Annotated in this window: 47 protein-coding genes (2 of these 47 cut by a window edge); 13 read left to right on the forward strand and 34 right to left on the reverse strand. The window is 74.5% G+C overall.

What is annotated here, in order from left to right; translation table 11 throughout:
- On the reverse strand, positions 1-808 hold the beginning of the coding sequence (locus ACFWP2_RS10060; protein ID WP_380449849.1) for an LCP family protein. Its footprint begins 902 nt before the window's first position; 808 of the gene's 1,710 nt are visible here — the first part of the coding sequence; it begins with the start codon at positions 806-808; its stop codon lies beyond the left edge, outside the window.
- A gap of 228 nt (positions 809-1,036) precedes the next feature.
- Here ACFWP2_RS10060 and ACFWP2_RS10065 point away from each other — a divergent pair, with 228 nt between their 5' ends.
- Entirely contained in the window at positions 1,037-1,441 is a 405-nt protein-coding gene (locus ACFWP2_RS10065) for a hypothetical protein (RefSeq protein WP_380449851.1), read from the forward strand.
- 107 nt (positions 1,442-1,548) lie between these two features.
- Positions 1,549-2,757: a trans-sulfuration enzyme family protein gene (locus ACFWP2_RS10070; RefSeq protein WP_380449852.1), complete on the forward strand. Its 1,209-nt coding sequence runs from the start codon at positions 1,549-1,551 to the stop codon at positions 2,755-2,757.
- A 147-nt stretch (positions 2,758-2,904) separates the two neighbouring features.
- On the opposite strand, the gene ACFWP2_RS10075 is transcribed toward ACFWP2_RS10070, so the two are convergent.
- Entirely contained in the window at positions 2,905-4,671 is a 1,767-nt protein-coding gene (locus ACFWP2_RS10075; RefSeq protein WP_380449854.1) for a SpoIIE family protein phosphatase, read from the reverse strand.
- A gap of 302 nt (positions 4,672-4,973) precedes the next feature.
- Between ACFWP2_RS10075 and ACFWP2_RS10080 the strand changes: the two genes are divergently transcribed.
- Together ACFWP2_RS10080 and ACFWP2_RS10085 are read left to right on the forward strand one after the other, a co-directional pair.
- Positions 4,974-6,197, forward strand: coding sequence for an ROK family protein (locus tag ACFWP2_RS10080; protein WP_380449855.1), 1,224 nt, complete (start codon positions 4,974-4,976; stop codon positions 6,195-6,197).
- A gap of 186 nt (positions 6,198-6,383) precedes the next feature.
- Positions 6,384-6,923: a hypothetical protein gene (locus ACFWP2_RS10085; RefSeq protein ID WP_380449856.1), complete on the forward strand. Its 540-nt coding sequence runs from the start codon at positions 6,384-6,386 to the stop codon at positions 6,921-6,923.
- Between the two features lie 29 nt (positions 6,924-6,952).
- Here ACFWP2_RS10085 and ACFWP2_RS10090 read toward each other — a convergent pair whose 3' ends face one another.
- From ACFWP2_RS10090 to ACFWP2_RS10215, 26 genes are all read right to left on the reverse strand, one after another.
- Entirely contained in the window at positions 6,953-7,612 is a 660-nt protein-coding gene (locus tag ACFWP2_RS10090) for a transcriptional regulator (RefSeq protein ID WP_380449857.1), read from the reverse strand.
- 172 nt (positions 7,613-7,784) lie between these two features.
- A complete protein-coding gene (locus tag ACFWP2_RS10095) occupies positions 7,785-9,200 on the reverse strand; it encodes a DUF6519 domain-containing protein (protein WP_380449858.1) in 1,416 nt (471 codons plus the stop codon).
- Between the two features lie 29 nt (positions 9,201-9,229).
- Positions 9,230-11,449, reverse strand: coding sequence for a hypothetical protein (locus ACFWP2_RS10100; protein ID WP_380449859.1), 2,220 nt, complete (start codon positions 11,447-11,449; stop codon positions 9,230-9,232).
- A 64-nt stretch (positions 11,450-11,513) separates the two neighbouring features.
- Complete coding sequence (locus ACFWP2_RS10105) at positions 11,514-15,290, reverse strand: putative baseplate assembly protein (protein WP_380449861.1); 3,777 nt, start codon at positions 15,288-15,290, stop codon at positions 11,514-11,516.
- Positions 15,287-18,496, reverse strand: coding sequence for a putative baseplate assembly protein (locus ACFWP2_RS10110; protein WP_380449862.1), 3,210 nt, complete (start codon positions 18,494-18,496; stop codon positions 15,287-15,289). Before ACFWP2_RS10110 ends, ACFWP2_RS10105 begins: the two co-directional genes overlap by 4 nt.
- Positions 18,493-18,873, reverse strand: a complete 381-nt coding sequence (locus ACFWP2_RS10115; protein WP_380449939.1) for a GPW/gp25 family protein — start codon at positions 18,871-18,873, stop codon at positions 18,493-18,495. Before ACFWP2_RS10115 ends, ACFWP2_RS10110 begins: the two co-directional genes overlap by 4 nt.
- Positions 18,874-18,932: 59 nt before the next feature.
- Entirely contained in the window at positions 18,933-19,265 is a 333-nt protein-coding gene (locus tag ACFWP2_RS10120) for a hypothetical protein (RefSeq protein ID WP_380449864.1), read from the reverse strand.
- A gap of 14 nt (positions 19,266-19,279) precedes the next feature.
- The gene (locus ACFWP2_RS10125) at positions 19,280-19,789 is read right to left on the reverse strand and encodes a phage baseplate assembly protein V (RefSeq protein WP_380449865.1); all 510 of its coding nucleotides are present in this window, start codon (positions 19,787-19,789) and stop codon (positions 19,280-19,282) included.
- 22 nt (positions 19,790-19,811) lie between these two features.
- A complete protein-coding gene (locus tag ACFWP2_RS10130; protein WP_380449867.1) occupies positions 19,812-20,969 on the reverse strand; it encodes a hypothetical protein in 1,158 nt (385 codons plus the stop codon).
- Positions 20,962-21,321: a hypothetical protein gene (locus ACFWP2_RS10135; RefSeq protein ID WP_380449869.1), complete on the reverse strand. Its 360-nt coding sequence runs from the start codon at positions 21,319-21,321 to the stop codon at positions 20,962-20,964. The genes ACFWP2_RS10130 and ACFWP2_RS10135 overlap by 8 nt, the downstream gene beginning before the upstream one ends.
- Positions 21,321-21,962: a hypothetical protein gene (locus tag ACFWP2_RS10140; protein WP_380449870.1), complete on the reverse strand. Its 642-nt coding sequence runs from the start codon at positions 21,960-21,962 to the stop codon at positions 21,321-21,323. The genes ACFWP2_RS10135 and ACFWP2_RS10140 overlap by 1 nt, the downstream gene beginning before the upstream one ends.
- 7 nt (positions 21,963-21,969) lie before the next feature.
- Complete coding sequence (locus tag ACFWP2_RS10145; protein WP_380449871.1) at positions 21,970-22,572, reverse strand: HEAT repeat domain-containing protein; 603 nt, start codon at positions 22,570-22,572, stop codon at positions 21,970-21,972.
- A gap of 29 nt (positions 22,573-22,601) precedes the next feature.
- Positions 22,602-28,901 carry a DUF4157 domain-containing protein gene (locus tag ACFWP2_RS10150; protein ID WP_380449873.1) on the reverse strand — a complete coding sequence of 2,100 codons (6,300 nt, stop codon included), beginning with the start codon at positions 28,899-28,901 and terminating at the stop codon, positions 22,602-22,604.
- On the reverse strand, positions 28,898-29,233 hold the full coding sequence (locus ACFWP2_RS10155; RefSeq protein WP_380449874.1) for a hypothetical protein: 336 nt from the start codon (positions 29,231-29,233) through the stop codon (positions 28,898-28,900). The genes ACFWP2_RS10150 and ACFWP2_RS10155 overlap by 4 nt, the downstream gene beginning before the upstream one ends.
- Entirely contained in the window at positions 29,224-31,203 is a 1,980-nt protein-coding gene (locus tag ACFWP2_RS10160) for an ATP-binding protein (protein WP_380449875.1), read from the reverse strand. The genes ACFWP2_RS10155 and ACFWP2_RS10160 overlap by 10 nt, the downstream gene beginning before the upstream one ends.
- 20 nt (positions 31,204-31,223) lie before the next feature.
- Entirely contained in the window at positions 31,224-32,492 is a 1,269-nt protein-coding gene (locus tag ACFWP2_RS10165) for a DUF4255 domain-containing protein (protein WP_380449876.1), read from the reverse strand.
- A 121-nt stretch (positions 32,493-32,613) separates the two neighbouring features.
- The gene (locus tag ACFWP2_RS10170; protein WP_380449877.1) at positions 32,614-33,315 is read right to left on the reverse strand and encodes a hypothetical protein; all 702 of its coding nucleotides are present in this window, start codon (positions 33,313-33,315) and stop codon (positions 32,614-32,616) included.
- Positions 33,308-34,039: a hypothetical protein gene (locus ACFWP2_RS10175; protein ID WP_380449878.1), complete on the reverse strand. Its 732-nt coding sequence runs from the start codon at positions 34,037-34,039 to the stop codon at positions 33,308-33,310. Before ACFWP2_RS10175 ends, ACFWP2_RS10170 begins: the two co-directional genes overlap by 8 nt.
- 11 nt (positions 34,040-34,050) lie before the next feature.
- Positions 34,051-34,575 carry a phage tail protein gene (locus ACFWP2_RS10180; RefSeq protein WP_049649365.1) on the reverse strand — a complete coding sequence of 175 codons (525 nt, stop codon included), beginning with the start codon at positions 34,573-34,575 and terminating at the stop codon, positions 34,051-34,053.
- 7 nt (positions 34,576-34,582) lie between these two features.
- Complete coding sequence (locus tag ACFWP2_RS10185; RefSeq protein WP_380449879.1) at positions 34,583-36,430, reverse strand: phage tail sheath family protein; 1,848 nt, start codon at positions 36,428-36,430, stop codon at positions 34,583-34,585.
- Between the two features lie 186 nt (positions 36,431-36,616).
- Complete coding sequence (locus tag ACFWP2_RS10190) at positions 36,617-37,054, reverse strand: hypothetical protein (RefSeq protein WP_380449880.1); 438 nt, start codon at positions 37,052-37,054, stop codon at positions 36,617-36,619.
- A 19-nt stretch (positions 37,055-37,073) separates the two neighbouring features.
- On the reverse strand, positions 37,074-38,819 hold the full coding sequence (locus ACFWP2_RS10195; RefSeq protein WP_380449881.1) for a peptidoglycan-binding protein: 1,746 nt from the start codon (positions 38,817-38,819) through the stop codon (positions 37,074-37,076).
- Between the two features lie 545 nt (positions 38,820-39,364).
- A complete protein-coding gene (locus ACFWP2_RS10200) occupies positions 39,365-39,760 on the reverse strand; it encodes a hypothetical protein (RefSeq protein ID WP_380449882.1) in 396 nt (131 codons plus the stop codon).
- 178 nt (positions 39,761-39,938) lie between these two features.
- On the reverse strand, positions 39,939-40,844 hold the full coding sequence (locus tag ACFWP2_RS10205; protein WP_380449883.1) for a ketopantoate reductase family protein: 906 nt from the start codon (positions 40,842-40,844) through the stop codon (positions 39,939-39,941).
- 58 nt (positions 40,845-40,902) lie between these two features.
- Entirely contained in the window at positions 40,903-41,631 is a 729-nt protein-coding gene (locus ACFWP2_RS10210) for a hypothetical protein (protein WP_380449884.1), read from the reverse strand.
- Positions 41,628-41,834, reverse strand: coding sequence for a hypothetical protein (locus ACFWP2_RS10215; RefSeq protein ID WP_380449885.1), 207 nt, complete (start codon positions 41,832-41,834; stop codon positions 41,628-41,630). Before ACFWP2_RS10215 ends, ACFWP2_RS10210 begins: the two co-directional genes overlap by 4 nt.
- Positions 41,835-42,094: 260 nt before the next feature.
- On the opposite strand from ACFWP2_RS10215, the gene ACFWP2_RS10220 reads away from it, so the two are divergent.
- The 3 genes from ACFWP2_RS10220 (at position 42,095) to ACFWP2_RS10230 (ending at position 45,728) form a co-directional block, all read left to right on the forward strand.
- Positions 42,095-42,859, forward strand: coding sequence for an ABC transporter ATP-binding protein (locus ACFWP2_RS10220; RefSeq protein WP_380449940.1), 765 nt, complete (start codon positions 42,095-42,097; stop codon positions 42,857-42,859).
- Positions 42,860-42,864: 5 nt separating this feature from the next.
- Positions 42,865-44,286 carry an FtsX-like permease family protein gene (locus tag ACFWP2_RS10225; RefSeq protein ID WP_380449886.1) on the forward strand — a complete coding sequence of 474 codons (1,422 nt, stop codon included), beginning with the start codon at positions 42,865-42,867 and terminating at the stop codon, positions 44,284-44,286.
- Between the two features lie 173 nt (positions 44,287-44,459).
- The gene (locus ACFWP2_RS10230; RefSeq protein WP_380449888.1) at positions 44,460-45,728 is read left to right on the forward strand and encodes a sensor histidine kinase; all 1,269 of its coding nucleotides are present in this window, start codon (positions 44,460-44,462) and stop codon (positions 45,726-45,728) included.
- Positions 45,729-45,794: 66 nt separating this feature from the next.
- On the opposite strand, the gene ACFWP2_RS10235 is transcribed toward ACFWP2_RS10230, so the two are convergent.
- Positions 45,795-46,463 carry a response regulator gene (locus ACFWP2_RS10235; RefSeq protein ID WP_380449889.1) on the reverse strand — a complete coding sequence of 223 codons (669 nt, stop codon included), beginning with the start codon at positions 46,461-46,463 and terminating at the stop codon, positions 45,795-45,797.
- Positions 46,464-46,686: 223 nt separating this feature from the next.
- Here ACFWP2_RS10235 and ACFWP2_RS10240 point away from each other — a divergent pair, with 223 nt between their 5' ends.
- Positions 46,687-47,121: a MarR family winged helix-turn-helix transcriptional regulator gene (locus ACFWP2_RS10240; protein WP_380449891.1), complete on the forward strand. Its 435-nt coding sequence runs from the start codon at positions 46,687-46,689 to the stop codon at positions 47,119-47,121.
- Positions 47,122-47,138: 17 nt separating this feature from the next.
- Entirely contained in the window at positions 47,139-48,620 is a 1,482-nt protein-coding gene (locus tag ACFWP2_RS10245) for an MFS transporter (protein ID WP_380449941.1), read from the forward strand.
- Here ACFWP2_RS10245 and ACFWP2_RS10250 read toward each other — a convergent pair.
- Complete coding sequence (locus tag ACFWP2_RS10250) at positions 48,562-49,113, reverse strand: DUF5959 family protein (RefSeq protein WP_380449892.1); 552 nt, start codon at positions 49,111-49,113, stop codon at positions 48,562-48,564. The genes ACFWP2_RS10245 and ACFWP2_RS10250 overlap by 59 nt on opposite strands.
- An 87-nt stretch (positions 49,114-49,200) precedes the next feature.
- Positions 49,201-50,244: a ScbA/BarX family gamma-butyrolactone biosynthesis protein gene (locus tag ACFWP2_RS10255; protein WP_380449894.1), complete on the reverse strand. Its 1,044-nt coding sequence runs from the start codon at positions 50,242-50,244 to the stop codon at positions 49,201-49,203.
- Between the two features lie 463 nt (positions 50,245-50,707).
- Between ACFWP2_RS10255 and ACFWP2_RS10260 the strand changes: the two genes are divergently transcribed.
- The gene (locus ACFWP2_RS10260; protein ID WP_380449895.1) at positions 50,708-51,418 is read left to right on the forward strand and encodes a ScbR family autoregulator-binding transcription factor; all 711 of its coding nucleotides are present in this window, start codon (positions 50,708-50,710) and stop codon (positions 51,416-51,418) included.
- A gap of 256 nt (positions 51,419-51,674) precedes the next feature.
- Here the strand turns inward: ACFWP2_RS10260 and ACFWP2_RS10265 are convergent, their stop codons facing one another.
- Together ACFWP2_RS10265 and ACFWP2_RS10270 are read right to left on the reverse strand one after the other, a co-directional pair.
- A complete protein-coding gene (locus ACFWP2_RS10265) occupies positions 51,675-52,094 on the reverse strand; it encodes an SgcJ/EcaC family oxidoreductase (RefSeq protein WP_380449896.1) in 420 nt (139 codons plus the stop codon).
- Between the two features lie 18 nt (positions 52,095-52,112).
- A complete protein-coding gene (locus ACFWP2_RS10270) occupies positions 52,113-52,847 on the reverse strand; it encodes a TioE family transcriptional regulator (protein ID WP_380449897.1) in 735 nt (244 codons plus the stop codon).
- A 177-nt stretch (positions 52,848-53,024) separates the two neighbouring features.
- On the opposite strand from ACFWP2_RS10270, the gene ACFWP2_RS10275 reads away from it, so the two are divergent.
- On the forward strand, positions 53,025-54,197 hold the full coding sequence (locus tag ACFWP2_RS10275) for an erythromycin esterase family protein (RefSeq protein WP_380449898.1): 1,173 nt from the start codon (positions 53,025-53,027) through the stop codon (positions 54,195-54,197).
- Here ACFWP2_RS10275 and ACFWP2_RS10280 read toward each other — a convergent pair.
- A complete protein-coding gene (locus ACFWP2_RS10280; RefSeq protein ID WP_380449899.1) occupies positions 54,092-55,291 on the reverse strand; it encodes a LysR family transcriptional regulator in 1,200 nt (399 codons plus the stop codon). The genes ACFWP2_RS10275 and ACFWP2_RS10280 overlap by 106 nt on opposite strands.
- A gap of 71 nt (positions 55,292-55,362) precedes the next feature.
- Here ACFWP2_RS10280 and ACFWP2_RS10285 point away from each other — a divergent pair, with 71 nt between their 5' ends.
- Together ACFWP2_RS10285 and ACFWP2_RS10290 are read left to right on the forward strand one after the other, a co-directional pair.
- Complete coding sequence (locus ACFWP2_RS10285; RefSeq protein ID WP_380449901.1) at positions 55,363-56,025, forward strand: maleylpyruvate isomerase family mycothiol-dependent enzyme; 663 nt, start codon at positions 55,363-55,365, stop codon at positions 56,023-56,025.
- Between the two features lie 212 nt (positions 56,026-56,237).
- Positions 56,238-56,423, forward strand: the 5' end (the start) of a protein-coding gene (locus ACFWP2_RS10290; protein WP_380449902.1) for a PP2C family protein-serine/threonine phosphatase. 933 nt of this gene lie beyond the right edge of the window; only the first 186 of its 1,119 coding nucleotides appear in the window; the start codon lies at positions 56,238-56,240; its stop codon lies off the right edge, out of view.

Genomic DNA, 56,423 nt, shown 5'->3' on the forward strand with positions numbered 1-56,423 from the left:
TGGGGAAGAGCAGCTTGCCCTTGTGGCCGAGGTTGGGGTTGAGGTCCCCCTCGTGGATGTCGTTGGGCAGGCAGACCTCGACGCCGCCGACCGCCTTGGTCATCGAGGCGAAGCCGTTGAAGTCCACCACGATGGTGTGGTCGACGCGCAGGTTGGTCAGCTTCTCGACGGCGTTCTGGGTGCAGGCCGGGTTGCCCTGCTCGCTGTCGCCCACCGAGAAGGCGCTGTTGAACATCGCATTGGTCTGCTCCTTGGTCCACCTGCCGTTGGGGAGCTTGCACGGCGGGAGGGTGACCAGGGAGTCGCGGGGGATGGAGATGCCGACGGCGTGCTTGTGGTCGGCGTAGACGTGCAGCAGGATCGCGGTGTCCGAGCGGGCGCCGCCGTCCCCGCCGCCGCCCAGGTCGCTGTTGCCGTTGCCGCGGCTGTCCGAGCCGATCAGCAGCACGTTGACCGGGGTGCGGCCCTGGGCGTCCGGGGCCGCGGCCTCCGGGCGGTCCTTGCTGAGGGCGTCGCCGTCGAAGGTGTTGATGTTGCTGTTCAGCCGGTAGTAGAGGCCGGCGCCGCCGAGGACGGCGAGGGCGGTGCAGCCGGCGGTCGCCCAGAGGACCTTCTCCTTGGTGCTGCGCTTGGGCTTCTTGCGGGCCCGGGCCGTTGAACGACCGTCTGATATGTCCGTGCCGTCTGTACCATCTGTGATGTCAGGGCGCCGGTCGTTCCCCTGGCCGGTTCTCCGGCCGGTCGCCCGGCGTCCACCCGCCCGGTGCGGCGAATTCTCGGCTTCGGGGGAACCCTTGCGGCCAGACACGTCGTCATCCTCCACAGTTGCCACGCGAGCCCCCCGTCGAAGCGGCGGGTTCGGGTGGCTCGGGGCCGGAGCCGATCCGGGCGGGGCCCGTCGCTAAACTTTTACATCGCTGTAGAACTTCAGTGGAGCATACTAGGCGCGGATCGGAAAACCAGCTGGTCAGACCATGAGAAATTGGTCAGAGCGGCTGCTCCGCGCTGCTCCGGACCGACCCGTACGAGGAGCACGATGACTGATCGCATCGCACGTTCGATAGCCGGCGCCCTGGTGGCCCTGCTGGCCGCCGTCGGCCTCACCGCCGCCGCATCGGGCGCGGCGGCCGTGGCCGCACCCCGGACCGTCGCGGCCGCCGCCGTCGATCCGGGCACCGCCCCGGGCGTCGCCGCCGCTGCCGCGGGCACCGGCGCGGAGGTCCGGACCGAGGCGCGCGGCGCCTCCGCCGTCTCCGCCGCCTCTGCCTCCGCCGAGGTCGCGCACCTCGCGAGCAAGGACGAGAAGAAGAAGAAAAAGGGCTTCTTCGCCAAGCTGGGCAAGTTCCTGCTGGTCGTGGTCATTCTGCTCATCCTGCTCGTCGTCCTGCTGATCGTCGGGATCGTCTACGCCGCGAAGCGGATCTTCAGCCGTCGCAAGTAGCCGCCGGCCGCCCGCCGGGCGGTGGAGCCGGAACGAACGCCCGGGGCAGGCCACTTGACGCCGATTGGCCCTGGCCCGGGTGTCGGGGCCACCCGAGGATGAGCGCCATGAGCGACTTCCACTCCCACGAGGCCCCCGGAGAACTGCGTCCCGAGAGCCGGGTCGTCCACCCGCCGCTCGTCGAGCCCACCGGCAGCCGTCCCCTCGGTGTCCCGCTGCACCAGGGCCACCTGTTCGCCTTCGACACCGGCGACGCACTCGCCGGGGCCCACGCCGGACCGGACGGTGCCTTCTTCTATAACCGCTTCGGCAACCCGACCGTCCGCTCACTGGAGCAGGCCGTCGCCGGACTCGAGGGCGGCACCGGCGCCCTCGCCACCGCCTCCGGCATGGGCGCGATCAACACCGCGCTGCTCGCCCTGCTGCGCGCCGGCGACCACGTGATCGCGCAGCGCAACCTGTACGGCGGCACCATCGGCGCGCTGACCGACCTCACCGAGCGCTGGGGCGTCGAGGTCAGCTACGTGAGCGGCGACGACCCCGCCGAGGTGGCGGCCGCGCTGCGACCCGGGACCCGGGTGCTGCTCCTGGAGACCGTCTCCAACCCCACCACCCGGGTCACCGACCTGCCCGGGCTGATCGCCGTCGCCAAGCGGGCCGGGGTGGTGAGCGTGGTGGACAACACCTTCGCGACCCCGCTGCTCTGCCGCCCGATCGAGCACGGCGCGGACATCGTGATCCACTCCGTGACCAAGTACCTGGGCGGGCACTCGGACGTGCTCGGCGGCATCGCCGTCTTCGCCGACCCGGAACTGCACCGGCGGGTCTGGCGGCGCTCGCTCGAACTCGGCGCCTCCGCCGACCCGTTCGCCGCCTGGCTGACCCTGCGCGGCATACAGACCCTCGCCCTGCGGGTCCGCCGCCACTGCGAGAGCGCGCTCGACCTGGCCGGCCGGCTCGCCGCCCACCCCGCGGTCACCGCCGTCCACTACCCGGGCCTGCCCACCCACCCCGACCACGACCTCGCCCGCCGGCTGCTGCCCGACGGCCACGGCGGCGTCCTGGCCTTCGACCTGGCCGGCGGCCGGGAAGCGGCCGGCACCTTCACCGAGTCCGTCCGGCTCGCCTCGCTGGCCCCGTCCCTGGGCGACGTGCACACCCTGGTGCTCCACCCGGCCAGCACCTCCCACCGGCAGCTGTCGGACGAGGAGTTGGCGGCGGCGGGCATCGGGCCGGGGACGGTGCGGGTGTCGGTGGGCATCGAGCACCCGGAGGACATCTGGGCGGACGTCGCGCGGGCGCTGGCGAAGGTGTGAGTCGAAGCGGGGGCCGCCGGCGGCGCGAACACCGGCGGGGTGGCGAACGGCCGCGAAGCCGCTGCCCGTTCGCGCCGGCCGGCCGCCGGGGCGATGGCCGCCCCCGGTGGCGGAGCGGGTGGAAGCGGGGGCGCGCTTGGCGGCCCGTCAGCGCTGCCGGGGCCGGGCCACCAGGAGGGCGATGTCGTCCTCGGCGGCGGGGCCCGGCGGCGGGGCGAGGGAGCGGAGGACGGCGTCGAGCAGGCCGTCGAGGTCTCCGGCGGCGGGCAGTCGCAGGGCGGCGAGCCGCTCCAGCGAGACGTCGATGTCCTCGCCCCGACGCTCCACCAGGCCGTCGGTGTAGAGCAGCAGGGTCTGCCCCGGCAGGAGCGGGTGGGTGGTCTGCTCGTAGCCGCCGAGGCCGGTGCCGAGCGGCGGGCCGGTGGGGATGCGCAGCAGCTCGGTCGGGCGGCCGGGGGCGATCAGGGCGGGCGGCAGGTGGCCCGCGCTGGAGAGCGTCCAGCGGCCGCGGCCCGGGTCGGCGAGGGCCAGCAGGCAGGTGGCCGGGCGGGCGGAGTCGTCGGCGGAGATGACGCTGTCGAGCTGACGCAGGATCCGGTGCGGGGGCAGGTCCATCCCGGCGAGGTCGCGCAGCGCCGAGCGGTAGTGGCTCATGTCGACGGCGGCCTCGACGCCGTGCCCCATGACGTCGCCCATGGCGAGCAGGGTGCGCCCGAACGGCAGCCGGACCGTCTCGAACCAGTCGCCGCCGACCACCGAGCTGCTCCCGGAGGGCAGGTAGCGGGAGGCGAGGGCGAGGTTCTGGTGCGGGTTGCCGGGTTCGCTCAGCAGCGCCCGCTGGAGTTCCAGGGCGATGCCCTGGGAACGGGCGAAGCGGCGGGCGTTGTCGAGGGCGGTGGCGGCGCGGGCGGCGAGATCGCCGAGCAGGGCGGCCTCGTCGGGGGTGAAGGCCGGGCCGGCGGCGGTGCGGCCGAGGGTGAGCAGTCCGATCAGGCGGCCCCGGGCGGCCAGCGGCAGGACCAGGAGCGAGGCCGTCCCGGCCGGGCAGCCGTCCTCGGGGCCGGGCTCGGTGAGCACGGCGACACCGCCGGCCAGGCTGCGGGCGGCGGCCGAGCCCTCCCGGTGGCGGATCGATTCTCCGGGCCGGGGCAGCTCGGCGAGGGCGGCGTCCAGTGCGGGCACGGACCGGACGCCGGCGCGGCGCAGCCGCTGGGGCGCGCCGTGGCCGGCCCGGGCGGGTTCGGCCTCGGGAGGCAGCAGGTCCACGACGGCGAGTTCGGCGAGCCGGGGCACGGCGAAGGAGGCGAGTTCGGCGCCGGTGGTGCCGATGTCGAGGGTGGTGCCGATCCGCTCGGTGGCGGCGTCCAGCAGGGCGAGCCGGGCCCTCACCTGTTCCAGCTCGCGCAGCTGGTCGCGGGCGGGGTCGGGGTCGTCCAGGACGACGACGATCACCCCGGTGGTCCGCCCGGAGTGCCGCAGCGCCCGGTAGCGCACCCGCAGGCCGGGCGGTACGGGGGCGCCCGCGCCGTCGGGGCCTCCGGTGGCGTGTTCGCGGGCGAGTCCGTCGGCGAGCACCCGGCGCAGGATGCCGAGGGCCCCGGCGAAGGCGGTGGTCGCGGCGGCCCGGCCGAGCAGGTCCGCGCGGCGCAGCCCGGTGGCGGTGGTGAAGGCCGCGTTCAGGTAATGCCAGCGCAGGTGCTCGTCGAGCAGCGCGACGCCGACCGGGGCGGCGGCGAGGACCTCGCGGAGCCGTTCCGGATCGTCGCCGCCCCGGTCGCCGCCGCTGTCACCGCTGTCACTGTCGGTGATCGCGCCGAGGCGTGCGGCGAGGGCTGCCGCGGTCGCCGCCAGGGACCGGGTGTCCGGTGTCGCGGGCCGCGGACCCTCTGCTCGGTTGCCGTGCCGGAAGTGCATACGCCCATGATCACGCGCCCGGGCGCGGCACGCCCACAAGTGGGTGAAACGTTGACTGGCCGGAGACGGTGCTGTAACGGAGTGCGAGGCCGGTCGGCCGGCCACCGGGTCGCGCGCGGGAAGGTCGGCGGGGCCGCATGGATACGGCAGGCGAACGCCGGATGATCACCGGTCATACTTGGGCGGCGGCGCCCGACCCCCGGGCGCCCCGGGCCGGGTCCGCCCGTCCGCCCGGCCGTACCGACCCGGTCCGACCCGTACCGACCCGACCCGTGCCCGAAGATCCAGACCGGAGGAACCCGATGAGCCCCCACCAGCCGACCAGTCGCCCGGCGGCCGGGGCCCCCGGGGTGCCGTGGAACCGGCAGCGGCTGCGCAGCAACAACGAGTGGCTGCTGCTGGAGCTGCTGCGCACGGGCGGCGGCTCCTCGCGCGCCCAGCTGGCCCGGGACACCGGTCTGTCCAAGCCGACGGTCTCCGCCGCGCTGGCCGAGCTGGAGCGGGCGGGCCTGGTCCGGGAGGCCGGGCGGCTGGCCCCCGAGCGGGGCCGCACGGCCGTGCTGTACGAGGTCGACCCGACGGCCGGGCACGTGCTCGGCGTGGACATCGGCCGGGCCCGGCTGCGGGTGGCGGTGGCGGACCTGGCCGGGACGGTGGTCGCCCGCCGGGACGTGGCCAACCGGGGCCGCTCGGCGAACGCCGTCGCGGACGCCGTGGTCGCCGCCGCGCACGAGGCGATCGCCGAGGCGGGCCTGGCCGCCGGGGACATCGTGCACGCGGTGATCGGCACCCCGGGGGTGTGGGACGAGCAGCGGCGCGGGGTGCGCTACGCGAGCAGTCTGCCCGGCTGGGGCAGACCGGGGCTGTTCGACCGGATAGCGGCGGGCCTGGGGACGGCCGTCTCGGTGGCCAACGACGCCAACCTGGCGGCGCTCGGCGAGTACACCCTGGGTGCCGGGCGGGGCAGCCGGATGTTCGCCTACCTGCTGGTCGGCACGGGGCTCGGGCTGGGCGTGGTGAAGGACGGCGAGCTGCTGCTCGGCGCGCACGGCGCGCTGGGCGAGATCGGACTGGTCCCGCTGCCCGGGCGGTCCGGCGAGCCGACCGCGACCATCGAGCAGGAGGCGGCCGCGGACGCCGTGGTGCGTGCCGCCCGGGACTTCGGGCTGGACGGGGAGTCCGCGACGCGGCAGCTGACGGCGAAGCAGGTGTTCGAGCGGGCCCGGGCCGGGGAGCCGGCGGCGGTCCGGGCGGTGGAGCGGGAGGCCGAGCGGCTCGCCTACGCGGTGGCCGTGCTGTCGGCCGTCCTGGACCCGGACCTGGTGGTGCTGGGCGGCGGGATCGGCAGCAGTGCGGACCTGCTCCTGGAGCCGTTGGAGCAGGCCCTGCACCGGCTCGCCCCGATGCGTCCGACGCTCGCGCCGAGCCTGCTGGGGGAGGAGGCGGTGCTCCTGGGCGCGGTCTCCACGGCGCTGGAGACCGCCCGCCCCGAGGTGTTCGAGCGCCGGACGGCGGGGCTGCGCTGACGGTCGGTCGGGGGGACCGGTCGGCCACCGGGGCCGGACGACGGTGTGAGGCGGTGGGCGCGGCGGCGACGCTCGGTGGCCGGAAGGTCTCGATCTGCCAACGAGTGGGGGTTCGGTGGACGGTGCGTGTGCGGTTCCTGCTTGAATCGCCCGACCCATCCACACGGAACGGAGCGTTCTCCTCCCATGCCTTCACGGATACCCGGTCGCCGCCGGGCCGGCCTGGCCGGATTCGCCGGACTCGTCCTCACCGTCGGCCTGGCGCTGACCGGGTGCGACCCGTCAGCGGCCGACGGCGGCGCCACGGCCTCGGCCTCGGCGAGGCCGACCGTCGCCGCCACCTCGACCACGGCCGCGGCGACCAGCCCGCCGGCGACCCCCGCCGCCCCGGCCCCGGCCCCGGTCACCACCCCGCCGGCCCCGCCGGCGCCCGCGGCGCCGGTGGCCACGCCCCCGCCCGTCGCACCGCCGGCCCAGCCGAGCGCCCCCGCGCAGCCGCCCGTCACCAAGGCACCGCAGCCGAAGGTGACCACGGCCCAGCCGCCGACCGACCCGGAGCCCCCGGCGGCGGCCGGTGCGGGATGCGAGATCCGCTCGAACGCGGGCAACTGCTACGAGGCCGGACAGTTCTGCCGCAACGCGGACCTGGGCAAGAGCACCCACGATGCCGGCGGCCGGGTGATCTACTGCCGGATGGTCAGCGGGAAGCCGCACTGGCAGGCCTGAGGCCTCTCGCCCCGGACCGCGGTACGCGCTCAGGCGTCGATGACGCCCAGGGTGTCCCAGAACAGGTGCTCGTAGGCCTGGAGCAGCAGTCCGTACTCGCGCGCGGCGGCCAGGGCCGGCTCGTCCAGCCGGTCCGGGCCCAGGGCGTCGGCGGCCTGCTGCTCCAGCTCGAGCGCGGGCTGGGCGAAGAAGTCGAAGAACGCGCAGGCCTCGTCGGGGAAGCCGTAGTGGCGGCGCAGCGCCTGCGCGATCGTGGCACAGTAACCGCCCCAGGCCGCGAAGTTGGCGACCAGGGCGGCGGCCGCGGCCGCGGGCTCGCTGTTGAGGGCGAGCCAGGCGAGGAAGTGCGGGTAGGCCTGGCAGCCCGGAAGCGGCGGGCGGGACTCCAGGGCGTCGCGGTCGAGGCCCGCGGCGGCGCCGAGCGCGGGCAGGGTGCGCAGCGCGGCGCTCTCGCCCTCGGCCAGGGCGGCGAACCAGGCGCTGACCGGCCGGTCCGCGCAGCGGCCGGCGAGCAGCAGCAGGCTGCGGCGGTCGGAGCGGATGATCCGGTGCTGCTGGGCGGCGAGTTCGGCCAGTGCCGAGGGTGGTGCGGTGCCGTCGGCGAGTGCGGTGACCAGTGTGGGGGCGGTGTCGCCGGGCGTCAGTCGGGCGCGCAGGTCCTGGATCTGGTCGAGGATCGGGTGGTTCACCGGTGCCTCCGGGGTGCGGTTCGGTCCGCTGCCATTCCTACCGTCCGGCGGTGCCGGTGCGGCGGCGACAGGCCGGGGCGGTGCGGTGACGCGCTCCCGGCCGGGCCGTGGGCCGGGCCGGGAGCCATGGAGCGGGCGACCGTCCCGCACCCGCACCCCCGGGCCGCACGCCCTACTGCGGGGTGGGGGCGGTCAGCGGGGCGAAGGTCTGTCGGAGGTCGACGACCGTGGTCGGGCCCTTCACCCAGGCGAGCGGGGCGTGGTGCACCCGGATCCCGGCCGGTTCCCGGAGCAGCGCCTCGCCGGCCGCGTTCTGCGGCCACTCCACCGAGCCGGTGGCGGTCCGCGCGGGGATGAGCCAGTAGTCGCCCCGGGTGTACTCGCCGCCCGGTCGGAAGTACACCTGGACGCCGTCCTCCAGGTCGAGCCAGGCGCCCTCCCGGAGCTGCAGGGCGCCGCCGGCCAGCGGCAGGGCGTCCCGGCCGCGGGGCGCCCGGTGGTCCCAGCGGCGCAGGAACGGGTGACGTTCGGCCAGCCGCCCGACCTCCGGCACCGGTTCGGCGGACAGCCTCACCCGGCGCCCCGGCAGGTCGGTCTCCTCCACCTGGAGCAGGTCCGCCGCCTCGCCCCGGCTGACGTACGCGCTGTCCGCGACCTCGACCCAGTCGCCGACCGAGAGGCTGAGCTTGTCGTCGTCGCCCAGCGTGGTGAGGTCGACCCAGGCGCCCTCGATCGAGGCGATCGGCAGGACGACCGAGCCGTTCTCCCGGGACCACTTGAACGTGGCGCAGCCCTCCGCCGACCCGCCGTGGTGGACCTCCACCCGGTACAGCTGGTTCTCCGGACCCCGGTAGCCGGCCTCGGGGTGGGTCAGGCACGGGTCCTCGTTCGCCCGCTCCGGCCGCCGGGCGCGCGCGGCCAGCAGTCCGCCCGGCCGCTCGTGCGCTTCGGCCCACGCGTCGAAGGCCTCCAGGACCCGGGACGCCCCGCCGTCCGGAACGCTCAACTCCGCGGCGGGCAGGGCGAGTACCTGCCAGACGAGCTTGGCCCGGGCCGCCGTGTCGGGCATCGCCGCACCGAGCGCGACCTCGCGGATCTCCGGGTCCTCGACGGCGGTGACGCTGCGCTCCCAGACCTTCAGGTAGACCAGGAACGGGAATTCGCCGGGCAGCCGGTCGCCGTCGCGCTCCTGGTCCCGGTAGGCGTTCGGCTGGTCCCAGTACGTCCAGCCGGCGGGCGCCTCCCGGGTGTCGCCGCCGTCGTCCTGGCCGCCGTCGTCGGGCACGGCGATGCCGGGCTCGGGCCGGTCGGCCTCGCACAGGATGCCGTCCACGTAGTAGCGGCCGCCGCCGATGGTGAGGTCGTCCACGTCGTGGTTGCCCGGCACGTAGCCGATCGCGAATCCGGCCGACCCGGCCGGTCCGCCGCGGCGGCCGATCAGGTCGGCGGCGAGCGTGCGCAGCTGGTACCGCTCGATCGCGGCCTGCTCGTTGGCGTCGGCGTCGAGCTGGACCCGGCCCTGCTGGGTCAGCACCGCGGAGTAGTGCTTGCCGGGCCGGAAGGTCAGGCGCGAGAAGTCTGCGTGCACGGTTTCCCTTTCGGAGTCATCGGGGCGGGTCAGGAGACGAAGAAGATCCCGGCGTCGGTGCCGGCCGGGGTGTACTCGGCCAGCCGGGCCCGCAGGTTGTCCTCGCGCTGGGGCTGGAACAGGTCGTGGAAGGCGCCGAGTTCGGAGCGGTCCTCGGCGCCGCGGGTGATCTCCGGGGCGCACCCGGCGGCCAACTGCCCGTAGCCGGGCGTGCCGTAGCGGAGGCTGGTGAACAGCGGGCGGACCCGCTCGGCCTCCAGGTCGCGCAGCCGGGCGGCCTGTGCCGGGTCCAGCTCGCCGCGCTCGACCAGCTCGGTCACCGCCGAGCGCACCAGGTCGGGTTGGCACTCGTACCGGCGCGGGGTGCGCGAGCCCGGCGGGACGTAGCAGAACCGCAGGCAGCCGAGCGAGCGGCGGGCCACCCGCAGCCGCCCGGTGAACACGCAGTCCTCGGCGATCGGCACCGCGTGGGTGTGCACCTCGCCGACCACCGTGGAGCGGCGGGCGTGCAGCAGCGCGTGGGCGTGCTCGCAGTCGGGCCCGGAGAGCGCCGGGCGCTCGGGCCCGGTGGCGTCCAGGATGCTGTCGGCGAGGTGGATCTCCAGCGGGTCGGTGTCCACCTCGTCGCCGACGACCTGGATCGTGCCCAGGACGCTGCGCTCGATCGTCACGCAGGCGGTGGTGTGGTCCAGCACGAGGCTGGGCTCCTGCGGCGAGTGCGGTTCGCAGTGCGGCTCCAGCGACCAGCCCGGCACCAGGGTGCAGTGCCGCAGGGTGACGGAGGCCAGCGGTCCGGTGACGTTGACCCCGCGACCGGTGATCAGCAGCCCGTCCAGGACCAGCCGCCCGCCCGGGCAGACGCCCCGGACGTTGAGCGCGTCCGGCCGGTTGCTGTACCAGTCGAGCAGCCGGATCACCGGCCGGGTGCCCTCGGCGGCGCGCAGTTCGAGGCGGTCGTCCTCCGCCAGGTCGAAGTCCAGCTGTTCCTGGTAGGCGCCGCTGTGGGTGATCTCGATGACGGCGGCGCCGCCCGCGCTGCCGGACTCCTGGTCGGCGCGCCACTGCTCGTAGGCGTCGTTGATCCGCTCGTACGGCCCGCCGGGGCCGACCCGGTAGAGCGCCCGGTGCCCGGTATCCGGGCGGTCGCGCGGGTACTCCCCGCCGCCGGTGTCGTCGCCGAACGCGTAGTGGTAGTCGACCCAGACGCCGCGGCGCGGGGCGGAGCGGGCGCCGAAGGCGATCCGGCCGAGCAGCGGGTCGACGGCGACCTGGCCGCGCTTGGGCCGGTACGTCCAGTCGCTCAGGTCGGCCACCGTGATCTCGGCGGGCGGGACCGGCTCCTGGGCGCCGTCGCGCCAGATGGCGAAGCTCTTGCCGGGCCCGTAGTAGTCGGCCAGGCGCTCGGCGAGCTGGCGGCGCCGGATCGGGGCCGGCACGTTGTCGATCGTGGCGAGATGGGTGGTCGACGGCTCCGGCTCGGGCTTGGTGACCAGCTGGGCGTCGTTGCCGAGGACCGAGAAGGTGAAGAGGTTCCTGGCCCGGTCGATGCAGTACGCGGGCGCCCGGGTGACCGGGTAGGGCTTCAGCCGCCAGACGTACAGGGCGACCCCGGCCGGGGTGTAGCCGCCCTGGCGGCGGGTGGAGGCGGCCCGGCGGACGTCGGCGGTGTGCGCCTGCCCGTCGAAGGGCCCGCCGAGCAGGTCCAGCTCGGCGCCGCGCCGCACGTCGACCAGTCGGCCCCGGCTCAGCCGATGGCGGTCGGCCGGCTCCTCGTCGGGGCGCAGCAGCCGCACCGGCTGGGTGCCGCTGAGCAGCCGGGAGAGCTCCACGGCCCGGGCCGGCCAGTCGGCGACCGAGGCGGACAGCTCCTCCAGCAGGGCGAGGGTGCCCTTGCGCCGGCGGCTGGCGACGGTGTTCGCGACGTCGTGCCGAGGCGCCAGCCGGGCGGCGAGCCGGTCGCGGGCCGCGGCCCGCTCCGGGGAGGCCCCGCCGTGCAGGCCGGTGGCGAGCACCTCCTCGTAGCCGGGCAGGATCCGGTAGCCGACCAGGTCGCCGAGGTAGGCGACGGCCCAGTCGGCGGCGGTCTCCACGAACCAGTCCTGGTAGCCCTGTTCGATGCCGCTGCGGACGACGTCGACCTGCTCGGCGATGACGGCCAGCAGGGCGCGCAGCGGCTCGCCCGCGTCGGCGTCGCGCAGCCGGTGCCACTGCGGCAGCAGCTCCAGCAGGCCGTCCGGGTCGCGGCTCATCGGACGCACCTCTCGACGATTCGCTCTCCTCCGGCCTCCGGCCGGGGGGACCCCCATCGCTCACTCATGCGCGGATCTCCTTGAGGATCAACGTGTCGGGCAGGTCCGGTGACAGCAGGGCGAGTTGGGCCGGGCGGATGCCGCGGAACACCGTCAGCACGCGGCCGGCCGGCAGCGGGCGGGTGTCGGTGACGGCCGGGTTGAGGCGCAGCAGCTCCGCGACGGAGATGCCGTTGCGGGCGGCGATGTCGGTGAGGCTCTCCCCGTCGGGGTCCCGCACCCGGTAGCGCTGCTCGTCGAAGCGGGCGAGCCGGGCCGGGACGGTCGGCTGGGGCTGCGCGAGCTGCTCGGACAGGTGCTCCAGGCCCTCCGGGGTGAGGCTGCCGGGCACACCGGTGAAGGCGTCGACGTCGACGTGGTCCACGCCGGGGACGGCCTGGGCGGCGGCGAGCACCTCGGACAGGTGGGCGCTCTGGCCGAGTTGGCGCCCGGCGTAGCCGAGCCGGTCGAGCAGGGCGCGGCGCAGCGCCGGTTCGACCAGGTCCCAGGAGTGGTCCGGGTCGACCTTGACGCTCAGGGCGAGGACCAGCAGGACGAGTTCGCGCAGTGCGACCTCGACCGGCAGCTTCGGGTCGCCGTACGCGGTGAGCGAGGACCGCAGGGTGCGGATCAGGTCGGAGTCGGGGGTGAGCGGGATGTCGTCGACCCCGGCCACCGTGACGTGGACGAGCTCCCGCCGGCCGTCCGAGAGCCGGGTGGCGCTCGCGCGCCCGATGCCGGCCCGGGAGCGGGTGAAGTCCTCGTAGTCGGGTACCGAGACCAGCCGGTCGAGCGCCGTGACGGCGAGCGGGATGTTGCGCCTGGCCAGGCCGGGGCCGTCCGGTCCGGCGCCGCCGGTGGCGGGCAGCGGGTTGACGACGGCGGAGACGCCGAGCGGGCGGGTGGTGAGCTGGGTGATCCGTCCGGCGCCGACGTTGCCGCTCTCGCCGATGCCGATCCGGTAGCGGGCGCGGACGTTCTCCCGGCCGGTGGGCAGGCGTGAACCGTGCACGCCGTCGCCGAAGGTGACGGTGGTGCGGCCGTCGGCCGCGGTCGAGGTGACGTAGACCCGTTCGTCGGCGCCGCGCCCGGCGAGGCTGTCGACCTCGTACCAGCGCACCCCGTCGACCCGGATCTCCAGGGTGCTGCGCGCGCCCCTGGGGGTGTCGGCGGCCAGCCAGGTGAGCGGCGACTGCCAGAGCGTGAAGCGCTGGCCGGGGACCCCGGCGTCGCCGCTGCCGACGGCCTCGTCGCGGGTGGCGCCCTGGGTGGCGCGGACCACGTTGCCGAGGACCTGGACGGTGTCGCGCCGGTAGCGGTAGGCGAGCGGGGCGCTGAGCGTGATCGCGGTGCGGACGGTGTCCCCGGGCAGGCGCGGGTCGACGCCCTGCCCGACGCCGGCGATCATGGCGAGTTCGGTGCCCCGGACCCCGGTGGTGTTCGGGATGTCGGTCCGCTCGCCGCTGACCGCGATCCACCGGCCGGGGGTCAACCCGTCGTAGAGCCGGGCGAGTTCGATCCGGTCGCCGTGGACCTCCTCGGTGACGGGCTCGTCGGCGAGCCGCAGCGACTCGCCGCGGGCGTAGACGGTGGTGTCCCGGATGTCCGAGAGCTGGGTGTCCTTGTCGTCCAACCACGGCTGCTGGAGGGACAGTTCGGTGACCTTGCCGGTGATGCCGAAGTCGGCGCGGGAGATCACCCGCACGTCGGTCACCCGGGTGATGACCTCGGCGAGGTCGCGGCTGCCCGGGATGCCGCCGTCGATCCCCTTGCGCGGGCGCTGGATGACCACCCAACTGCCGGGCGCGATCTGGTCGTAGACGGCGTCGAGGGTGAGGACGGTGCCGGAGACCGGCTGCAGCTTGGTGGTGAACACCACCTCGACCGCGGCCGGCGACTCGTCGGTGGCGGTGTAGCGGTGGACCCGGACGTTCAGCTCGCCGGACTCGCCGGTCTTCTCCTGGCCCGGTTCGAGCTGGTAGTCGAGCGCGGCGCCGGGCCCGCCGTCCACCTTCACGTGGATGCGCCCGTCGGCCTGCGGGCGGGACACGAAGACGGTGCGTTCGGGCAGTTTGGCCAGGAACGCGGCGCTGACCCCGGCCTCCTGGTCGGGCGCGGGCACGGCGGCGCGCACGGCGACGGCGTGCGGGTTCGGCGCCGGTGCGGGCGGCTCGGTGGTGACCACCTTGACCTGTCCGGGGCCGAGGGTGAAGGTGTGGTCCCACGGCAGCGAGAAGCCGTCGTGCGTCAGGCTGCCGGCCTCGACGTACGTGAAGTCGGCGGTCCTCGGGACGGTGCCGGCGGTGTCGAAGCCGATCCGGACGCCGATCAGGGTGCTGCCGGCGAGCGGCCAGTCCACGTAGCGGTCGATCCGGCCGTCGTTGCCGTAGACGGGCTTGAGCGGCGCGGTGGCGCCGAACGGGGTGGCGACCACCCGCATCGCCTGGATCTCGTGCACGGCGAGCGGCGCCGTCAGGTCGACCCGGCGCCAGGCGGGGTAGAGGCCGTCGCGCAGCCGGGGGTCGAGTGCGGACAGCAGCCGCACGCCGAGGTCCGAGCCGGGCGCGAACAGGCGCTGCGGGTCGCGGGCGAGGTCCCGGGCGCTCAGCGGGGGCCGGGCGGGGGCGGTGCGCAGCGCCGCCAGCACCGAGCCGAGTCCGCGGACGGCCGGGTCGGCGCCGGTGCCGGGAGGGTTCGGCCCGGGCTTGTCGGGGGCCTGCGGCGGCTCCAGCTGGTGGGCGCGGTCACGCAGGCCGGACAGCTCCTCGCCGAGGCGTGCGAACCAGTCGGACACCGGCTGCCGGGAGTGCGCCAGTTCGGCGGCCTCGGCCGCCCGGGCGATCACCGGGGCGAGCCGCTCGGCGAAGTCGGCCGGGGTGCTCAGCGGGCCGGACGGCCGGTCGAGTTCGGCGCGCAGCGGGGCCAGCACCTGGTCGTCGAAGTCCCGGATGATCCGGCTGTGCCCGGGCCTGGGGTTGGGGGCGCCCTCGGAGACGGTGATCCAGTCCGCCAGTTCGGCGCGCAGGTCCTTGAGGGTGCGCAGGTCCCGGGGCAGCCCGATCACCGTGACGTCGTTCTCGCGGTCGAGCCGCACCTCGGGCACCAGCCGCATCACCCGGTGGACCGGGTCGGCGGCCTTGTCGGCGCTGAAGACGAACAGCAGCCGGTCGCCGGGCTTGATGTTGTTGGCGGTCCCGGCGGCGAACAGCTCGGCCCGGCCGCCGGGGTTCAGCTGTCCGGGTGTCAGCTGGTACGGGCGGCGGCGCAGCACGGCCAGCTCGTTCCAGGCCGAGCGGGCGGCGAGGTCCTCGGCGGTCTCGAAGGACTGCGGGTCCTCGCCGGGGCCGGGGACGCTCTGGCTGCGGGCGCCGCGCGGGACGACCACGGTCGGGTCCTCGGCGGCCCGCGGGTCGTGGTCGAGGGTGTAGGCGAGGTAGGTGTCGGCGGCCACGCCGGGCCGGGGCCGGTGCCCGACGAGGCGGCCGAGCAGGGTGAGCGACTCCTCCTCGACGGCGGTGCGCAGGTAGCCCTCGTTGGCGATCCGCTCCGAGTAGAAGGTGAGCACGTCGGCGAGCACGGCCCAGGAGTCCAGCAGCGCGATCGCCGGGTCGTCCGGGGTGCGGACGGTCAGGTCGCGCAGCGCCGGGTAGGCGGGGCCGGACAGCCGGGCGAGCAGGCTGTCGAGGAACTCCCCGTAGCGGCCCACCCGGTAGCCGATGGCGTCCAGCCCGGGCGGGTTGAACAACGGGGCCGGGGTCGCGGTGGCGGTGCCCGAGCAGCCGCAGGTGCACTGGCCGTTCATCGGCCGCCTCCGATCACGATCGAGAGCCGGCCGTTCTCCGGCCGGTCGGGGTCGTTGTCGCAGCCGGCGATCTCCAGCGCGCCGAGCCGCAGCAGCCCGTCGGCCAGCTCGCCGTCGTCCCGCCCGAACTGCCGCCGCAGCCGGGTGACCTGGGCGCTGACCACACCCGGCACGGCCGCGGCGACGGCCACCAGCCGGGAGACCCGGACCGGCTCGCCGAAGCCCAGCGCGTCCGGGTGGAAGAAGCCGAGCCGGCCGTCCGGCAGGGCGCGGCTGCCCAGCACCCGGCGCAACTCGGCCAGCACGTGGCCGCGTTGGTAGCCGGGGGCGGCGCAGACCCGCAGTTCGAGGTCGAGCGGCACCACCAGGGCGGGGCGGACGACCAGGTCGTGGCCGATCCGGCGGTACGCCTCCAGGCCGTCGCCGACCGCCGCCAGCAGGTCGGTGCCCGCGGTGGCCTGCCCGTACGGCTCGACGGCGACGTGGACCTCCTGGACGCTGCCGGTCCAGCGGAGTTCGGCGGCGGCCCGCCGGACGCCGGGCAGGGCTGCCGCCAGCTCCGCGTAGTCGGCGGCGGTGACGGCGCGCAGCCGGGTGCGGCTCAGCGCGAGCGGGGCCGACTGCCGTACCTGGTCGAGCGGTTCGGGATCGGTGCCGCCGCTCGCGGGCATCGGGTTGCGGACCCGGAGCCGCGCGTCCTGCGGCGGTACGGCGGTGCCGCGCCCGCTCGGGTGGGGCGGCTGGTCCTGGCAGACCACCAGGTGGTTGATGGCCTCCGCGCCGACGTTGCCGGCGGTGCCGTTGCCGATCCGGTAGGCGACCCGCAACTCCGCGCCGGGCCGGGGCGGTTGACCGTGCCGTCCGTCGCCGAAGCGCAGCGCGAGGCGGCCGTCGTCCTCCGGCTCGCCGATGAAGTGCCGGTCGCGCGGGCCGTCGGAGAGCAGGTCCCGGCGGGGCGTCCACTCCTGGCCCCCGGCGGTGGCCCGGACGGCCGGCAGGGCGGCACGAGGGTCCTGGACGGCGATCCCGGACGCCGGGCCGGCCAGCGCGGGGGAGTCGGGGTCAAGCCTGGAGGTGTACCGCCCGCCCCAGCTCTGCGCCACTTCCCAGACGCCGGGCCGCCGGAGCACCCCGCCGGCGCGGGCCCGGGCGGTGAGCACCTCGAGGCGGCGCAGCTTGGCGGCGAGCAGGCGGGTGCGGCGGGCCAGCAGTTCGCGCAGTCCGGCGGCGGGCCGGTCCGCGAGGTGCAGCTCGTGCACCACCTGGGCCCCGAACAGCAGGGTCAGTTCGGCGAGTTCGGCGCGGGAGAGGGGGTGTCCGCAGTCCGCCCGGTGCCATAGCTCCTCCAGCCGCTGCCGGACCCGTTCGGGGATGCCGGCGAGCAGGACGGCCTGCCGGGCGCAGACGTGCGCCCGGTCCGGGTAGGCGGCCGCCTGGGTGACCGGCGCGTAGCGCAGCACCGGGCGGAAGGGCTGCGGCAGGACGGGGTAGCGGGTCTGGTCGAGCAGCGTCTCCAGCGCCGCCGCCTGGGCGTCGGCGGTGGGCGGCTCGACCACGGCGCCCTGGCCGTCCTCGCCCTCCGCGTTCGCGCCCGGCGCGAGCTGGATGCTCAGCCCGGCCCGCCGGACCGCCGCCTCACCGAGCAGCGCGTACAGCTCGCGGACCTGTCGCGGGCCGAGCTGGCGGCCGGTCCTGGTCCGGTCGAGCAGTTCGTGGATCGCCTCCGCCGCGGGGCTGCCCTCGGCGCGGTCCGCGCAGCCGGACCCGCCCGGCCCGCAGGGCGCCGTACGGACCGCCTCCGGCGGCACCGGGAAGGTCTCCGGGGCGCCGCCGCAGAAGGTGAGCGAGCGGCCGTGGTCGACCAGGACGACGTTGCCGCGCGCGACGCTCACGTCGGGGACCGGGCCGCAGTCGGTGCCGCCGCGCGCGGACAGGCAGACCGGGAAGGCGAGCGCGTCCTCCGGCGCCCACTCGACCTCGACCACGGGCTGCTCGTACAGCTCGTCGACCAGGTGGGTGACCGAGGTGAGCCGGACGGCCTGGCGGTGCGCGGGGTCGGCGTCGGCGGCGGCGCCGGTGCGCGGGCCGAGCACCTCCTCGACGACCAGCAGGTCGCCGGGGCGCAGCGCCAGGTGCCGGGTACGGGCCTCCGGCCGGTCGGCCTCGTGCCAGTCGTCGCGCAGGGTGGCGGAGGTCGCGCCCTTCGGCAGGACGCAGTCCTGGTCGCCCCAGGTCCAGAACCGGATGGTGTTGTGCTCGGGGTGCAGCACCAGGTCCGCTCCGCCGAGCGGCTCGAACACCTCGACCGCCGCGGTCCGGGTGAGCGCGTCCAGCTGCTCGTCGGGGATCACCGTGGACAGCTCCGGGCGTTCCTGCGGGCCGAGCCGGCTGACGTCGACGGCGGCGAAGCGGAAGCTGCCGGGGCGGAGGGTGAGCGGGCGGTCCGTCGCCAGGACGACGAACGCCCGGGCGTTGCAGCCGTCGTGCACGGCGTAGTCGACCAGCCGGGCGTGCCGGCGCACCGACACCCGGCGTCGGGCCGTGTCGAGGTACGCCTCGGTGGCCACCGCGTCCTGCTGGTAGGAGAGCTGGTCGGCGGTGTAGGCGAGCAGCTCGACCAGGGTGACGCCGAGGTCGGGCAGGTGCCGCTCGGTCCAGCCGGGGGTGGTGAGGCTCATCCGGTCCAGCACGAGCCGGCGCAGGCTCTCGTAGTCGCGGGCGGTGTAGTCGATGACCGGGGCCGGCCGGACGGCGGGCGGGCAGTCCTCCTCGGTGCGGCAGTCGTAGGGGGAGGGGCAGTCGGCGCCGAAGGAGAACCCGGTGCTCGCGTACCTCGGGTCGAAGCCCGGGTACGGGCGGGTGCCCGGCCGGCCGTGGGCGTCCGCCTCGACCACGGTCAGCCGGTAGCGGGAGGTGTCGCCGGTGCGGTCGAGGGTGACGTGCATCCGGTCGTCCAGCTCCGGGTCGTCCGCGGGCTCGAGGTCGACCGCGACGGCGCGCAGGCCGGTGATCCGGCGGCCGCCGTCGACGCGGATGTTCTCCGGGCCGAGCTCGTCCGGTGCCCGGCCGAGGAAGGTCACGGTCAGTGTGCGCCGGTCGTCCTCCAACTCGGCGCCGTCCAGGCCCAGCAGGTGCGCCGCGCGCACGTCGGCGCGCCGCAGTTCCGTCCGGCACCGGGCCGTCGGACGTTCGGATCGCCCGGTCATGCTGCCACCCCGCCCTCGAACACGTCCTGCCGCTGCGCACCGGTCCGGCGGACCACGTACGCCAGCTCGACCCGCACCACGTTGTCCTCGCTCTCCACGTCGAGCGCGGCGACCTCGATGACGTCGCCGAGCCACCGCTGCAGCGCCGCCTGGACGGACAGCTGCAGGGTGGCCGCCAGCTCCGGGCTGTTCGGGGCGAACACCAGGTCGAGCAGCCCGCAGCCGAAGTCCGGGTGCATGACCCGCTCACCCGGGCTGGTGAACAGCAACTGCTCGATCAGGTCCCGCACGTGGTCGTCGTACGCCGCCTCGGCGGTGCGCCCGCGGCTGTCGATCCGGAACGGGAACGCGAGGTCCGTCCGGGCCGGACCGGGCAGCGGAGCCGTCGGCTGGGCGCCGGGCCCGTCGAACTGTGCGGCGTGCGCACCCCAGGTGTTCACACGCCCACCGCCCGCTGCTGGACGACGGTCACGACCGGCGGCCCCTGCGGGACCTGCTCGGCGCTCTGGCACAGCCCGACGGCGGACTGCGGCAGCGCGGGGGAGCCGTTCACCCGGATCCGGGCGGACGGCACCACCCAGCGGATCGTGACGCAGGGCTGGGGCTTGCCGGCCACGTTGAACGGGCAGCCGGTCACGGTGTACAGGTCGGCCGTGCTGGTGACGGCCTGGCCGGCGACCAGCACCCGGCCCTGGGCGGGCAGGGCCGTCGCCTGGGCGCCGTGCGGGCAGGTCACCGTCGCGTTGACGTGCAGCAGATTTCCGGGCACGAGTCTCTCCCCCGTCAGGTCACGCTCAGGGCGTCCTGGTTGATGGAAACGGTGGCGCCGACGAGCGAGATCGAGGCGCCCTGGCCGTTGCTGATCCGGATGCCCGAGTCGTTGATCACGATCGAGGCCCCGCTCGGGGTGCGGAGGGTGATCCCCGTGGTCGGGTCGTCGGACAGCACGATCACCCGCCGCCCGGTGGTCTCCAGCACCTGGTTCGGCACGCCCGGCGGGCCGGTCGTCGCCTCCACCGGCACCTCGGAGGCGGAGCCGTACCAGCAGCCCGTCCAGATCGGATAGCTCTGGTCGCCCTGCTCGAACTCCATCCACACCCCCGCCCCCACCGGCGGGACGGCGTAGTGCCCCATGCCCGGGCCGGCCACCGGGAAGCAGGGCATCGCCCAGGTCGACGCGACCTCGCCCAGCACGTCGGGCACCTGGGCCTGGATGCGGCCGATCCCGAGCGGGTCGACGTTGTTCACCACCGTCCCCCGGAACTTGCCGAGGTAGCGGGTCGGTTCGGCCATGCGGGCAACTCCTGCTGCATCGTTAGGGGATGACGGTCGGCTGGAGGGCGATCAGGCCCTCGCGGGCCAGCGTGAAGTTCTGGGTGTACGAGCCGCGCTTGAGGTTGTGGGTGACGCTCTTGACGAAGTACAGGCCGTCGTAGGTGAGTCCGGCGCCGCGGACGCCGACCAGCTCGCGCGGCCGCAGCACGTGCCCGTACCGGACGACGTCGAGCTGGCCGGAGCCCGAGACGGCGTCCGCCGACTGCATCGCCTTGGCGATGGTCTCGGCGACGGCCTGGGAGCTGTCCTTCTTGGCGGTGTCGGCGATGACCTTCTTCTTCAGCGCCGGCGCGGGCCTGAGCGCGAGCGGCGGACGCAGGATGCTGACCTCCGGCACCGGCAGGACGGCGGACACCTTGGTCGCCGGGAGCTGGACGCGGGCCTCCGGCTCCTCGCGGGCGGTCCCGTCGAAGGCGAAGGTGAGCTGGTCGACGTTGGACAGCGCGTCCATGTTCACGTTCAGCGCGTGCTGCGGCACCCCGAGCCGGATCTCCGGCCCCCAGTAGCCGCGGCTCATCCCGGGGGCCGGGCCGGGGTCGAGGTAGAACACGTAACCGTTGGCCTTCGCCAGCTCGTTGACGTAGCCGAGGTCGGTGCCCTTCTGGAAGTCGATCCGCCGGGTCGGCATCGGCGTCTGCGGCACCAGCTCGGGGATGACCAGCGGCACGATGCCGTACTGCCCGTACTTGGCGATGATCGCGGCCACCCGGGCCGCCGGGGACATCGCGGGGAACGGCACGCCGGCCTGCTCCTCCAGGTCCATCAGCACCGTCAGGTCCTCACCGGTGACGGTCAGCGTGGACTGGCCGGGCTGGTTGCTGATGCCGACCTCCTGGCGGATGATCACCCCGTCCATCAGCACGGTCGGGGTGCCCGTGACGGTCACCATCAGCACGACCCGGATCTTCGGGTCGAAGAAGCCGCCCGGCAGCAGCGCGGTGTTGATCAGACCGTGCTTCGACAGGTCGAAGGCCAGCTGGAACCCGCTGCGCTGCCCGGACGCCACCGTGACCTGCGCCGACAGCAGCGCGTCGGTCACCGGCTGCGGCACCGGCACCGGGAGCTGCGGGCCCATCAGCAGGCTCAGGTGGATCGACCCGATCGGCCCGCCCCCCGTGACGGCCGAGGCGTCAGCCATTGCCCACCCCCGGCCCGGGCACCGCGCTGGGCAGCGCGATGGTGATCCGCCGGCCCGGCGTCGCGGTCAGCTCCCGAGGATCGAGGACCGGATTGGCGTCGGCGATCCGCCACCACTGGTCGGCGCTGCCGAGGTAGCGGTAGGCCAGCAGGTCGGGGCGGTCGCCGGCGCTGACGGTGTGCTCGGCGAGCGGGGTCAGCCCGTCCGCGCCGGGCAGCAACCGCCGCTTGAGGTAGGGGACCTGCCGACCGTCCGGCTCGGTGTGCAAGGCGACCGGGATGCCGTGGTACCGGCTGGTCAGCGGGTACGGCGAGGGCGCGGGCAGCGCGTTCAGCGGGTCGTTGACGGTCATCAGAACCCCCCTCCCAGGCCGAGCGCGCTCAGCCGACCACCGGCCGCCGTGCCGACCAGCCGCTCCTTCTGCGCCAGGTGCGCGAGGTACAGCTCCGCCCCGCGGTGCCCGGCCGGCAGATCACTGACGGTCAGGACGCGCAGGCCGATGGCGACGGCGGCCCTGATCGGATTCAGGTCGATGTCGAACGCCTCCTCGGTGATGGTCAGTTCGGTCAGCCGCACCGGCAGGATCCGCTTCCCGCCCCAGGTGAAGAGGGTCAGCGGGGCCTCGATCGGGGTGATTTCGAGGGTGCCCAGCGCGGCGAGGGCCTGATTGCTCCGCAGCTGCGTACTGGTCGGCTGCACCAGCAGTTCCAAGGTGGCCAGTTGCGGATGGATCCCGTTGGGAGCCGGCACGTCGAGTTGGTCGGTGGCGTCCAGCTCGGCGGTGAACTTCCAGGTCTCGACGGCGGGCCCCTTGAGCCGCAAAGCCTCCGTCCGGTCCCCGCTCCCGTCGGCCCCCGCCACCTGCGGGGCGAGCGACCGCTCCAGGCTGTCCGGATTGAACTGCAGCACGATGACCCGCTGCGGCGTCCCCCGCTGCGCATCGACGATGACCAGCCCGGCCCTGATGGGCTTGGGGGCGTCGGAATAGCTCAAGGACCGGCTACTCATGGCGTGGCCCGTGCTGTTCTTCCATCAACCGAAGGGCGATTTCCGCCTCTCGGACGACCTCCGGGTCCGCATCGTGGGCGACCATGTCAGCCAGCGGCTCCCGGTACTCGGGCCACTCGGAATACACCATGGCCTGAACAACGGCCCGCCGGACCCTGGGGTCCTTGTGCCGAACCACCTCCAGTATGCGCATCACCACGGTGTCCACCGCCTGCTTGGGGGATCCGGCGCCCAGAAGCAGCACGGACCTCGCCTGCTCGACCGGGTAGACGCTCACGTCGAAGTTGGTCTCCAGGTCGTCGACGCTCCAGATGTCGAGCGCCGACTCCAGGCGTGTCGATGCTTCGTGGACCCGCACGCCGTCGTCACCCGCGACGACGAGGTACCGTGCGTCGATGAATTCGTCCGCGACGTAGTGGGCGGACAGTCCGCCGGGTAGTGACCACTTCGCCTCGTAGAAGGCGTGGTTCTCCGGATCCCGGGGGATGTCACCCTCGTAGGTCCATCCGTCGGCCTCGGCGAAGGCCCGGATCTCGGCATTGTCCACGGAGTCGCGGAGAATCAAGCGACGGCCCACATGGCGTCCGACGGCCATTCACCCTCCCATTCGGTACGTTCCAGGCCTCAGAGGCCGTAGATGCTGTAAATGTGCTTCCGGATGTGTGCGAACAGGGCCTCCTTGCCGCCGCTGTCCGCGAAGTCGAGCTCAAGCGACGCGGCCCAGGCCTGGAGGAACGCCACCTCGCGTTCGGCCATGGCGTCGGCCTTAGGCGTGGTTTTCACCTCCCCCTTCTGAGCGGCCTCCCCCCAAGCGTGCTGGACGTAGGCTTGCTTCCACGACTCGACCTTGGCGCGCGCTTCCTCCCGGCGCTCCGGACTCTCGTTCTTGTTGTTCATCACGGCCCGAACTGCTTTGCGCTCCTTGGCCGGTATTCCCTGGCTCGTAAGGTAGCGGGCCTCGCTGACGCCCGTCATCTTCTGCAGCTCGGCCGGCCCCAGCCCCTCCTGTGCGGCGAGCTTCTGCATGCGTCGAGCCAGCGCGTCCGGATTGCTGTAGGTGGGTCTCAGTTCCTTGAACTTGAGTGCGAGATTGAGTTGCCGGGCCTCACTCTGCGCCCCTCTCGGTGCCAGCGGCAATTTGTTGACGGCTTCGTTCAGGTCGTTCATTCCGGCGGCGCGCTGTTTCTCGTTGAACTTGCTGGAGTCCGCGGTCGCGGCCTTGTAGGCCATGGCTCGGTAGACGACGTCGCTGGGCGAGCGGTTGTGCTCCACCGCGCCGAGGGTGTGCAGGAACACCCGCCTGCTGTCCGGGATCGCGTCCACGCCCTGCGGTGCGGGGCCCCCACCCAGATCGGCGAGCATCGTACGGGCGATCTTCTCCTGTTCCGGTCCCGGCATGCCGTTGAACATGTTCGGATAGTCGTCCGGGAGTTGCTCCTCAACGCGGCCGTGCGGTACAGCCCTCTGATTGCGTGGGCTGTTGAACCCCTGTTTCAGTCCGGCGGTCGCGCCGTTCGGGCCTTCGACCGTCTGGTGGCTCCCGTCCGGGAAAGCCTGCTGGCGGAACTTGTTCGCCATGGACACGGAATCGATCCGGTCGCCGGTGGATATCCGCTTGTTCTGCTGGTCGTACCCGATCTGCCCCGTTTCCTGCAGGTGCCGGGCGGAACCCCGGACCTCGTCCGCGACTGTGCGGATGAAGTTCAGGAGCTCGGTGCGGTCGAGCTCCACCCCTGCGAGCGCGACCTTCTCCGGGTTCAGCAGTGCGCGGATGACGAACTGCGGAAGGCCGCTCAGTTCGAGCCCGCTCAGCCGGTACCAGGCGCGAAGCCCCCGCAGCACGGCGCTGAGGACCTGCCTCCGGACTCCCTTGCCGAGGAGTCGCGTCAGACGGGGTCGCAGGCGCGCCACGATCAGGTCAAGGCGCTGCTGCTTCGCCTGGGGCGAGTTCTCGTGGGCGCGGCGCTGGGCGCGTTGCTGCTGGCGCTTCTGGTGCCAGGCACGCAGGCGGTCGCGTTGCTTGCGGTAGGCGTCGCGGATCCGGTGGGCGCCGTTGGTGAGGGCGCGGCCGAGCTTGCTGTTGAGGAGTTTGCGGCCGAGGGTGCGGGCGGCCGTCCGCACCCGGTTGAGGGCGGCCTTGACGGTCTGGCGGGAGGCGTTGAGGGCGCGGCCTACGGGGGAGGTGGGGTGGCGGCGGGTGGTGGGCTTCGGGCGGGTGACCTCGCGGCGGGGGCGTCCGGTGCCGACGGGCTGGTGGCGCTCCGCGTGCCGGACGGTCTGCCGGGCGGGGCCCGTCCGCGTGGGGCGGGTGCGGCCGGGGGAGGGCCGCCGCCGCAGGGACTGGGTGGCCCGGCGCAGGCTCGCCCGGGCCTTGTTGACGGCCCGGCCGGCAGCCTTGCGGGCGCCCCGGCCGGCCCTCGCCAGGCCCTTGAGGATCTTCTGTGCGATCCCCTTGAGCTTGGTCCCGACCGCCTTCCCCGCCCCCTTGAGCTTGCTGAGCAGGAAGTTGGAGATGAAGTCCAGCAGCGCGACCACGCCCGCCGCGACCGCGTCGGCGAACAGGCAGGCGGCCGAGCCGGACTTGACCGCCTTGAGGAAGGTGACGAACTTCCCGATCGCGGCGACGATCTTGCTGATGGTGTTCCACGCCGCCACCAGGCCCTGGATGATCGCCATGATCGCGCCCGCCGCCGGCACGATCAGCGACACCAGCTTCTCGATCACGATCGAGACGATCATTCCGGGCAGTGCGGCGACGATCGCCTGCCAGGCCATCCGTCCGATCTGGGCCATCGAGATGCAGCCCTTGACCAGTACGTTGACGATGGTGGAGGTCAGGCCGACCACCGACTCGACCTTCTCGTTGAACCACTGCTTGACCGCGCTCTTGATCGCACCCCACAGGTAGTGCTGGATGCCGTCGACCGCGGCGGTGCCGAGCTTCTTCAGCCAGCCGCCCGGGTCGGAGGCGATGTCGCCGATCAGGACCGCGAACTCGCCGAAGACCGCGATCGCCTTCTGCACGAAGTCGATGGCGTCCATGACGGTCTTGCGGACCGCCTCGATCGCGGCCTTGAGCCCGGCCTCCAGCGCGTCGAGCAGCGCGTTCAGCCCGGCCGCCAGCAGGTCGAGCAGCTTGTTGACGGCGTTCTTGAGCTTGTCCGCCCACTCGTTGACCTTGGCGACGGCCTTGTCGCGCCACTCCTCGATCTTCTTGCGGAACCTGTCCCGCAGTTCGGGGAAGGCCGCCAGCAGCACGTCGCAGATCTTGATCAGCGCGTCCGCGAGCTTGTTGATCAGGTCGACGGCGAACTTCCGCGCCTGGTCGATCGCCCAGTTCGCGAACTTCCGGAAGCCGTCGATGATGTCGTTGATCAGGCCGCGGAAGAAGTCGAAGACCTTGGTGACCGCCTCGACCAGCGCGTCGAAGGCCGCTTTGACCTTGGACTTGACCCAGCCCCACCAGCCCTCGGACTCCTCCTTCTTGCGGTCCTTCTCCTTCTGGGCCTTCTCCTCGGCCTCCTTCCGCTTGTCCTGGATCTTCTGGTTGTCCTGCTGCTGACGGTCCTGGACGTCCTTGTCGGCCTCGGTGCGTTTTTTGCCGATCTGTCCGGTCTTGTCCTGGTGCTCCGCAGCGGAGTCCTGGTCCGCGGTGGAGACCTTCTGGTCCTGCTCGGTGCGCCACTGCTCGCGTTCGGCCCGGACCCTCTCCGCGGCCTCGCCCCGCTCGCCGGCCTGGGCCTGGGCGTTGTCGGCGACCTCCTGGTCGATCTCGGCCTGGTTCTGGCGCCGCGCCTCGGCCTCGCCCTGCTTCTGCTCAGCCTGGGCGGAGCCGATTCGGCCCTGCCCCTGGCCGACCGCGGCCTGGATCTGCGGTCCGCGTTCCTGCTGGGTGACGATGCCGATGCCCGGCTTGGTGCCGGCCGCGCCGCGCGCACCGGCGCCCCCGTGCCTGCGGCCGCCCCCGGGGGCGGAGGCGGTGAGGGTCTCCTTCGGCACGTCCGGGTAGATCCGGTCCTCGCCCATCGGCTTGGCGGCGTCCTCCCGGCCGACGCCGAGGATCCTGGTCGAGCTCTCCTTGAGTTTCGTGGCCTGCCGGTCGGTGCGCGCCGGGTCGCTCTCCCCGGTCAGTTCGACCTTGGGCGCCGGGCCGACGGTGGTGTTCAGCGCCGGGTCGGTCGAGGGCACGCCGTCGACCGCGACCTGGGCCTGCTGGACCTCCTGCGGCGAGACCTGGTTGCCCGGGTCGTCGGCGACGTGCGGCGGGGCGACCCGGTCGCCGGGGTTGCGGCCCTCGACCTTCTTCTCCTCGGCCTTCTGCTGCTCGCCGTCCGCGCCCGGCGGGCCGACCCGTTCCAGTCGCTCCGTCACCGCCTCGGCGGGCGGCGCGGCCTCGGGTGTGCCGGACTGGGTCTGCGGGGCTCCGGACGGGCGCCGGACGGTCGGCGGGGCGGACTGCAGCCGGGCGTGCTGCTCGCCGACCGTACGGTCCACCGAACCGTCCACGCCGTCCAGGGTGGTGGCCATCTGATCGGGCGGCAGGCTCGCGGCGGTGGCGAGCGCGCTCTGCGGGTCCTGGCCGGAGACGTCGGGCGGGGCGGGCTTCTGCTCCTGCTGGGCCGGGCCGCCCCCGCCGCCGCCGGCGGCACAGGCACCGCCGGCGGCGTCCGGCTCCGCCTCGGTGGTGGGCTGCTGCGGGCCCGCGCAGGCGCCGCCGCCGGACTCCAGGGAGGCGTCCGGGGCGGGCTGGGCGGCGAGCCCGGCCGGTGCGTCGGCCTGCTCGGCCGCCGGGCCGGGGGCGGTCTCGACGGCGGTCTCGGGGGAGTCCGCGCCGGGTGCCGCTTCGGGCCCGCCGGTGTCCGGGCCGGCGCCGTCCCCGTCCGGGCCGTCCCCGCCGACCGGCCGTGCCGCAGTGGGCGCGGCCGTGCGCTCCGCGCCGCCCGGCTCGGGCGAGGCGGCCGGTTCGGCCTTGCGCGCCTCTTCGGACTCGGCGGTCGCGTCGGGCTGGTGCGGTTCCGCCGGGGCGGGCTCGGCGGCGGCCGGCGTCGGGGCGGCCGGGTTCGCGGTGGGTTCGGGGCCGATCTCCTGCTCGACCGGCTGGTCCGGCTGGAGGTCGCGGGCGCTGCGGTCCTCGGCCTCGGGGGTGGGGGCCGGTTCGGGGGCGGCGGGCGGTGCCGCCCCGGGCTGCGCCTGCTCCGGCGGTGCCGCCGCAGGCTCCGCGTCCTCCTCCGGTCGGCTGTCCCGCTCGGCCTGCACCTGGTCGGCCTTGGTCGCGGGCGGTTCCGGGAACTCCGGGGCCTCGGCGTTCCCGGCCGGAGTGCCGTCCGATGACAGGCTGATCCGATCGGCCGTCGGGACGGCCGACACGTCGAGGTCGGACGAGGGCAGGAAGTCCCCGGGCGAGAGCTCCGGTCCGGCGTCGGCCGGCGCCGGCTGCCGGTCCTGCTCCTTGCCCGGTCCGTCCTGGACCTCGGACTCCGCGCCGGGCTCCATGCCCAACGGCCGTTCCTCGTCCGGGGTTTCGGCCTTCTCGTGGTCTCCCGCCAGCAGCCCGTGCCGGGCCAGCGGACTGTCCTCGGCCCGGGCGACCGCGTCCAGGCGCTCGGGCTTGACCGGCGCGGGTTGCGGCAGCGGACGGGCGGCGGGATCCTGCGGCTTCGTACCGGCCGAGGGCTGGGCGGCGGGGTCGGGCCGCCCGGCGTCCGGCAGCCCGGCTTCGGGTGGGCCCGGCACGACGGCGGCTCCGGGCTGGGCGGCGGCCTCCTCGGCCGGCGCGGGCGACTGCTCCGGGCCCGCCTCCGGGCCCGCCTCCGGGCCCGCCTCGGGGGCCGCCTTGGGGGCCGCCTCGATGGTCGACGGCTGCGCCTGCCCAGGAGGCTGGGCCTGATCGGCCTGCGGCTGCGCGGCCTCGCCCTCCGCGGACGGTGCCTGCTGCTCGTCCTGCCGTTCGTCCTGCCGCTCGCCCCGCTCGTCCGGGCGTTCCGCGTCACCGTGACCCTTGCGGCGCCTGCGCCGCCCCTTCAGGTCGGCCGACTGCCGTGCCTCCTTGTCGAGTTGCCGCTGCCGGTCCCGCTCGCCGCGGTCCTTCCGGTCGGTCCGCTCCTGGTCGTCGGCGGTCCGGTCAGCGGCATCGGTGACCGGCTCGGGTGTCTGCGGGCCGTCGAGGTCGGCCGGGCGGTGCTCGGCGGCCTCGACCAGCTCCAGCACCCGGGTGTAGTCCGAGGAGGGCAGCCGGAGCTCCAGCCGTTCCAGCACGGAGGCCTGCAACTCGGGGGCGAAACGCGCGAGTTGCCAGCGGACGCGGCCGGCGGAGTCGGTCGGGTCGCCGCGCAGCGAGCGCAGGATGCCGGCCGCCAGCCGGTCGACCAGGGTGGCCGGGTCGAGCCGCTCGGTGCGGAACCGGTCGGCGTCGACGGTCGCGTAGCGCAGCCATCCCGGCGTGGCACCCGGTGTCGCCGCCGTCGGCCGGTCGTCGCGCGCGCCGTGCTCCGCCTCCCGTTCGATCGCGTCCAGCGGCAGGCTGACCGCGCCCAGGTCGCGGCCGGCCCGCAGCGCGCCGAGCGGGTTCGGGGCCTGGACGGTGTGCAGCAGCTCGTGGGTGAGCAGCCGCCGGCCGTCCTCGGCGGCGGGCCGGTACTTGCCCTCGCCGAAGAAGAGGTCCGGGCCGACGGCGACGGCGTCCGCGCCGATCAGCTCGGTCAGCGCGGCGGAGTCCCGGTCGGTGTGCACCCGGACCCGGCTGAGGTCGTGCCCGAGCCGCGCCTCCAGCTCGCGGCGCACGCCCGGGTCGAGCGGCTGGCCGGCGCCGGAGACGATCTCCTTGGGCTCGGGCGTACGGGCCTTCGGCGCCCGGGTCCGGCGCCGGGCCGCGCCCTGCCTGGTGTCCGGTGCGGAGTCCTTGGCCGCGACGGCGGGTCGAGTCATGTCCGCCCCCGTCCCGGCGGTCGGCCACCGCCGGACAGCCCGGCGTGCACGGCGCGGGCGAGCGCCTCGCCGAGCCGCCGCGGTGAGGTGCCGGCCGGGAGCGGCGGCAGCCCGGAGAGCAGGTCCAGCGTGCGGTCGCCGCCGACCGCGAGCGGCACGCCGCGCGCCTCGACCAGGCGGGTCAGTTCGCTCCGGAACGCCGCCGCCAGCCGGTCGTGGTCGAGGTGGGGGAAGCCGTCGAGGACCAGCTCGCCGATCTCGACCTCGATCCGCCCGGCACCGCCCGTCCCCTCGCCGCCCCGCTCGATCCCGGGTCCCTCGGTCAGATCCATCCGCCGACCTCCGAGGGCGTCAGCGAGCGCTCCAGCTTCAGGTACTCGGTGCGCGCGGCGGCCAGCAGGTGCCGCATCTGCATCGGGCAGTCCTCGTCGGCGGCGAGGAAGGCGGCGGACAGCGCGATGTTGCGGATGGAGCCGCCGGCCACGGTGAGCTGGGCGAGCCGCTCCGGGTCGAGGTCCTGGCTGGGGGTCTCCTTCGGGATGACCCGGCGCCAGATCTCGGCGCGCTCCGGCACCCCGGGGAACGGGAAGTCGACCACGAACCTGATCCGCCGCATGAACGCGGGGTCCAGGGCCTTCTTCATGTTGGTGGTGAGCACGGCCAGGCCCCGGTAGGCCTCCATCCGCATCAGCAGGTAGCTGACCTCCAGGTTGGCGTAGCGGTCGTGGCTGTCCTTGATCTCGCTGCGCTTGCCGAACAGCGCGTCGGCCTCGTCGAACAGCAGCAGTGCGCCGCCGCGTTCGGCCGCGTCGAAGACCCGTCGGAGGTTCTTCTCGGTCTCGCCGATGTACTTGCTGACGACCTGGGAGAGGTCGATGACGAACAGGTCCACGCCGAGCTGCCCGGCGACGACCTCGGCCGCCAGCGTCTTCCCGGTGCCCGACCCGCCGGCGAACAGCGCGGTGACGCCGAGGCCGCGGCGCAGCACCGACTCGAAGCCCCACTCCTGGTAGACCGTGCCGCGCCGGCGGACGTGGGCGACGATCTCGCGCAGGATCGCGCGCTGGCGCTCCTCCAGCACCAGGTCCTCCCAGCCGGCCCGCGGCTCGACCCGCCGGCCCAGCTCCTCCAGGGACATCCGGGCCTCCGTCAGACCGGCGTGCCAGGCCAGCGGGCTGATGTCCCGGCCGTCCTCGGCCGCCCGCCGGGCCGTCGCCGCGGCCGACCGGATCACATGGCCGGGCAGTGAGAACTGCGCGGCCAGCGCGCGGAGTTCGCCCTCGGTGATCCCCGGCGAGCCGTCCAGTTCCGCGGCCCAGATCGCCAGCTGCTCCTCGGGGCCGAGCGGGGGTACGGTCAGCCGGGCCCGGTCCGAGGCCCCCTCCGCCGGGAGCTCGTCGCCGGAGACGACCAGCGGTACCGCCAGACTCGCGAGGAAGGCCTCCGTGCCGTTCGGAGACCGCGGGTGCTCCCGGCCCGGCTCGCCGCCCTCCACCAGCAGCGCGGCCGGGATCAGGATCGCCTCCCGCTGCCACAGCCGGGCGAGCTGCTCGCGTTCGGCGGGCTCGGTGGGCAGGTCCTCGCGGTGCGCGGCGTAGAGGCCGAGCCCGGCGCGGTGGGCCGCCGTCGCCGCGATCTCCCAGCGGGTGCGGCGGTCGGCGCCGGTCAGTTCGGTGTGCGGCGGGCCGGTCAGCCCGGCCGCGGTCCACCCCAGGGCCAGCTCGGCCGCGCACCGCTCGTGGGACTCGGGCAGCTCGCCGGGCGGCCCGACCCGGGTGAGTAGGCCGTGCAGCCGCACGTCCAGGTACGGCACGCCGACCAGGAAGTGCAGCACCCGCTCGTCGATCCGCAGCCGGGAGGCGGTGAGCGCGGTCTCGTCGTCCAGCTCGACCAGCCGGAAGCGGCGCAGCGGGCCGACCGGGGTGAGGGCGCTCCAGTGCGGCTGGTCCAGGGCGGCGAGGGCGAGCGAGAAGGTCGGGTAGGCGCGCCCGGGGTCGCCGCCGGCCGCGGCGCACCGGGCGGCGGCGGTGGGGTCGATCACGGGAGCGGCGGCCAGGACGAGGACGTCGCGCTCGAACGGGGTGAGCCCGAAGGAGGCGCTGAGCGCGTCCAGGGCGGTGGTGGGCTGCCGGCGCCCGCCCCGGCGGCCGGTGGGCATGTCCGACGGCGTGGGTTCGCCCGCGTCGCGGCCGGCCGCGTGCGCGTCGACGCGGTCGAGCACGGCGGCGACCGCGGCCGACAGCGCCTGCCGGTGCGGCTCGTCCGCCGGGCCGTCGCGGCCCTGCCGTCGACGCGTGCTCATCTGGGTCCCCCGTCCTGCGGTCAGTGCGTCAGGTCCACGACGGGACCGCTGAACGTCCCGTCGCTCGACACCGTCAACTCGCTGGGCACGCCGTCCACCTGGACCCGGGCCAGGTAGGCGGTCGGGCGCACGCCGGCGACCGGCACCCGGACCTCGTACGGGTCGGTGCGCGGCAGCGGCGGCGCGGGTGCGCGGAACTGGTGGCTCGCCCCGGGCCGCCCGGCGGGCGGGTGCAACTCGTCCAGCAGCAGCAGGACCTGCTGGTCGTCCCGGAGCGGCAGGTCCAGCCGGACGTCCAGCCGGGCCGAGACCCCGGACGGTCCGTCGCCGCGGTCCGCCGTGCCGATCGGCCCGACGATCCGCGGCTGCCGGGCGAAGGTCTGCGCGTTGGACTCCAGCGCGAGGTGCTCGGCGGCGGGCCGGCCGTCCAGCGCCAGTCCGTGCAGCACCTGCACCTGGTACACGCCGGGCGGCAGGTCCTCCGGGACGGCGACCACCAGGCGGTCGTCCCGGACGCCGCCCGGGTCGACCGGCACCCGCCGCTCGCCCAGCCGGGCCACCACCAGGTCGGCGCGCAGGCCGGTGCCCTCCAGCACCAGCTCCCGGTCCTTGGTCACCGGCCCTTCGGCGGGAGCAGAGGGGGACCCGGCGGGCCGGGAGAGCACCCGCTCCACGACCGGCCCGCGGGAGGGCACGGCCCGCACGGTGCGGCGCAGCACCGGCTTGCCGGCCACCGGATCGACCCTGCCCTCCACGAAGACGGCGGCGGCCTGGTAGGTCACGGACAGCGCGTACGGCGTCTGGAGCAGCGTGCTCCACAGCTTGGACAGCTCCTCGACGTCCATCGTCGTGGGCGTGAAGCGCACCCGCTGCGGCGAGGCGGCCAGGTCCGTCCCCACCAGGTACGGCTGGGCGGCCGCCTCCTCGATCAACTGCCGCGACAGCACCGGCTGTTCGGTCAGTGCCCGGACCACGCAGCCGAGCAGCCGCTGGCCGACCAGCTGGGACTCCTCGCCGTAGCAGCTGATCAGGTAGTGCAGGTCCAGGGCGGCGGCCGGCCGGGCCAGCACCGTACCGTCCGTCGCGCGGGTGGGCGCGTCGCGGTTGCGCAGCGAGGCGTTGGCCGTGACCTGGTAGAGGAAGACGGTGATGGTCGGGTCGGCGGGCGGCTCGGTCGGCGGCTTGCGGGCGCCGACCTCGACCGCGAACGGGATGTCGGGCGAGAGCGCTCGGGTGATGAGCAGCCGCAGCGCCTCGCTCACGGTGGCGATCGCGAGGTGGTTGCTCACGGGTGCGCCCCCTCGGTCATGTGCCCCACCCGCCCGCTCATGTGCCCCAGCTGCCCGGTCATGTGCCCCACCCGCCCACTCATGTGCCCCAGCTGCCCGGTCATGTGGCCCACCCGCCCGCTCATGAGGTCTCCCGGTCGAGGTACTTGCCCAGGTCGAGGGCCGGGCCCGGGCGGGTGGCCGCCGGCTTGGGCGGCCCGGCCGGGGTGCGCTGGGCGGCCTTGACCTCGACCCGCCCGATCTGGACCCGCACCACCCGCTCGACCGGCCGCTGCCGGCGTCGGGTCCCGGTCCCGTGCGCCTGGCCCGCAGCGGCTGCCCCGGCGGCCCGCCGTGCGGACGCCGGTACGGCGGCGGCCGGCCGGACCGGCGCGGGCGGTGCCACGGCCGGCGGCTCGGGGGCACCCGCCCGGTGCGGTGCGGTGACGGGCGTCGGTACGGCTGCCGGGCGGGCGGCCGCCCCGCGCACCGCCGGCTCGACGGCCGGTGCGGCAAGGGGGGTGACCGGCGGCGGGACCAGCAGCGGCGTGCGCGGCAGCGGAAGGACGGGTGCGACAGCCGGCCGGTCCTCACCGGCCACCGCCCGCAGCGCCCTCTCGACCGGCACCGCGGGCGGTGCCGCCGGCGTCCGGGGGAGCGGCACGGGAACGGGCCGCCCGCCCGGGCGGCCCGGCCCGAACGACTCCTCGTCCACGACCGGCGGCGCCGGAGCGAGCGCGTCGAGCCGTTCGAACGGCCCCGGCAGGCGCGGGCGCACCCGTACCCCGGCCCGGTCCCCGCCCGGGCCGCCCTTCGCCACCAGGCGGTCGAAGTGGTCAGGCATCTGCACACAGCTCCAGGTAGTAGCGGCGCCGCAGCGGGCTGAGCGCCAGGATCTCCGCCTCGCTCCAGCCGTAGGCGGTGGCCAGGAGGTGGACGTCGAGCAGGGTCGCCCGGGCCCAGTCGTCCAGCTCCTCCCAGAGGTAGGAGGCGATGTCCAGCTCGGCGAGGGCCTGCTCGCCGCACTCGGGGCAGCTGAGGTGCAGCCGGACGTCCGCCCAGGGGTCGGCCGCGGCCGCGGCCTCGGCCACGCGCCGCTGGACCGGTTCGGGCAGGTGCCGGGCGGCGACCGGCTGCCCGCCGTGCTCGGCGGTCAGCACGCACCGCTCCAGCACGACGGCCCTGGCCTGATCCGCGGGGGCCCGCTCGGCGGCGGCCAGATCGCCCGGGGTGGGCAGCCGGAAGCCGACCTGCCAGCCGTCCAGCTCCACCCGCAGCGGGCCGTCCGCCGGCCGCGCGGCACCGACCACCTGCCCGGAGTCGAAGGCGAACTCCATCTCCTCCGCGCAACTCGGACAGCCGACCCGCACGTTGAGCAGTTCGCCGAACAACTCGGCGCGCAGGCCGAACAGTTCGGCGTCCCGCCGGCCGAGCGGCACGGCCAGCAGCTCCGCCGTCCCGGTGCCCGGACGGGCGACGGTGTGCAGCAGCAGGGCCCGCCCGGTGCGGCCGGCCGCCAGCCCGGCCTCCCAGGCGGCCAACAGGTCGGCCTCGCCGGCGAGTTCCATCGGTCGGCCGCTCAGGCCGGCTGCTGGAACGAGGGCTCTTCCGGCTCGGGCGTCTCCTCGTCCCGCTCCCAGCCCTCCACCTCCAGCTTGAGGCTCTGGATCGCCACCGCGTTGGCGTTGGCGTCCAGTTCGCCGAGCACCTGGTACTCACTCGGCCAGGCGCGGTACAGCTTGTGGGCGACCGCCACCTGACCGGCCTCGTTGAGCACCTGGATCACCAGGTCCTTGCGGAAGTCCCGCAACGAGACCTCCGCCCCGCGGCCCGCGCCGACCATCCAGACCTTGTTGGCCCAGCGGTCGAACTCCGGGTCGTGGGTGACCCCGCGCTCCAGGGTGACCGCCTCGAAGTCGGTGCGCCCCGGCGACTTGCGCGGCGCGCTCGGATCGCCCCCGCTGCGGTGCTTCACCACCTCGGTGGTGCGCTTGAGCGGGCTGATCTTGCTGATTCCGGCGACGACCCGACCGTCCCAGACGACCAGGAACTTGAAGTTCTTGTACGGATCGAACCGGTGCGGATTGACGGTGAACTCGACCATGGAGATCCTAAACCTCGAACTGTCCGGCGAGCTGCTCGATCTTGACGATCACGAATTCCGCGGGCTTGAGGGGCGCGAATCCGACCACGACGTTCACCACACCGCGATTGATGTCGTCCTGCGTGGTGGTGTCCTTGTCGCACTTGACGAAATAGGCCGAGCGCGCCGACGTGCCCTGGAACGCGCCCTGCTGGAACAGCGAGTGCAGGAACGCGCCCACGTTCAGCCGGATCTGCGCCCACAGCCGCTCGTCGTTGGGCTCGAACACGACCCACTTGGTACCGCGGTAGAGGCTCTCCTCCAGCATCAGCGCCAGACGCCGCACCGGGACGTACTTCCACTGCGAGCTGAGCGCGTCGGCGCCCGCCATGGTCCGCGCGCCCCACGCCACCGGGCCCACCACCGGGAACGTCCGCAGGCAGTTCACCGCGAGCGGGTTCAGCAGGCCGTTCTCCCGGTCCGTCAGCGGGACGGTCAGCGCGCGCACCCCGGGCAGCCCGGCCTCGGTGCCCGCGGGTGCCTTCCACACGCCCCGCTGGCCGTCGGTGCGCGCCATCACGCCGGCGATGGTGCCCGACGGCGGGAAGCTGCGCAGCCGGCCGGTGAGCGGGTCGACCAGCTCCAGGTGCGGGAAGTACAGCGCGGCGTGGTCGCTGCGCACCGAGTCGAAGGCGGACAGGCCCGCCCGGGCGGCGTCCAGCGTCGTCCACGCCTGCGGCGAGTCGACGATCAGGAACATCCGCTGCTCCACGCAGAGTGCCTGGGCGGCCGAGACGACCGTGACGGCGTCGTCCACGCTGGCGTAGCCGGCCAGTTCCGGCAGCACCAGCAGGTTGACGTCCGGCACGTCGCGCAGGGCCTGGATGCCGGTCTTGCCGGCCTCGCTGCCGATCAGGTCCGTCATGCCGGGGGCTCCGCCGTCCTGGCCTCCGGCGAGGGCGAGGACCGGCGGGTTGACCGAGCCCTCCAGCCCGAGGTTGTTGGCGGCCTCACCGAGGAAGCGCACCACGTCGGCCGGGTCGGTGGAGCCGGCGACGACCTGGAGCTGCCGCCCGAACACGCTCACCCGGGTGCCCGCGAAGGCCCGCTTGCCCGGGGCGTCGGGTAGGGCCCGCAGCTTGCGCTCCAGCAGCAGGGCGAGTTCGGGGACGGTGGTCGGCGCGGTGTCGTCCGCGGCCGGGTCGTAGATCCTGACGGTCCGCGAGACGTCGGCGATCTTCACCTGGATCTCGTGGGTGAGGTCCGGCAGCGTGGCCGCGAAGGGCTTGGAGACGGTGCCCACCGGGTCCGGTCGGCTCTCCGTCAGGACCTTCACCCGGACGACGCCCGAGCCGCTGTTCACCACCGTCTCGGCGAACCGGGGGCTGGCGGCCCGGACCGACAGGTCCGCGAAGGACTCCCGGACGGCGCCGGAGGTGTCGAAGACCTGGAGGTTGAAGGTCTCGGCCGGGGTCGGCGTCCGGTAGTCCACGGCGACCCGCAGCCCCCCGCCCCAGAGCCCCGGTTCGACGGCCGTGACCTCCAGGGCCGGGGTGGCGGTGGAGGACTGCGTCGAGTTGAGCGTGACGCCCGCGGCGGCGCCGGTGCCGGCCGCCGCGACCCGGACCACGACCCCGACCGAGCCCCCGTTGAGGAAGAACTGCTGGACGGCGTAGCTGACCGGGCTCTGACTCGCGAGGCCGCCGAAACGGCGTTCGAAGTCCGCGAAACTGGTGATGGTGACCGGCTGGTCGAGCGGGCCGCGCCGGGTGGCCCCGACGAAGGCGGTCACCGAGGTGCTCACCGCGGTGATGGTGCGGACGCCGCTGGGAAGCTCTTCGATGTAGACGCCCGGGTAGGTCGGTGTCGTCGGCAATTCCCCCTCCGTTCACTTCGTGCATCAAGAGACCGTGGAATGGGGTCCGGATGCATTGGTGGCAGGCTCAGTCTCAGATTCAGGTGACAATTCGTCAAGGCCTGAACTTGAAAGGCTAATTGTATTACTGGGCCTGTTTTCGGGGTTGCGGAATTTGGCGTTCCGCAACCCTTGTGCTGGGGCCCGTCAGCCGCCCTCGGGCAGGTTCCGGTAGTCGGGTCGGGCCGGCGTGGGGTCCGGCGGCGTCGCTGCGGGTGCGGGCGCCGGTGCCGGAGCTGGGGTGGGCGCAGGTGCGGGCGCGGGCGTGGGTGCGGCCGGTGCCGGTGCCGGTGCCGGTGCGGGCGCCGGTGCGGCTGGCGCAGGCGTGGGTGTGGGTGTGGGTGCGGGGACCGGCGGCTGGTAGGACGGCGGCCGGGCGGCCCCCAGGAACCAGCCCCAGCTCGCGCCGAACCGGTGCTCCAGGAACCGGAACGCGGCGTAGTAGACCGTGCCGAAGCCGGTGACCAGGGCGGAGGTGACGGAGGCGTTGTCCAGGTGGATGCCGAGCCGCGCGGCCTGCACCACGAGGAACGCGACGATGTAGGGCACGCACGTGCGCCACAGGGACAGGGCGAGTTGGTACATCTGTCCTCCTCGGCCGGTGTCAGCCGACGACGGTGAAGCCGTGCGTCTGGCCGAGCCGGGTCAGCGAGTTGATGCCGGGTATGCCGTCCGCCTGCTGCCCGCTGTACCCGTACCGGCGCTGCAGCTCGGCGTAGGCGTCGACGGTCCTCGTGCCGAACGAGCCGTCGGCCCACTGCCGGTCGAGCAGCCCCTCGGCGACGAGCGCCTGCTCCACCGTGTACACGTCGTCGGGGTGCGTGGTGGCGCCCTGGGCCGCGTCCGGGTCCTGGCGGGCCGCCGCGACGACCCTCGACTTCGACACCTCGGCCAGCGGGACGGCCCCGCCGAGCAGCCGGCGCAGCGAGGCCTCGCCGGGCACGCCGTCCGCGTCCCCGCCGGAGTAGCCCAGACTGCGCTGGAAGTCGGCGTAGTTGAGGGTGTCGGCGTCGGTCCAGTCCGGGCCGGGGCCCTGGCCGTAGTGCGAGCCGAAGTCCGCCGCCACCAGCGCCTCGCCGACGAGGGTGACCTGCGGACCGTGCGCGCCGTAGCCGTACGGCAGGCCGCCGACGCTGTTCTGGTACCGGGCCGGGGTCGGGTCCGGGGCCGGGTCCGGCTGCGGCGCGGGCTGCTGGGGCGGGGTGTTCGTCGTCCCGGACGGGCGCGGCGCACCCGACGTCACCCAGGCGTACAGCGCCGGGCCGGGGCAGTCGGTCGAGTAGCCGTCCTGGTGCCCCTTGATCTCCGGGCCCGCCGGGCCCTGCTGCTGGCAGTACTCGATCGCGTCCCGCAGCCCGTTGAGCTGTTCCGGGGTGGGCACGGTCGAGCCGGAGGAGCCGACCAGTCCGCACACCGCGTAGTGCGCCTCGTTGAGCGGGACGTCGCCGTTGGCGCTGTTGCGCCGGTTCAGCCCGCGGCCCTCGAACACGTGGCCGTGCTCGCAGACCACGAAGCTGTAGCCGATGTCCGACCAGCCGTCGTCGTCCATGTGCGAGGCCTGGAGGCGCCGGACGTAGGCCGGGCAGGAGTCGTGGGTGTCGAAGGTGTACGCCGTGCCGAGATAGTGCACCTTCACTCCGGCGCGCGGACCGGCGTACGGGATCGAACCGTTGGGCTCGCGCCAGGGCCGCGCGCCCCACTGGTCCCGGGGCACCAGCTGGAGCCCGGGCCAGTCGGGCGACTGCGGCCCCGGGGTCGGGGTCGGCGCGGGAGGCTCGGGGTCCGGGGTCCGGCCGGTGCCGGCCCAGGCCCGCAGCTCGTCCAGCGAGCCGTTGAACACGTCCGCGTCGAGCGGGTCGTCGCTGTACTGGTGGAAGCGCCAGGAGGCCTGGATGCGCGGCGAACCCGCGGACACGTAGTCCGCTATCCACAGGAAGTCACCGGCGTTGTCGTCCGTCCGGAACCAGTAGTCCCGGTTGGTGTAGAGCCCGACCAGGCGGTCCGGGTAACGCTGCTTGACCGCCGCCAGCCACCGGTTCTTCGCCTCGGTCGCGTCGCCGTCGCCGACCGACTGTCCGTACGGCTCGAAGTCCAGCACCAGCAGCTCGCCCGCGGGCACCTGCCCCACGACCCGGCAGAAGTGCTCCACCTCGCCGTCGACCGGGTTCTCCGCGTGCAGGAAGTGGTAGTGCCCGACCACCAGCCCGCGCCCCCGGGCGTCCGCGAGCTTGTCGATGTACCCCGACTGGCCGGTGTGGCCGCCTTCGGTGGCCTTGATGAAGACGAACTCCGCGTCCCCCGGAATGCCCGACTGGAAGTCGGAGACGTCATAACCCTTCGCGTATGCCATCAGGATGCTCCCCCTTTGCGCCGATGGCAGCCACGGCCGGCCCGGCCCCATCCCCCGGGGCACGCGACGCCGGCCAGGGCGTCATGTTCACTCCACCTGAGAACTGACTGAACGTCAACTCCGTTTATTTGAAGGTGTTCTGTGGGTTCTGCGGGCCTCCTGCGGTGGTCTCGTCCGGCAGTCCTGTGCCACTGGCACATCCGCCGGACGACACGCCGCGGCGAGGGGGCGTTCGGGGCCTGTCCGGTGGTCATGGGGCCGTGGTCGGGCGGGCTGGGGCGGCGCCCCGGCTGAGAGTTGCGGAGCGGATGTGCTCCAGCGCCCGGGTGTCGTCGGTTCGGGGGCGACGCGGCCGGCGGCCTGGCGGGCGGCCTGCCGCAGGTCGAGGACGCGGCGCGGGCAGCCGGTGCCCGGGAACGATGCGGCAAGGTCCGCGACGGCCTGCAAGCCCGTCGCGCTCCCGGCCGGGCTGTGGGCCGGGCCGGGAGCGCGACGGAGCGGGCGGCGGGCGGTGTCGGGGAACGGGACGTGCGTGCCGGGCGGTGTCAGGAGTCGGCGCAGGCCTTCCCGATCTCGCTGGCGGCGTCGGCGATCGGCTTGAAGTCGGGCTGCCGGCCCTTGGAGACCTGGTCGATGGCGGCGTTGACGGCCTTGGACAGCCGGTCGGCCGCCGGGTCGATCTTGTCCCCGCCGTCCTGGCGGAGCTTCCTGGCGTCGTCGGCGACCTTCCGCAAGGCCTCGACGGTGTGGTTGCGGCGGCTCTCGTCGGAGAGCTGTCCCACGTTGACGGTCGAATCGGCGGGGTCCTGGACGTCGCCGGTCAGGCTGATCGCCCGCTTTCCGCAGTCCAGGGCCTTGTCGGCGTCGCACGCGGTGAACAACGGGGCCGCCAGGAGCAGTACGAGCGTGGTGGCGGCCAGACGGTAAGACTTCCTTGTCATGTCTCTATCCCTCCCGCCGTATCAACGCCACTGCGCCGTGCGGAGGTTCCGGAAGCTCCGGTGAACCGTTGGGAAAGTCTTTGCCCACTGCGGAGGATGAGTCTCCGTCACATGGCGCGAGGAGTTCGGGGTGTTCACCCCACGGGTGCTGTCCGTGGGGTGAACACCAGCACGGTCACTACCGGTCGGCGGACTCGGAGAGGTCGCGTACCAGCCGGGTGATGGTCGGGGCGGCCACCGCGTGCGCGTCGGCCGCCCGCAGCACGGCGCCACCGATGGCGTCCAGCTCGGCCGGTCGGCCGGCCTCCACATCGCGCTGCATCGAGGACTTCATCGCCTCGGGCAGGCGGTCGAAGGAGGTGAGCAGGGCCTGCGCGTCCGCCGGCGCGCCGACCGCCCGGGTGACAGCGGCGATCTCGTCCAGCACCGCGAGGAGTTCGGCCCGGTGCTCGGTGCGTACGGTGCCGATCCCGCTCGCGTGGCGGGTGGTGAGCAGGGCGAACGGGGCGAGGAAGGAGAGCTTGCTCCACAGCATCGCCGTCTCGTCCTCGCGCAGCGTGACGTCCAGCCCGGAGTGGCGCAGCCGCTCGGCGAACTCGGCCACGGAGGCGTCGGGTTCGGCGGTGGCGCCGAGCTCTACGGCGGCGAACGGGCTGGTGTGCTCGATCCTCCCGGGCGCCGTCCGGGTGGTCTCGATCCGGATCGTGCCGGCCACCACCCGCCCGGCCGGGTAGCGTTCGCGCAGCAGCGCCATGTGGTCCAGGCCGTTGAGCAGCGGCACCACGATCCCGGTGCCGAGCACCTCCGGGGGCAACCGGTCGAGCGCGGCGGCCAGCGCCGTCTCCTTGACCGTCACGAAGGCCGCGTCGACCGGCTCGCGCAGCTCGGTCGCGGCCTCGACCCGGGCGGTGAACTCGCCGAACCGGCCGCTGCGGACGTGCAGTCCGTCCCGCCCGATGGCGGCCGCGGTCTCCTCGCCGGCCAGGCAGACGACCCGGTGGCCGTCACGGGCGAGCAGCGCGCCGATCAGTCCGCCGACGCCGCCCGGTCCGAGGACGGCGACGGTCAGGGGGGTGGTGGTCATGGTGACTCCCGAGGGTGGGTGGATGGGGGGAGGACGCGGAGGCGGAGGGCGGGCCCGGCTACGGGGCCTCCCAGAAGAACCGGCCCTCCAGACCGTCCGGGCTGAGGAAGCCGAAGCCGTTGCCGTAACCGAAGTTGAGGAAGTACGGATCGCCGTCGTCCGGGGCGTCCGAGAGGCCGAAGAGGTACTGCCAAGGGGCCGGGACCCGGGCCCGGCCGTTCGGGTAGGACGGGTCTCCGCCGAGGTGGTCGTGCGCGTGGTCGCCGTCCGGGAAGGGCACCTCGGGGCCCTCGTCGCGCAGGTACCGCTGGAAGGCGGCCCGCTGGTCCATCGCCCGGTCGACGCCGTCCGACAGCGGCACCACGTCCAGGTGGTACTCGACCGGGGTCCGCTCGCCGTCGGGCTCGCAGCGCCAGAGCGTACGGCCCCGGGTACCGGGCGGGCCGATCACGGCGAACGGCGGGATCCGCCCGCCCGGCTGGACGAGCAGCAGGCCGTCGCCGCGCTCCGGATCGAGGCCGCCCATGATCTCGTCCTCCTCGTCCAGGAAGAGGTACGCCAGCCGGCCGGGCTCGCCCGGGACGGGGAACTGCCCGATGAACACCAGCGGCTCACCGGTGCTGGGGTCGAGCGGCCAGGTGGGCTCGGCCAGCCAGCACGGTTCGCCGCCGAGCTTGGGGACCGGTGCGGTGATCGGCTGCTCGGCCGGGCGCGGGGACAGCTCCCGGCGGGGCAGGAAGGCGGCGTCGTGCGGACCGGTGGCGGTGCCGGTCGGGAGGGGGATCATGCGGCGGCCTCGGGGGGTGCGTCGTGGTCGGCGGGGGTGGGGGCGGGGGCGGGGAAGGGGACGGGGCCGAAGCCGGAGGGGAACGGCAGCTGGCGGCGCGGCTCCCGGTGGTGCGGCTCGCGATGGTGCGGCCCCCGGTGATACGGCTCGTGGCCCGAAGCGGGCTGCCGGACGCCGTGGCCGGGCAGCGGGTGGATGGTCACCGGATCATGATTCCCCGTCGGGCGGAGCCGGCGGGAGGCGGGGTGGGGCGGGCGGACGGGGCGAGTGCGCCGCCGGGCCGTGACGGGGGCTGCCGCGGCCGGTGGGCGGGCGGTCCGGTGCCGGTCCCGGCTGTGCCGCTGCGACCGGGGCCGAGGGACGTAGCACCACCTGCGGGGTTCGGTTTTCCGAACCCCGGATTCGGGTGCCAGCACAATCGATCTCCCGGCCCCGGACGCCCACGATGGAGGGCATGAACGCGATGACGACGGCCGCCACCACGGCGGCGAACGACGAGCTGACGGGCGCGGCCCTGAGCGGGGTCGGGCTGCACCGGGAGTACGGGCGCGGCGCGGCGGCCGTGCGGGCGCTGCGCGGGGTGTCGGTGGACTTCGCCCCCGGGACGTTCACGGCGGTGATGGGGCCGTCGGGATCCGGCAAGACCACCCTGCTGCACTGCCTGGCCGGGATGGACCGCCCGACCAGGGGCACGGTGCGGTGGGGCGGCACCGAGGTGTCCGGGCTGCCCGAACGGCGGCTGGCGGAGCTGCGCCGCACCCGGGTGGGGTTCGTGTTCCAGGCCTTCAACCTGATGCCCGCGATGACGGTCGTGCAGAACGTGGAGCTGCCCGGGCGGCTGGCCGGGCGGCCGCCGGAGCGCGGCAGGGTGCGGGAGGCGCTGGCCCGGGTCGGGCTGGCCGGGCGAGAGCGGCACCGGCCCGGGCAGCTGTCGGGCGGTCAGCAGCAGCGGGTGGCGATAGCCCGGGCCCTGGTCTCCCGGCCGGAGGTGCTGTTCGCCGACGAGCCGACCGGCGCGCTGGACCGCGCCACGGGGCAGGAGATTCTCGGCCTGCTGCGCGCGGGCGTCGACGCCGACGGGCAGACGTGCGTGATGGTCACCCACGACCCGGTCGCCGCCGGGTACGCGGACCGGGTGCTGCTGCTCGCCGACGGCCTCCTGGTGGACGAGCTGATCAGGCCGACGACCGCGCAGGTCGGCGAGCGGCTGAGCCGGTTGGGCGGGTGAGTGAGATGAGTGGTCCCGTCCTGAGTGGTCCCCTCCTGAGCAGTCCCGTGCTGAGCCTCTCGGTGGGGCAGATCCGCCGCCGACCGGCCTCCTTCGCCGGGCTGGGAACGGCGCTGTTCCTGGCGGTGGCGGCGGTGACGCTGTTCGGCTCGCTGGTCGCCGCGCAGGTCACGGCACCGGCCGCGGTGTCGCGGACGGCGGTGTCCGGGCCGGGCCTGGTGCTGATCGCCGGCGCGTTCGGCGAGATCGCCGTCCTGGTCGCGCTGTTCGTGGTGGTCAACGCGCTCGGGTTCACCCTGCGCCAGCAGCACCGGGACTTGGCCCTGCTGCGCACCGTCGCGGCCACGCCCCGTCAGATCCGGCGGGTGGTGCGCGCGCAGGTGGTGGCGACGGCCCTGCTGGTGGCCGGGCCGGGCGGCCTGGTGGGCTTCCTCGCCGCCCGGGCCTTCCTCGCCGCACTCCAGCGGCGCGGCATGGCGGCAGCCGGGCTTCGCATACCCGGCGCGCCGGTGCCCGCGCTGGTCGGGCTCGGAGTGGCGCTGCTGGTCGGCCTGGCGGCCACCGCCGTCGCGGCCCGCCGGATCACCCGGCCGGCCCCGGCCGTCGCACTCACCGAGGGCGCGGGCGCGCCACGGCGGACGGGCGCGCCGCGGCTGCTCGCCGGGGTGGCGGTGCTCGTCGGCGGAGGGCTGCTGCTGCGACTGGCGGCGAGCCGGCCGGCCGGAGAGCTGGACAAGGCGGGGCAGGCCGCGCTGCTCGGCTCGCTGGTGCTGCTGGTCGCGGTCGGGCTGCTGGGGCCGGTGGCGGCACGGGGCCTGGCCGTCGTGCTCGGCGTCCCGGCGCGGGCGCTCGTGCCCCGGGCCGGCTGGCTGGCGGACGCCAACCTCCGTGGCTACGCGGCCCGGCTCTCCTCGGCGGTGGTGCCGGTCGCGCTGCTGGTCGGGCTCTCCGGCACCATGCTGACCCTGACCGGCACCGCCGAGCACGTGGCCCGGGCGACGGGCGCCGCGACCAGCGTCACCAAGGAGAGCGACATCTGGCTGCGCGAGGTGGAGCTCGGACTGCTGGTCTGCTTCGCGGCGGTCTCCACGGTCAACACCCTGGTGGCGCTGACCGCCGACCGGCGCCGCGAGTTCGCGCTGCTGCGCCTGGTCGGGGCGACGCGGCGGCAGCTGCTGCGGATGCTCGCCCTGGAGGCCGTCCTGACGACGGCGATCGGCGTGCTGCTGGGCGCGATGGTGGCGGCGGCGGCCTCGGGGGCGTTCAGCCTGGCGGTGACGGGCTCGGCGGTTCCGGTGGTGCCGTGGGCGGCGTGCGCCTGGGTGGTCCTGGGGGCGGCGGTGCTCACCGTGCCGGGGATCGTGGGCACGGGCCTGTGGGCGGTCGGTGGCTCGGCGGTGGCGTCGACGGGCGGGGAACGGGGGTGAGAGGAGGGAAGCGCAGGTGGACGTCGGCGGTGGGCGGGCCGCCGGGTCGGTGTCGCGGTGGTCCGATGGGTCGTCCGGACGGAAGGGCAGGCGGGTGCGGTGGTCGCAGGGCCCCTGGTGGATGCTGGAGGCCGGTTGGTGGGTGAGTCGGCGGGTGAGTCGTGAGGTGGACGGTGGCTGAGGGGCGGCGGTACCGGTCGGTGCGCGGCGGTGAACTGGCCTTCGCGGTGCTCGGGTTGCCGCTCGGGGTGCTCGGTGGGGTGTACGCCGTCGCGGTCCTCTACGCAGGGGTGCTGCTCTCGCTCACCGTGCTGGGCCTGCCGTTCGTGGTCGCCGCGCTGCTCGGGACGAGGAGGCTCGGCGGGCCGCACCGGTGGCTGGTCGGGCGGCTGCTCCGGGAAGAGGTGCCCGCGCCGCCGCCGTTGCCGCGCCCGTCCGGGGTGTTCGCCCGGGGCCGGGTGGTGCTGACCGACCCGGTGGCCTGGCGGACACTGCTCTACCTCCTCCTGCGGCTGCCGCTGGGCGTGCTCGGCTTCCTGGCCGTGGTCGGGCTGCCGCTCGGCAGCGTCTGGCTGGCGGGCTTCCCGCTCTGGGTGCGGATGATGGAGCCGGGCCCGAGGTCGATCGGCCTGCTGGACCTCGGAGCGGTCCTGATCGGCCTCGCCATGCTGGCCGTCGTCCCGGCGGCGGTGCGGGTGCTCGGCGGAGCGGACCGTACGCTCGCCCGTGCCCTGCTCGGGCCGGTGCGCTCCCAGCAGCGGGTACGTCAGCTGGAGCACGCCCGGGCCACCCTGCTGGCCGAGAACACCGACCGGCTGCGGCGCCTGGAACGCGACCTGCACGACGGGGCCCAGGCCCAGCTGGTCGCCCTCGCCATCACCCTGTCGCTCGCCGACGAGGTGTTGGCGGAGGGCGTTCCCGGCGGGGGTGTCCCCGCAGGGGGCGGGCCGGCCGGTTCGGGCGGGCCCGACCTGGGGCGGTTGCGCACCCTGGTCGACCGGGCCCGTGGGCAGACCGACGACGCCATCGCCGGTCTGCGCCGACTGACCCGGGGCATCCACCCGGTGGCGCTGGACGGCGGGTTGGCCCAGGCGCTGCCGGGGCTGACCGCCACCGCGCCGGTGCCTGTCGACGTCCGGCTGGAACTGCGGGAACGCCCGGAGGAGGTGATCGAGCGGGCCGTCTACTTCTGCGCGGCCGAGCTGTTGAGCAACGTGGCCAAGCACAGCGGCGCGCGGTCGGCGGAGCTCACCGTGACCGCGGCCGACGGAAGGGTCCGGCTGACCGTCCGCGACGACGGGCGCGGCGGCGCCGCGATCGGTGCGGGCACCGGGCTGGCCGGCCTGGCCGAGCGGCTCGCGGCGGTGGACGGGACGCTGCGGGTGGACAGCCCGCCGGGTGGGCCGACGGTGGTCGGGGCCGAGCTGCCAGTGCGGCTCTGACGGGCGGTCGCGACCGGGGCCGTCGGGACCGCGGCCTTCGGAGGCGCCGCCCTCGGAGCCGTCGCCTCAGGGGGTGCCGCTCTCCGCGAGGTAGGCGAGCACGGCCTTGACCCGGCGGTTGTCGGCGTCGGTCGCGGGCAGGTCGAACTTGCCGAACACAGCGGCCACGTGCTTCTCCACCGCCCGCTCCGATACCACCAGCAGCGTGGCGATCGACCGGTTGGAGTGCCCCTGCGCCATCAGCTCCAGCACTTCCCGCTCGCGCGGGGTGAGCGCGTCCACCCGGCTGCGCCGACCGCCGTGCATCAAGCCGTTGACGATCTCCGGGTCGAGGGCCGTGCCGCCCGCGGCGACCCGGTGCAGGGCGTCCACGAACTCGGACGTCCGGGCCACCCGTTCCTTGAGCAGGTAGCCGATGCCCGCCGCGCCGTCCGCCAACAGCCGTGCCGCCCAGGCGGTCTCGACGTGCTGGGAGAACACCAGGATGCCGACCCCGGGCAGAGCGGTCCGGATCTCCACCGCGGCCCGGATGCCCTCGTCGGTGTGGGTGGGCGGCATCCGGATGTCCACCACGGCCACGTCGGGTCGGTGCTCGGTGACGGCGGCCACCAGCTCGGGCGCGGTACCGGCGGTGGCGACCACCGCGCACCCGCGGGCGGTGAGGAGTTCGACCATGCCGTCCCGGAGGATCACCGAATCCTCGGCGAGGACGACGCGGAGCTGCTTGTCGATCATGCCGTCATTATCCGGCCCGCCGTTCTCGGACCCCCTTCTCGGACCCCCTTCTCGGAGCTCCCTCCCGGAAATTCTTCAGTCCAGACTGGACAGTCCAGACTGATGAAATTACCGTGGAACCGTGACCGAGAAGCGAACCGCCCGCCCCCGAGCCACTGCCGAGACCGCGACGTCCGCAGGGCCTGAGAGGGCTGTGGAGTCCGAGGCACCTGAGGAGTCCGCCGTGGCCGTGGTGCCCGACACCGCGGCGCTGGCCGCCCGTGAGCTGCGCGCCGTCTTCAGCCGGCTGCGCCGCACCCTGCGGGAGGCGAGCGGGACCAGCGACCTGACGCCCTCCCAGACCGCCGTGCTCAGTCGGCTGATCAACGACGGTCCGGCCTCCGCGAGTGCGCTGGCCGCCGCCGAGCGGGTCCGTCCGCAGTCGATGGCCGCCACACTCGGCGCGCTCGAACAGCACGGACTGGTCGGGCGCCGTCCCGACCCCGAGGACGGCCGCCGCCAGGTGGTCAGCCTCACCCAGGCCGGCCTGGCCCACGTCGCGAACAGTCGCCAGGCCCGCCAGGAGTGGCTGACCCGGGCCATGGCGGAGCACTACACCGAGTCCGAGCGCGCCACCGTGCTGGAGGCACTGGCCCTGCTCGACCGGCTGAACCGGTGAAGGCCGGCCCGTACGCCATGCTGGCCCGGCTGCGGGCCCGCCGTCAGCTGCCCGCTCCGGACGGCGGGTTCAACCGCCGGCTGATCGCACCGATGGTGCTCGGTTCGGTGCTCAATCCGATCAACTCGTCGATGATCGCGGTGGCCCTGGTACCCGTGGGCGCCGCCTTCGGCGCGCCGCCCGCCGAGACGGCCTGGCTGGTCACCGCGCTCTACCTGGCCACCGCCGTCGGCCAGCCGGTGATCGGGAGACTGGTGGACACCCACGGGCCGCGCCGGCTCTACCTCGCCGGGACGGCCCTGGTCGGCCTCGCCGGACTGCTCGGCACGCTCGCCCCGTCGCTCGGACTGCTGATCGCCGCCCGGGTGCTGCTGGGACTCGGCACCTCCGCGGCCTACCCCGCCGCGATGCACCTGACCCGCAGCGAGGCCGAGCGGACCGGGCAGTCCAGTCCTACCGGGGTGCTGGCGGTGCTGGCCGTGGCCAACCAGACCGTCGCGGTGGTCGGCCCCACCCTCGGAGGTCTGCTGATCGGCGTGGGCGGCTGGCGGACGGTCTTCGCCGTCAACGTCCCGCTGTCACTGGCCTGTCTGATACTCGGCGCGGCTCGGCTGCCCGTCGCCGAGCGCCGCTTCGGCAGCTCCGGCAGCTCCGACCGCTCCGGCAGCCCTGGCAGTTCCGGCAGCCCTGGCCGCGGCGACCGCCCTTCCGACCGCCCTGGCGGCCCCGAGCGCCTCGACCACGCCGGGATCGCGCTGTTCGCGCTCCTGCTGCTCGCCCTGATGCTGTTCCTGATGAAGCCCGACCCGGCGCGCTGGTACCTCCCGGTGCTCGCCGTCCTGGCGGCCGTCGCCTTCGCCGTCCGCGAGCGGCGGGCCCGCACCCCCTTCATCGACCTGCGGTCGCTCGCCGGCAACCGCCCGCTGATCGCCACCTATCTGCGCCAGGTGCTCGGCTACACCGCCATCTACGCCTTCCTCTACGGCTACACCCAGTGGCTGGAGGAAGGGCGCGGCCTGTCGGCCGCCACCGCCGGACTGGTGCTGCTGCCGCTCTCGCTGACCGCGCTCACGGCCGCCGGGGTCACCGGCCGCAGCCCGGGCGTGCGCGGCAAGCTGCTGGTCGGCTCCGCCTGCCAGATCGCGGCCTGCGCCGCCCTGCTGCCGGTGCACGCGAGCAGCCCGGGTGTCCTGCTGATCGCGGTCGGCGTGCTGGCGGGCGTCTCCCAGGGGCTGATCGGGCTCGGCACCCAGACCGCCCTCTACCACCAGGCGGATCCGGCGGCCATCGCCTCGGCGGCCGGGCTGCTGCGCACCTTCATGTACCTCGGCGCGATGGCGGCCTCGGCCGCGAACGCCGCCTTCTTCCCGCACGGTGCCACCACGGGCGGGCTGCACCGCCTCGCGCTGTTCATGCTCGGCGCTGCGGCCCTGCTCCTCCTCACCGTGCCCGACCGTTCGCTCGGCCGACTGGGAAGTCCCTCGCAGCACCAGGGATGACGGCCGACCAGTTCTCCTCCGCCGGGGTTCCGCGCCGGGTGTGGACGCCCGGGGAGAGGTCGACCACCTCGGTCGGACAGGCCTCCCGGACGAGCGTGAGCCGTACGCTGCTCGTCCAGCCAGTCCGGTGCGGGGGAGGGCACGACCCGGAGCGCGACGCCCGATTCCTCCGCTCCTCCGCGTCGGAGACGGTCGCCCAGAGCCCGCCCGGCCGTGCGGGCTCGATCCGCAGCTCCGGGCCGTGCTCCTCGTCCGGCCGGCGGACCGCGGACCCGCGATCGAGCCGGTCCAAGACCGTCTCCCACTGACTGAGAGGGCGGTCGGTCAGCAGCGTGACGAACCGGCCTCGTACCGGGTCGGCGGTGACGGTGATGTCGTAGTCCAGCCGGTCGTGGCCGTCGGGCGGGAAACACCCCGTGCCCGGCGGCGCCGCCCCCTGCGGGCGTCGTCGGCACGCGGACGGCCCGCCCACGCGGGGCCGGCCCGCCCTCACGCGAACGGCCCGCCGGGCGTGGAGTGTCGGGCGGGCCGTTCGGGCGGTGAGGTGGGTGGTTCGTTCGGTGCGGCGGCGGTCGTCGGGTCAGCGATGGTCCGGGTGGCCGGTGAGCACGGTGGTGAAGATCGGTTCGCCGTGCTGGTGACCGGTCACGGTGGTGGTGAGGGTGTCCGGGTCCACGCCGGGGGTGTGTCGGGCGGTGATCGTGGTGGGCGCGTCGTGCTCGGCGTACCGGTGGAAGGTGGTGGCCGCGGCGGCCGGGGTGACGGTGACCGGGCTGCTCAGCGCGTTGGCGGCCTGCCGGGCGGCCTCCAGTAGCACCATGCCCGGGATGTGGTCGTTGGTGTGGTCGAAGAGGATCGGGTGCCGGAAGTCGGGGGTGAGGTGCCAGCTGCCGGGGGCGTCGGCCGGGGTCAGGACGACGTCGCACGGGCGGAGCCGGCCGACCCGGGCCGGCGGGAGCGGCTCGGCGGTCATGATCGGCGCCGACGGGTGCTCGGCGCCGTGGCGGCCCCGGCGCAGCCGCTGGTAGGTGGAGTGCGGGACGGTGGTGAAGCGGGCGTACCCGGTGCCGGCGCGCTGGGTGCCCCGCCGGACGACGGTCTCCAGCGTGAAGTCGACCGTGGTGCCGGCACGACGCGGCTGGGCGAGGAGCTGGACCTCCAGGGTGAGGTCGGTCGGTGCCGTGCCGATCAGCAGCCGGTGCGGCAGGGTGGTGTAGTCGAGGTTCCACATCATGAACTTGTGGTCGAGCGGTATGTCGAACCGGGCGTGGGCCAGATAGAGACCGGCTTGGCGGATCGTTTCAGCAGTTTGCATCGGGTCGTGCCGGGTGCCGTCCGCGGTACTGAAGAAGGTGTGCGCCCGCGGCCACTGCGCGGTGACGGCGAAGACGGTGTCGGTCAGCTGTCGGCTGCCGGTGATGAAGACCTCGGCGTGGCAGGCCCGGTGGACGTACTCCTTGGCGACGGTGCTGGTCAGGCGGGGCACCGGGGCTGCCGTGGTCGGGCCGGGGATCGTCCGGGAGTCCAAGCCGGTGCGGGTGCCGGTGCCAGTGCGGCTGGAGGTGCGGGTGGCGGTGCGGGTGGTGAGGGCGGAGTCGGGCGTGCGGTAGGTCAGAAGAGTCATAGGGAGCGCTCCGAAAGGCCGTGATGGGCGGGGTGGGCTGCTCAGGGCTCGTAAGATACGTACCTACCGGTTTGGTTTTCAAGAAGCCAGAGCGAAGGTTCGTCGGCGGCCGAGCGTGTTCGGTCGAGCACGGTGGGTGCGTGTCGATTGTCGCCTGGGGATCAGATTTGTCGAGTGGGCGTTCTTGACCTGCGACAACGCCGACAGGCAGGATTGACAGGTTCATTACCAGTGCCCGGTTGTCCGTCGCCCGCTCGGCTTCAAGTGGGAGTTCTTGCTCCGGTTGTCGGGGCCGGCGACGGGATGTCGGCCCTCTCTGCCCGGCCCGCACCGGCTATGCGGTTTCGGTCCGCTCAAGGACGGCCCTATGCGGCCCGGGATGCAAGGCCCCACGTCGAGCTCGGCGGTTAGGATACGGGTTGTTTGGTTTTGTTTGCCGAGCCTTTCGGGTGGGGTGGTTACGGTGGTGCGGCAGGAGCGGGCGGTCCGGACGCGTCGGCTGATCCTGGAGGCGGCGGCGTCGGTCTTCGACGAGCACGGGTACGAGGGGGCGACGATCGGTGAGGTCGTGGCCCGTGCCGGGGTCACCCGCGGCGCGGTGTACTTCCACTTCGCCTCGAAGCGGGAGCTCGCCCAGGGGGTCGTGGACGAGCAGTTCGGCCGGGACGAGATCCCCGAACGGCACTGCAAGCTCCAGGAGTTCGTGGACCTCGGGATGGTGGTCGCCCATCTCATGCCGCACGATCCGGTGCTGAGTGCCGGTGCGCGGCTCTCCCTCGGCCAGGACGTGTTCGGCGACTTCAGCGGCGGTGCGGCGCCGGGCTGGATCCAGCGGGCCGAGAGCGTGCTGGAGACGGCGGCGCGGCGCGGTGAGCTGCTGCCCCAGGTGGTGCCCGCCGAGACGGCCTGGCTGGTCACCGGGGCCTGGACGGGGGTGCAGATCCAGTCCCAGAAGATGTCCGGGCGGGCGGACCTGGAGCGCCGGATCGCCTCGCTGTACCAGCACGTGATGCCCAGTATCGCGGTGCCCGGGGTGCTGGCCACGCTCGACCTCGCGGTGGACCGGGGGGCCCGGGTGGTCGCGGAGCTGGCGGCGGCCCGGGCGGCGGAGTCCGTCGCCGACGAGGAGGCCGGGCGGGGCGCGGAGGAGCCGGTCGGGGCCGGACCGGCCTGAGTCGGGCGCTCCGGGCCGGCCGGGTTGCCCGGGCGGGCCTCGGATGAAGCCGGCTTGAGGTCGGACCGGCAGTCCGGCGTTCGACTCCACCGGGGATTGCTCGCCCCGGAAACGAGCAGTGCGTTCGGTTTCGTATCAGGAAACCGCCTGTCCTGTTTTTTTGGATGGGTGCCGGGCGCTCGATCGACCGCTACCGCACCACGTGAGCCTGCATCGGGAGGCGCCCGGCGGTGATGGGCGACGGCGGGGCCGGCGGCTATGCGGCGAGCACGCCGGTGTTCTGGCAGGCGTGCAGCAGCCACCGGCCGTCGTCCTGCCGGGTCATGACGTACAGCGGTGCACCCTCCGAGTCGCCCTCCGGCGAACGGTAGACCTGGCGGACCTTGACCGCGGCCACGTCGGGGCGGAGGAACCGGATGTGCACCGGCTCGTACGTGACCTCGCCGTCCCAGGTCGCGGCGGGCAGGACGGCCCGGGTGAACTCGGCGATGCTGTCCAGGCCGAGGAGGACCTTGCCGTGCGCGGTGGTCCAGATCGCCTCGGGGTGGAACAGCGCGAGGAACGCCTCCGGGTCCTTGGCGCGTTGGGCGCGTTCGACGGCGGCCACGACCCGTTCGATGGCCCGGATGTCCGCCTCGGGGTTCGCCGGGGCTACGGCTGCTGCTTCGGTGTTCATGTGGATCACCCTGGACCCTCAAGTGGCCTTGAGGTCAAGCCGGTCGGGCGTCCCGGCGCGCAGCGTCAGGTAGTCGTCGAGGCGGGCCGAGGCGGTGAGCATCGTGAGGGACCGGGTGGTGAGGCGCTGCTGCCAGGCGTCGAGAGCGGCGGCCGGCTCGCCGCTGCCGCCCGCCGTGCGGACCTGCCGCAGCACGGTGGCGATGTGGTTCAGCAGGTAGCCGCCCCGGCGCAGCAGGTGGGCGAGTTCGGCGTCCCGGACGTCCGCGGGGAGGTAGCGGCGGTGGCCGGTGGCGCGGTCCCGGGCCGGGGTGAGGATGCCGGCGGCCTCCCAGGCCCGCAGGGTCGCGGGGGTGACACCGAGCCGGTGCGCGACCTCCCCGACCGAGCGGGGGCCGGGCGGTGCGGGAAGCCCGATACCGGCGATGGCGCCGCCGGTCAGGTGGCCGACGGCCTCGCGGACGGCGGCGAGGGTCTCCCGGTCGCGCAGCAACTGGGCGTGGCCCCGGTCGAGTTCGGTGAGGGCCTCGTCGAGCCGCTCGGCATGGACGGCGGTCATGACCGATCCGGCGGTGGCGTACCCGTACGCGGGGACGAGGGTGAGGTAGGCGCGCAGGGCGGAAGCGTGCAGCTCGGTGTAGATCCGGTACCCGGTGGGCGTGCGCTCGGCGGGCGGAAGGCAGCCGTCGCGCTCGTAGTTGCGGATCGCCTGGGTCGAGATGCCGTGCTCGCGGGCGAGGTCAGCGGGTCGCATGGTCGTCCGGTCGTCTCCCGTTCCGGGCCCGGGTGGGCGTTCGAAGCCGATCGATCCGCCATTGCCGTGCTGCCCGACTTCGGTGTCGTTTGAGGCTTTCGGCAGCGAGTGAGCGGCGGTTGAGCGGTAGTGGCGGGAAAAGTCTCAACCGTTCTGTCAAGGATACGCTTGAGGTCCATGAACCAGGACATGCATGACTTCGTCACCACCGGGTGCGAGCTTCTGGGCCTCGGCGAGCCGACGCACCGGGAACCGGCGTTCGGGCTGGTCCGCAACGAGCTGTTCGCCCGGCTGGTCGACCGGGGCTTCCGGTCGATCGCCCTGGAGACCGACCGGGTGGCCGCCTTCGCCGTGGACGCCTACGTCCGGGAGGGCGTCGGCACCCTCGAATCGGCGATGCGGGAAGGCTTCACCCACGGGTTCGGGGAACTCGCCCCCAACCGCCGACTCGTCGCCTGGATGCGGGAGTTCAACCGGCACCGGCCGCCCGGCGAGCGGCTGGCCTTCCACGGCTTCGACATCCCGACCGAGAACACCAGCGCCCCCAGCCCGCGCGGCTACCTCGAACACGCCCGCGACTACCTGGGGTCGGACCTGGACATCGCCGCCGTGGCGGGCGAGGACGAGCGCTGGAGCCGTACGGAGGCGGTGATGGATCCGGCCCGGTCGCCGGGTGACAGCGCCGAGGCCGCGCGGCTGCGCTGCCTCGCCGACGACCTGCTCCTCCAACTCCACATGCGGGCACCGGAACTGATCGGATCGACCTCGCCGGCCCAGTGGTACGCGGCCCGCGCCCGGCTGGCCGCCGGGATCGGGCTGCTGCGCTACCACGCCCAGTCGGCGGTCCGGGGCCGTACCCAGAGCGCCCGGATCAGCGCCCTGCTCGGCGCGCGGGACGCCCTGATGGCGCAGAACCTCCTCGACATCCGCGAGATCGAGTCCCGGCGCGGACCGACCCTGCTCTTCGCCCACAACCGGCACCTGCAACGCAACCCGAGCGCCTGGGCGCTGGGCGAGCTGGACTGCCGGTGGACGGGCGCGGGCCACATCGCGGGCATGCTGCTGGGCGAGCGCTACGCCTTCGTCGCCGGGAGCCTGGGGCGCAGCGAGGCGCTCGGGCTCGCCGAGCCGGCGCCGGGGACGTACGAGGCCCACCTCCAGGGAAGCGGTGCGGCCTGGGAGTTGACGGACACCGCGCTGCCGGCCGGGGCCCGCACCCGCACCGACACCCTCCCGCGGCAGGGCTACTTCCCGCTCGACCGTGAGGTGCTCGACGGCGCGGCCGCGCTGCTGCACATCGCCGACGGCGCGGCGGTGTCGGCCGGAGCCGGAGTGCCGGCCGAAACCTGAGCGCCGGCCGAATCCTGAATGCCGGCCGGAGCCTGAGCGCCGACCGGCCCGGGGTAGGCCTGCCGCAGGTGGGCCACCAGGGCCGCGGCCGGTGGCGAGCAGGGCCGGTCGGCCGGCCAGGCGAGCGCGATCCGGACCCGCGGCACGGGACCGGTCAGCGGGCGCACCCGCAGACCGGGCAGCGGGCCCGGGTCCGGCAGCACGGCCACGCCCAGGCCGTGCGCGGCGAGTTCGGCCAACTGCGGTGGGGCGGCCGCCTCGACGCCGACCGCCGGATCGACGCCGGCCTCGGCCAGGGCGGACTCCAGCGCGGTGCGCAGACCGGTGCCGCGCGGGGTGCTCACCAGGGCGTGTCCGGCGAGCGCCGAGACCGGGAGCGCGTTCCGGCCGTGGCCGGCAGCACCGGCAGCACCGGCAGCCTCGGCGACGGTGTCCGAGCCCGGGCCGGAGCCGGAGCCCGGGCCGGAGCCGGTGTCCGAGCCGTCCGCGGAGCCCGCGGCGTCGGCGAGCGGATGCTCCGGCGCGCAGGCCGCGACCAGCGGGACCTCCAGCACCGTGTGCAGCGTGAGCCCGCTCAGTGCCGACCAGCCGTCGTCGCCCTCCCGCCCGCTCGCGGGGCTGGGCAGGCCGACGACGGCGAGGTCCAGCCGGCCGTCGCGCAGGGTGGAGAGCATCCGCGCGGTGGTGTCCTCGGTGAGTGAGAAGTCGATGCCGGGGTGTTCCTGGCGGAACGCCGCGAGTGTGGTGGCGAGCCCGGGGAAGGTGCCCAGCTCGGACGGTGGGGTCAGGGCCGCCCCGGCGACCATGCCCAGGCGCACGTGTCCGCGCCGCAGCCCGCCGAACTCCTGGGCCGCGTGGCGGGCCGCGGCCGCGGAGGCGAGCGCGGCCCGGGCGTGCGGCAGCACCGCCTCGCCGACCGGGGTGAGCCGCACGGTGCGGCCCGACCGGTCGAGCAGCCGGTGGCCCAGCTCCCGTTCCAGCTGCCGGACCTGGGCGCTCACCCCCGGTTGGGTCAGGTGCAGCAGCTGCGCGGCCCGGGTGAAACTGCCGTGCTGGGCGACGGTGACGAAGTACTGGAGCTGCCGCAGTTCCATAACTCCTGATCATAGGTGGCAGAACGTCCCGGTCTTGGACGGGTGTGCGGTTCCGGCCGCAGGCTGGACGCATGGAAACCGTGCCGCAGAACCAGGACACCGGGCAGATCCACTGGATCCGCGAGCAGATCGCGGCCGAGCGCCGCGAACTCGCCGACGTGTTCGCCGACCTCACCCCGGAGCAGTGGGACTCGCCCTCGCTGTGCGGGGGTTGGCGGGTCCGGGAGGTGGCGGCGCACATGAGCACCGGCTTCCGGTACGCGACGGCGCGCACGCTCCTCGAACTCGCCCGCTCCGGCGGCAACATCCACCGCATGGCCGACCGGATCGCCCGCCGCGACGCGGCCGCCATGACCGAGCGCGAACTCGCCGCCGCCATGGCCGACCACGCCGACCACCCCTGGCGCCCGCCCGTCGGCGGCCGGATCGCCGCCCTCGCCCACGACGCCGTCCACGGCCTCGACATCACCGTGGCGCTCGGGCTGCCCGCGCGGTTGCCGGTGGTGCGGACGACGGCCCTGCTGGCCGGCGTCTCACCCCGCACGCTGCGCTTCTTCGGGGCCCGGCTGGACGGCGTCCGGCTGGTGGCGACGGACGCCGACTGGTCCTACGGGCACGGTCCGCTCACCGTGGCAGGACGGGCGGAGCACCTGCTGGCGGTGGCGTACGGGCGCCGGGTGCCGGAGGGCCTGCTGGCGGGGCCCGGCGCGGGGCGGTTCACCGCCGCCGGGTGAGGCGGAGCCCTACCGGCTCCGGCGTCCAGCGACCGGACGAGTGCGGCGTGCAACGGCTCGGCCTGGGAGCGGTCCAAGGATCACCGCCGCCCGGGAGTCCGCGTCCCCCGCGCCGTCCGCGGAGGGCCGGCCGTCATGCGAGCCTCGGGGGGCCGTGACTACGATCGGAAGAAGCCCTTCCGGATGGTGGTGAGACGGAAGCCAGGTCGCCGATGGCCCCGAGGTCCGTGCAGTGGCCGCCGTACGTGCGGGTCGCGCCGTGGTTGCTGACCGCCGGCGGGCTGGTGTGGAACGCGCTGGACCCGACCGACTACTGGGGCGATCCGCTGCTGGCGGCAGCCTCCGTGCTGGCGGGCGCGCTGCTGGCGCTGCGGGACACCGTCGCGGTGGGGGTGGCC

It is taken from the genome of Kitasatospora sp. NPDC058444 (assembly GCF_042721415.1).
Taxonomy (GTDB): domain Bacteria; phylum Actinomycetota; class Actinomycetes; order Streptomycetales; family Streptomycetaceae; genus Kitasatospora.

What these genes read in the sequence shown, in the direction of transcription:
- ACFWP2_RS10065 (WP_380449851.1), top strand. Translation starts at nt 1,037, where the DNA reads ATGACTGATCGCATCGCACGTTCGATAGCCGGCGCCCTGGTGGCCCTG.
- ACFWP2_RS10070 (WP_380449852.1), top strand. Translation starts at nt 1,549, where the DNA reads ATGAGCGACTTCCACTCCCACGAGGCCCCCGGAGAACTGCGTCCCGAG.
- ACFWP2_RS10075 (WP_380449854.1), bottom strand. Translation starts at nt 4,671, where the DNA reads ATGCACTTCCGGCACGGCAACCGAGCAGAGGGTCCGCGGCCCGCGACA.
- ACFWP2_RS10080 (WP_380449855.1), top strand. Translation starts at nt 4,974, where the DNA reads ATGAGCCCCCACCAGCCGACCAGTCGCCCGGCGGCCGGGGCCCCCGGG.
- ACFWP2_RS10085 (WP_380449856.1), top strand. Translation starts at nt 6,384, where the DNA reads ATGCCTTCACGGATACCCGGTCGCCGCCGGGCCGGCCTGGCCGGATTC.
- ACFWP2_RS10100 (WP_380449859.1), bottom strand. Translation starts at nt 11,449, where the DNA reads ATGAGCCGCGACCCGGACGGCCTGCTGGAGCTGCTGCCGCAGTGGCAC.
- ACFWP2_RS10105 (WP_380449861.1), bottom strand. Translation starts at nt 15,290, where the DNA reads ATGAACGGCCAGTGCACCTGCGGCTGCTCGGGCACCGCCACCGCGACC.
- ACFWP2_RS10110 (WP_380449862.1), bottom strand. Translation starts at nt 18,496, where the DNA reads ATGACCGGGCGATCCGAACGTCCGACGGCCCGGTGCCGGACGGAACTG.
- ACFWP2_RS10125 (WP_380449865.1), bottom strand. Translation starts at nt 19,789, where the DNA reads ATGGCCGAACCGACCCGCTACCTCGGCAAGTTCCGGGGGACGGTGGTG.
- ACFWP2_RS10130 (WP_380449867.1), bottom strand. Translation starts at nt 20,969, where the DNA reads ATGGCTGACGCCTCGGCCGTCACGGGGGGCGGGCCGATCGGGTCGATC.
- ACFWP2_RS10135 (WP_380449869.1), bottom strand. Translation starts at nt 21,321, where the DNA reads ATGACCGTCAACGACCCGCTGAACGCGCTGCCCGCGCCCTCGCCGTAC.
- ACFWP2_RS10145 (WP_380449871.1), bottom strand. Translation starts at nt 22,572, where the DNA reads ATGGCCGTCGGACGCCATGTGGGCCGTCGCTTGATTCTCCGCGACTCC.
- ACFWP2_RS10150 (WP_380449873.1), bottom strand. Translation starts at nt 28,901, where the DNA reads ATGACTCGACCCGCCGTCGCGGCCAAGGACTCCGCACCGGACACCAGG.
- ACFWP2_RS10155 (WP_380449874.1), bottom strand. Translation starts at nt 29,233, where the DNA reads ATGGATCTGACCGAGGGACCCGGGATCGAGCGGGGCGGCGAGGGGACG.
- ACFWP2_RS10160 (WP_380449875.1), bottom strand. Translation starts at nt 31,203, where the DNA reads ATGAGCACGCGTCGACGGCAGGGCCGCGACGGCCCGGCGGACGAGCCG.
- ACFWP2_RS10170 (WP_380449877.1), bottom strand. Translation starts at nt 33,315, where the DNA reads ATGCCTGACCACTTCGACCGCCTGGTGGCGAAGGGCGGCCCGGGCGGG.
- ACFWP2_RS10175 (WP_380449878.1), bottom strand. Translation starts at nt 34,039, where the DNA reads ATGGAACTCGCCGGCGAGGCCGACCTGTTGGCCGCCTGGGAGGCCGGG.
- ACFWP2_RS10180 (WP_049649365.1), bottom strand. Translation starts at nt 34,575, where the DNA reads ATGGTCGAGTTCACCGTCAATCCGCACCGGTTCGATCCGTACAAGAAC.
- ACFWP2_RS10190 (WP_380449880.1), bottom strand. Translation starts at nt 37,054, where the DNA reads ATGTACCAACTCGCCCTGTCCCTGTGGCGCACGTGCGTGCCCTACATC.
- ACFWP2_RS10195 (WP_380449881.1), bottom strand. Translation starts at nt 38,819, where the DNA reads ATGGCATACGCGAAGGGTTATGACGTCTCCGACTTCCAGTCGGGCATT.
- ACFWP2_RS10200 (WP_380449882.1), bottom strand. Translation starts at nt 39,760, where the DNA reads ATGACAAGGAAGTCTTACCGTCTGGCCGCCACCACGCTCGTACTGCTC.
- ACFWP2_RS10205 (WP_380449883.1), bottom strand. Translation starts at nt 40,844, where the DNA reads ATGACCACCACCCCCCTGACCGTCGCCGTCCTCGGACCGGGCGGCGTC.
- ACFWP2_RS10210 (WP_380449884.1), bottom strand. Translation starts at nt 41,631, where the DNA reads ATGATCCCCCTCCCGACCGGCACCGCCACCGGTCCGCACGACGCCGCC.
- ACFWP2_RS10220 (WP_380449940.1), top strand. Translation starts at nt 42,095, where the DNA reads ATGACGACGGCCGCCACCACGGCGGCGAACGACGAGCTGACGGGCGCG.
- ACFWP2_RS10225 (WP_380449886.1), top strand. Translation starts at nt 42,865, where the DNA reads ATGAGTGGTCCCGTCCTGAGTGGTCCCCTCCTGAGCAGTCCCGTGCTG.
- ACFWP2_RS10235 (WP_380449889.1), bottom strand. Translation starts at nt 46,463, where the DNA reads ATGATCGACAAGCAGCTCCGCGTCGTCCTCGCCGAGGATTCGGTGATC.
- ACFWP2_RS10245 (WP_380449941.1), top strand. Translation starts at nt 47,139, where the DNA reads ATGCTGGCCCGGCTGCGGGCCCGCCGTCAGCTGCCCGCTCCGGACGGC.
- ACFWP2_RS10255 (WP_380449894.1), bottom strand. Translation starts at nt 50,244, where the DNA reads ATGACTCTTCTGACCTACCGCACGCCCGACTCCGCCCTCACCACCCGC.
- ACFWP2_RS10265 (WP_380449896.1), bottom strand. Translation starts at nt 52,094, where the DNA reads ATGAACACCGAAGCAGCAGCCGTAGCCCCGGCGAACCCCGAGGCGGAC.
- ACFWP2_RS10270 (WP_380449897.1), bottom strand. Translation starts at nt 52,847, where the DNA reads ATGCGACCCGCTGACCTCGCCCGCGAGCACGGCATCTCGACCCAGGCG.
- ACFWP2_RS10275 (WP_380449898.1), top strand. Translation starts at nt 53,025, where the DNA reads ATGAACCAGGACATGCATGACTTCGTCACCACCGGGTGCGAGCTTCTG.
- ACFWP2_RS10280 (WP_380449899.1), bottom strand. Translation starts at nt 55,291, where the DNA reads ATGGAACTGCGGCAGCTCCAGTACTTCGTCACCGTCGCCCAGCACGGC.
- ACFWP2_RS10285 (WP_380449901.1), top strand. Translation starts at nt 55,363, where the DNA reads ATGGAAACCGTGCCGCAGAACCAGGACACCGGGCAGATCCACTGGATC.